This is a genomic window from Desulfuromonas acetexigens, from assembly GCF_900111775.1.
In the GTDB taxonomy this organism is placed as follows: Bacteria; Desulfobacterota; Desulfuromonadia; order Desulfuromonadales; family Trichloromonadaceae; genus Trichloromonas; species Trichloromonas acetexigens.
This window is the reverse complement of record NZ_FOJJ01000012.1, coordinates 346,029-403,699: the sequence shown is the minus strand read 5'-3', so window position 1 is coordinate 403,699 and position 57,671 is coordinate 346,029. Positions and strand designations below refer to the sequence as shown.

The 57,671-nt window shown below is 55.2% G+C and carries 48 protein-coding genes; 6 read left to right on the top strand and 42 right to left on the bottom strand.

All coding sequences use genetic code 11. The annotated features are described in order from the left end of the window. Positions 1 to 25 precede the first annotated feature (25 nt). Positions 26 to 247, top strand: coding sequence for a ribbon-helix-helix protein, CopG family (locus tag BQ4888_RS08365; RefSeq protein ID WP_092056340.1), 222 nt, complete (start codon positions 26 to 28; stop codon positions 245 to 247). Further along, entirely contained in the window at positions 225 to 494 is a 270-nt protein-coding gene (locus BQ4888_RS08360) for a type II toxin-antitoxin system RelE family toxin (RefSeq protein ID WP_092056338.1), read from the top strand. Before BQ4888_RS08365 ends, BQ4888_RS08360 begins: the two co-directional genes overlap by 23 nt. A 3-nt stretch (positions 495 to 497) precedes the next feature. On the opposite strand, the gene BQ4888_RS08355 is transcribed toward BQ4888_RS08360, so the two are convergent. Further along, complete coding sequence (locus tag BQ4888_RS08355; RefSeq protein WP_092056336.1) at positions 498 to 1,757, bottom strand: TIGR03790 family protein; 1,260 nt, start codon at positions 1,755 to 1,757, stop codon at positions 498 to 500. 98 nt (positions 1,758 to 1,855) lie between these two features. Between BQ4888_RS08355 and BQ4888_RS08350 the strand changes: the two genes are divergently transcribed. Together BQ4888_RS08350 and BQ4888_RS08345 are read left to right on the top strand one after the other, a co-directional pair. Beyond that, positions 1,856 to 2,245: a HEPN domain-containing protein gene (locus BQ4888_RS08350; protein WP_092056334.1), complete on the top strand. Its 390-nt coding sequence runs from the start codon at positions 1,856 to 1,858 to the stop codon at positions 2,243 to 2,245. Continuing rightward, on the top strand, positions 2,232 to 2,579 hold the full coding sequence (locus tag BQ4888_RS08345) for a nucleotidyltransferase domain-containing protein (protein ID WP_170232798.1): 348 nt from the start codon (positions 2,232 to 2,234) through the stop codon (positions 2,577 to 2,579). The genes BQ4888_RS08350 and BQ4888_RS08345 overlap by 14 nt, the downstream gene beginning before the upstream one ends. Positions 2,580 to 2,601: 22 nt before the next feature. On the opposite strand, the gene BQ4888_RS08340 is transcribed toward BQ4888_RS08345, so the two are convergent. Together BQ4888_RS08340 and asnB are read right to left on the bottom strand one after the other, a co-directional pair. Beyond that, complete coding sequence (locus BQ4888_RS08340; RefSeq protein ID WP_092056332.1) at positions 2,602 to 3,960, bottom strand: phenylacetate--CoA ligase family protein; 1,359 nt, start codon at positions 3,958 to 3,960, stop codon at positions 2,602 to 2,604. A gap of 246 nt (positions 3,961 to 4,206) precedes the next feature. Then, positions 4,207 to 6,090, bottom strand: a complete 1,884-nt coding sequence (gene asnB / locus BQ4888_RS08335) for an asparagine synthase (glutamine-hydrolyzing) (protein ID WP_092056330.1) — start codon at positions 6,088 to 6,090, stop codon at positions 4,207 to 4,209. A gap of 375 nt (positions 6,091 to 6,465) precedes the next feature. On the opposite strand from asnB, the gene BQ4888_RS08330 reads away from it, so the two are divergent. Both BQ4888_RS08330 and BQ4888_RS08325 read left to right on the top strand, forming a co-directional pair. Further along, the gene (locus tag BQ4888_RS08330; protein WP_170232797.1) at positions 6,466 to 6,696 is read left to right on the top strand and encodes an AbrB/MazE/SpoVT family DNA-binding domain-containing protein; all 231 of its coding nucleotides are present in this window, start codon (positions 6,466 to 6,468) and stop codon (positions 6,694 to 6,696) included. Next, on the top strand, positions 6,684 to 7,136 hold the full coding sequence (locus tag BQ4888_RS08325; protein WP_092056326.1) for a type II toxin-antitoxin system VapC family toxin: 453 nt from the start codon (positions 6,684 to 6,686) through the stop codon (positions 7,134 to 7,136). The genes BQ4888_RS08330 and BQ4888_RS08325 overlap by 13 nt, the downstream gene beginning before the upstream one ends. 269 nt (positions 7,137 to 7,405) lie before the next feature. On the opposite strand, the gene BQ4888_RS08320 is transcribed toward BQ4888_RS08325, so the two are convergent. The 39 genes from BQ4888_RS08320 to pepA all read right to left on the bottom strand — a co-directional run bounded on the left by BQ4888_RS08320 (position 7,406) and on the right by pepA (position 57,378). Next, complete coding sequence (locus tag BQ4888_RS08320; protein WP_092056324.1) at positions 7,406 to 7,828, bottom strand: type II toxin-antitoxin system VapC family toxin; 423 nt, start codon at positions 7,826 to 7,828, stop codon at positions 7,406 to 7,408. Next, positions 7,825 to 8,058, bottom strand: coding sequence for a FitA-like ribbon-helix-helix domain-containing protein (locus tag BQ4888_RS08315; RefSeq protein WP_092056322.1), 234 nt, complete (start codon positions 8,056 to 8,058; stop codon positions 7,825 to 7,827). The genes BQ4888_RS08320 and BQ4888_RS08315 overlap by 4 nt, the downstream gene beginning before the upstream one ends. 432 nt (positions 8,059 to 8,490) lie before the next feature. Then, the gene (locus BQ4888_RS08310) at positions 8,491 to 8,817 is read right to left on the bottom strand and encodes a type II toxin-antitoxin system RelE/ParE family toxin (RefSeq protein WP_092056320.1); all 327 of its coding nucleotides are present in this window, start codon (positions 8,815 to 8,817) and stop codon (positions 8,491 to 8,493) included. After that, entirely contained in the window at positions 8,814 to 9,089 is a 276-nt protein-coding gene (locus BQ4888_RS08305) for a type II toxin-antitoxin system Phd/YefM family antitoxin (protein WP_092056318.1), read from the bottom strand. The genes BQ4888_RS08310 and BQ4888_RS08305 overlap by 4 nt, the downstream gene beginning before the upstream one ends. A 580-nt stretch (positions 9,090 to 9,669) precedes the next feature. Continuing rightward, positions 9,670 to 11,229, bottom strand: a complete 1,560-nt coding sequence (locus BQ4888_RS08300; protein WP_092056316.1) for a right-handed parallel beta-helix repeat-containing protein — start codon at positions 11,227 to 11,229, stop codon at positions 9,670 to 9,672. 49 nt (positions 11,230 to 11,278) lie between these two features. Further along, positions 11,279 to 12,496: a hypothetical protein gene (locus tag BQ4888_RS08295; RefSeq protein WP_092056314.1), complete on the bottom strand. Its 1,218-nt coding sequence runs from the start codon at positions 12,494 to 12,496 to the stop codon at positions 11,279 to 11,281. Between the two features lie 7 nt (positions 12,497 to 12,503). Beyond that, entirely contained in the window at positions 12,504 to 13,709 is a 1,206-nt protein-coding gene (locus BQ4888_RS08290; RefSeq protein WP_092056312.1) for a glycosyltransferase, read from the bottom strand. Between the two features lie 207 nt (positions 13,710 to 13,916). Continuing rightward, positions 13,917 to 14,915: a polysaccharide deacetylase family protein gene (locus tag BQ4888_RS08285; protein ID WP_092056310.1), complete on the bottom strand. Its 999-nt coding sequence runs from the start codon at positions 14,913 to 14,915 to the stop codon at positions 13,917 to 13,919. Between the two features lie 188 nt (positions 14,916 to 15,103). Further along, positions 15,104 to 16,189: a glycosyltransferase family 4 protein gene (locus tag BQ4888_RS08280; RefSeq protein ID WP_092056309.1), complete on the bottom strand. Its 1,086-nt coding sequence runs from the start codon at positions 16,187 to 16,189 to the stop codon at positions 15,104 to 15,106. Further along, complete coding sequence (locus BQ4888_RS08275; RefSeq protein ID WP_092056306.1) at positions 16,189 to 17,244, bottom strand: polysaccharide deacetylase family protein; 1,056 nt, start codon at positions 17,242 to 17,244, stop codon at positions 16,189 to 16,191. The genes BQ4888_RS08280 and BQ4888_RS08275 overlap by 1 nt, the downstream gene beginning before the upstream one ends. Next, entirely contained in the window at positions 17,234 to 18,142 is a 909-nt protein-coding gene (locus tag BQ4888_RS17340; protein ID WP_140396621.1) for a hypothetical protein, read from the bottom strand. The genes BQ4888_RS08275 and BQ4888_RS17340 overlap by 11 nt, the downstream gene beginning before the upstream one ends. Before the next feature lie 31 nt (positions 18,143 to 18,173). Then, the gene (locus BQ4888_RS08265; protein WP_092056303.1) at positions 18,174 to 19,379 is read right to left on the bottom strand and encodes a glycosyltransferase; all 1,206 of its coding nucleotides are present in this window, start codon (positions 19,377 to 19,379) and stop codon (positions 18,174 to 18,176) included. Positions 19,380 to 19,570: 191 nt separating this feature from the next. Next, positions 19,571 to 19,891 (bottom strand): hypothetical protein, encoded by a 321-nt coding sequence (locus BQ4888_RS17335; protein WP_140396620.1) that lies wholly within the window; start codon positions 19,889 to 19,891, stop codon positions 19,571 to 19,573. A gap of 7 nt (positions 19,892 to 19,898) precedes the next feature. Beyond that, positions 19,899 to 20,867: a glycosyltransferase family 2 protein gene (locus BQ4888_RS08260; protein ID WP_092056301.1), complete on the bottom strand. Its 969-nt coding sequence runs from the start codon at positions 20,865 to 20,867 to the stop codon at positions 19,899 to 19,901. A 5-nt stretch (positions 20,868 to 20,872) separates the two neighbouring features. After that, positions 20,873 to 22,054: a glycosyltransferase gene (locus BQ4888_RS08255; protein WP_140396619.1), complete on the bottom strand. Its 1,182-nt coding sequence runs from the start codon at positions 22,052 to 22,054 to the stop codon at positions 20,873 to 20,875. A 108-nt stretch (positions 22,055 to 22,162) separates the two neighbouring features. Further along, positions 22,163 to 23,068 (bottom strand): glycosyltransferase family 2 protein, encoded by a 906-nt coding sequence (locus tag BQ4888_RS08250; RefSeq protein WP_092056296.1) that lies wholly within the window; start codon positions 23,066 to 23,068, stop codon positions 22,163 to 22,165. A 9-nt stretch (positions 23,069 to 23,077) separates the two neighbouring features. Beyond that, a complete protein-coding gene (locus tag BQ4888_RS08245; RefSeq protein ID WP_092056294.1) occupies positions 23,078 to 23,920 on the bottom strand; it encodes a polysaccharide pyruvyl transferase family protein in 843 nt (280 codons plus the stop codon). Between the two features lie 87 nt (positions 23,921 to 24,007). Then, the gene (locus BQ4888_RS08240; protein ID WP_092056292.1) at positions 24,008 to 25,507 is read right to left on the bottom strand and encodes a lipopolysaccharide biosynthesis protein; all 1,500 of its coding nucleotides are present in this window, start codon (positions 25,505 to 25,507) and stop codon (positions 24,008 to 24,010) included. Further along, positions 25,507 to 26,853 carry an O-antigen ligase family protein gene (locus BQ4888_RS08235; RefSeq protein ID WP_092056290.1) on the bottom strand — a complete coding sequence of 449 codons (1,347 nt, stop codon included), beginning with the start codon at positions 26,851 to 26,853 and terminating at the stop codon, positions 25,507 to 25,509. The genes BQ4888_RS08240 and BQ4888_RS08235 overlap by 1 nt, the downstream gene beginning before the upstream one ends. Before the next feature lie 549 nt (positions 26,854 to 27,402). After that, positions 27,403 to 27,780 (bottom strand): GxxExxY protein, encoded by a 378-nt coding sequence (locus tag BQ4888_RS08230; RefSeq protein ID WP_092056288.1) that lies wholly within the window; start codon positions 27,778 to 27,780, stop codon positions 27,403 to 27,405. Between the two features lie 119 nt (positions 27,781 to 27,899). Beyond that, positions 27,900 to 28,739: a HesA/MoeB/ThiF family protein gene (locus BQ4888_RS08225; protein ID WP_170232796.1), complete on the bottom strand. Its 840-nt coding sequence runs from the start codon at positions 28,737 to 28,739 to the stop codon at positions 27,900 to 27,902. A gap of 181 nt (positions 28,740 to 28,920) precedes the next feature. Further along, on the bottom strand, positions 28,921 to 30,138 hold the full coding sequence (locus BQ4888_RS08220) for a TIGR04063 family PEP-CTERM/XrtA system glycosyltransferase (protein ID WP_092056285.1): 1,218 nt from the start codon (positions 30,136 to 30,138) through the stop codon (positions 28,921 to 28,923). Positions 30,139 to 30,216: 78 nt separating this feature from the next. Further along, the gene (locus BQ4888_RS08215) at positions 30,217 to 31,422 is read right to left on the bottom strand and encodes a TIGR03087 family PEP-CTERM/XrtA system glycosyltransferase (RefSeq protein WP_092056283.1); all 1,206 of its coding nucleotides are present in this window, start codon (positions 31,420 to 31,422) and stop codon (positions 30,217 to 30,219) included. A 468-nt stretch (positions 31,423 to 31,890) separates the two neighbouring features. Beyond that, positions 31,891 to 32,295, bottom strand: a complete 405-nt coding sequence (locus BQ4888_RS08210; RefSeq protein ID WP_092056281.1) for a VanZ family protein — start codon at positions 32,293 to 32,295, stop codon at positions 31,891 to 31,893. After that, positions 32,292 to 33,317 (bottom strand): FemAB family XrtA/PEP-CTERM system-associated protein, encoded by a 1,026-nt coding sequence (locus BQ4888_RS08205; protein WP_092056280.1) that lies wholly within the window; start codon positions 33,315 to 33,317, stop codon positions 32,292 to 32,294. Before BQ4888_RS08205 ends, BQ4888_RS08210 begins: the two co-directional genes overlap by 4 nt. A gap of 148 nt (positions 33,318 to 33,465) precedes the next feature. Then, positions 33,466 to 34,338 carry an XrtA system polysaccharide deacetylase gene (locus BQ4888_RS08200; protein WP_176374246.1) on the bottom strand — a complete coding sequence of 291 codons (873 nt, stop codon included), beginning with the start codon at positions 34,336 to 34,338 and terminating at the stop codon, positions 33,466 to 33,468. A gap of 175 nt (positions 34,339 to 34,513) precedes the next feature. Next, positions 34,514 to 35,746, bottom strand: a complete 1,233-nt coding sequence (locus tag BQ4888_RS08195) for an XrtA/PEP-CTERM system-associated ATPase (RefSeq protein ID WP_092056277.1) — start codon at positions 35,744 to 35,746, stop codon at positions 34,514 to 34,516. 87 nt (positions 35,747 to 35,833) lie between these two features. Further along, positions 35,834 to 37,075, bottom strand: coding sequence for a TIGR03016 family PEP-CTERM system-associated outer membrane protein (locus tag BQ4888_RS08190; protein WP_170232795.1), 1,242 nt, complete (start codon positions 37,073 to 37,075; stop codon positions 35,834 to 35,836). 47 nt (positions 37,076 to 37,122) lie between these two features. Continuing rightward, the gene (locus tag BQ4888_RS08185; protein ID WP_092056271.1) at positions 37,123 to 38,010 is read right to left on the bottom strand and encodes an XrtA-associated tyrosine autokinase; all 888 of its coding nucleotides are present in this window, start codon (positions 38,008 to 38,010) and stop codon (positions 37,123 to 37,125) included. A gap of 42 nt (positions 38,011 to 38,052) precedes the next feature. Next, positions 38,053 to 39,651 carry an XrtA system polysaccharide chain length determinant gene (locus BQ4888_RS08180; RefSeq protein WP_092056267.1) on the bottom strand — a complete coding sequence of 533 codons (1,599 nt, stop codon included), beginning with the start codon at positions 39,649 to 39,651 and terminating at the stop codon, positions 38,053 to 38,055. Between the two features lie 61 nt (positions 39,652 to 39,712). Then, positions 39,713 to 40,516 (bottom strand): polysaccharide biosynthesis/export family protein, encoded by an 804-nt coding sequence (locus BQ4888_RS08175; protein WP_092056261.1) that lies wholly within the window; start codon positions 40,514 to 40,516, stop codon positions 39,713 to 39,715. Next, a complete protein-coding gene (locus BQ4888_RS08170; protein ID WP_092056258.1) occupies positions 40,517 to 41,878 on the bottom strand; it encodes a TIGR03013 family XrtA/PEP-CTERM system glycosyltransferase in 1,362 nt (453 codons plus the stop codon). 57 nt (positions 41,879 to 41,935) lie between these two features. Then, positions 41,936 to 44,572 (bottom strand): XrtA/PEP-CTERM system TPR-repeat protein PrsT, encoded by a 2,637-nt coding sequence (gene prsT / locus BQ4888_RS08165; protein WP_092056256.1) that lies wholly within the window; start codon positions 44,570 to 44,572, stop codon positions 41,936 to 41,938. A gap of 4 nt (positions 44,573 to 44,576) precedes the next feature. Continuing rightward, the gene (locus BQ4888_RS08160; RefSeq protein ID WP_092056253.1) at positions 44,577 to 44,948 is read right to left on the bottom strand and encodes an ANTAR domain-containing protein; all 372 of its coding nucleotides are present in this window, start codon (positions 44,946 to 44,948) and stop codon (positions 44,577 to 44,579) included. Between the two features lie 408 nt (positions 44,949 to 45,356). Then, complete coding sequence (locus BQ4888_RS08155) at positions 45,357 to 46,715, bottom strand: sigma-54-dependent transcriptional regulator (RefSeq protein WP_092056252.1); 1,359 nt, start codon at positions 46,713 to 46,715, stop codon at positions 45,357 to 45,359. Continuing rightward, entirely contained in the window at positions 46,716 to 47,732 is a 1,017-nt protein-coding gene (locus tag BQ4888_RS08150; protein ID WP_092056249.1) for a two-component system sensor histidine kinase NtrB, read from the bottom strand. A gap of 36 nt (positions 47,733 to 47,768) precedes the next feature. Further along, the gene (locus BQ4888_RS08145) at positions 47,769 to 48,509 is read right to left on the bottom strand and encodes a PEP-CTERM/exosortase system-associated acyltransferase (RefSeq protein WP_092056248.1); all 741 of its coding nucleotides are present in this window, start codon (positions 48,507 to 48,509) and stop codon (positions 47,769 to 47,771) included. Positions 48,510 to 48,765: 256 nt separating this feature from the next. Further along, entirely contained in the window at positions 48,766 to 56,283 is a 7,518-nt protein-coding gene (locus BQ4888_RS08140; protein ID WP_092056244.1) for an SdrD B-like domain-containing protein, read from the bottom strand. A 150-nt stretch (positions 56,284 to 56,433) separates the two neighbouring features. Next, entirely contained in the window at positions 56,434 to 57,378 is a 945-nt protein-coding gene (pepA, locus tag BQ4888_RS08135; RefSeq protein ID WP_092056242.1) for a flocculation-associated PEP-CTERM protein PepA, read from the bottom strand. Between the last annotated feature and the right edge of the window lie 293 nt (positions 57,379 to 57,671).

The window sequence follows — 57,671 nt, the reverse complement described above, 5'->3', positions numbered from 1 at the left end:
CAACGACATCCGGAAAGGAAATCCCATGACGCAAATCACGGCGCGCATTCCCGAAGATACCGTCAATGCCCTCGACCGCGCGGCGAACACCTTGAACCGAACGCGAGCCGACATCATCCGCCAGGCCATCGAAACCTATCTTGAAGATTTCAACGACATTGCCCTGGCGGTCGAACGCTTGCGCGACCCGGCCGATGAAACCATCGACTGGCAGGAGGCACGACGTGCCCTACTCGCTGAAGATTAAAAAAACCGCGACCAAGGAGCTTCAACGCCTGGCCAAGCCGGTCCGTGAACGGCTGATTTCAGCCATCGACCAGTTGGCGGAAAACCCCCACGTGGGCAAATTGCTCAAGGGCGACTTCTCCGGATTGCGTCGTATACGGGTGGGGGACTACCGGATCATTTACGAAATCAATGAAACCGAGATCGTCGTTCTGGTTCTGCGGGTCGCGCAACGCAAAGAAGCCTACCGGGGGACCCCACCCCAGTAATCTTCATGGATTTCTCAAAAACCGCGATCCCGGCTTCAAAAAGGGCCGATACAGGGGATCGCCGACCAGCACCATCTGCCAACTAAGCGAAGGCAAGCTCAGGAAATAGGTTTCAACCAGGGTATACGAGCCGTCGAGGAGCAGGGCAAAGAAGATTTCCGGCGGCGGGAAGGCCTGCACGTAGGGTTCCCCCACCGGGCCCAGGGTCGCCGCGACTCCGTCTTCGAGCATGCGTTTGCACCAGGCCTGACTCGAACCGGAGCGCAGGGTGCCGCATTCGCCGCTGGCGATGTGGTAGCCGACCGCCCCCCGTTGCCAGTCGAAGGCATCGACGTAACGGGAGAGGCTGTACCAGCCGCAGTAAAGGGCCGCGCCGGGAGCCTGGCCCGGTTGGAAGAGGGTCTGCTTGTCGTCCACGACCACCGGCAGACGCTGAGCCGCAGTCACCCGCGCCGCCGCCCGGTGGATGGAGTTGTCGTAGAAGGCGTAGCCGCTGTCCGGGTTCTTCTCCGGCCGTTTCCAGCGGGCATCGAAGTAGGCCGTCCCTTTCAGCCCCTCCGCTTCCGTCGCCAGGCTGTCGTCGATGATGCGCTTGACGATCGCCTCCGTCGGGCCATCCAACCGCGAAACGAACAGCACCTCATCCTTGGACACCGGCCCTTTTTGGTTCTTGACGCCGAGAAAAAAGGGATTGAGCACCCAGCCGTCCAGGGGATAATCTTCCGCCATTACCAGCGCCAGTTCCGAGTCAACCGCCGCCCGCGCCGCTTTCTGTTCCAGCACCCCCATCTGTTTCTCCAACGCGGCAAAGGCGACATTGAGCGCGGCGAGTTCGGTGCTCTTCTCTTTTTCGGCCTGCTTCAGCCGCTTCCACCGATCGGCCTTTTCCCCCTTCAGCTCCTTGAGCCGGGCCTGCCCTTCCCGGCTCGGCGTCGGCGGGTTGACCCGCAGCGGCACTCCCTGCATCGTCACCAGGGCGCGAATCGTTGCGCCGTCACGGCGTTTGCTCAGGAATTCCCGTACCGGCGCGGCGATTTCCTCTTCGTATATCTCCCGCGAGCAGAATTCCTTATCCGTCGTGCGGATGCGGATCAGGTTCTCCTCGGGGATGCCCCGCTTCTCCATGTAGTAGCGGGCCAGATCGACGCTCCCCTCGACAAAGCGGTTAGCCACCACCGCTATCTCCTCCGGCTCCAGGGCCAGGGAAAACGCCGGCGAAAAGAGAAAGAAGAATATAAGGAGAAAAGGTCTGAGGATAATCATCAAAACTCCCGGGAAAGGATTAAGACGCCCCGCGCCCCTTGACAGGGGCAAACACGCCAACTAGAGTGAGACAACCCTTAACCGAGGAATCAAGGACCATGAATCGGCATCTCGACTGGCTACGACAGGCGGAAAACGATCTGGAATGGGCGGAACACTCTTTTCAGGGTGGATTCTTTGCCCAAACCTGTTTCATCGCCCAACAGGCCAGTGAAAAAGCGCTCAAGGCCTACTGCTTCTTCAAGGGCTTCGACATCGTTCGTACCCACTCCTTGTATCAGATCATCAAATCGCTGGGCGAAAACGGTATTCTCGAAAAACACGCCCGGGAACTCGACCTTTTCTACATCTCCGCCCGCTATCCCGATGCCTTCCCCGCCGGCGCGCCCTTCGAAATCATCACTACCGAGCAAGCGCAACGGGCTATTGAGGCGGCCACGGAAATTTTCAAGATTCTCCGCGAACGGCTCCCCGATGAAAATCCTTGACCGTAGCCGACCGCCAGTCAGCATCCTCGATTTCCCACCCGATGAAATCCGCAACTTTCTGCGACAAAAACTTGCCGCAAAGGGCGTTCATGAAGCCTACATCTTCGGCTCCTTCGCCGACGGCACCTGCACGCCCTGGTCGGATCTCGACCTGCTCGCGGTCATGCCAAGCGAAGAACCCTTCATCGAACGCCCCCGCGCCTTCGCCGACCTTCAGGATCTGGGGGTTCCCATCGACCTGCTGATCTACACTCCCGAGGAATTCGCAGGGATGCAGGCCGACCCCACAGCCTTCTGGAAGGCATTCCAGCGCCGGAATGTGCGGATTCTCTGAAACCTTAGCCCCTCTCCCCTTTTCACAACCCCTTTTGCGCCACCTTTGAAACCACATAGCGGTGTTTGCCCGAGCCTTCCCGGGGAATGCTGTCGACCTTCTCGACCCGCACTCGCACGCTGTCGCCCATACGTTTCTTAATGCCCGCCACGATCCGCGCGTCGCCGTCGGTCGGATAGAGATTCGGAATGGTTTTCACCAGCACCTGCACGTCTTCCAGCTCGTGCTGCACGATCTTGAATTCGTCGACCCCCGCCACGTCGCGGACGATATAAATCACCGACAGGGCGTGCTGCCAGCGACCGTCGGGCGTGACCACGAAATCGGTGGTGCGGCCGCGAATGCCCTGCATGGTCGCAAAACTCCGGCCGCAGGCGCAGGCCCCTTCGCCGGGTTGGGCCACGTCGCCGGTCTTGTAACGGATCAGCGGCATGCCCCAGGCATCGAGATGGGTCAGGACGATTTCGCCGTCCTCGCCCGGTGCGACGGCTTGGTCGTCACGGATGAATTCGACGACATAGTTGGGATCGATGATGTGATGTCGGCCCATGCGGCACTCGTGGGAAACGAACCCCCCTTCGCGGCTACCGTAACCGTCGGCCACCGGGATGCCGCCGAATTGGCGGCTGATCGCCTGGCGCTGATGGTCGTAGAGCAGTTCGGCGGTGGCGAAGACCACCTGCACCCCCAGCCGGGTCAGATTCTCGCCGCGTTTTTCCGCCATCCGGCCGAAGAGTTCGATGGTGCTCGGATAACCGAAGAGGCTTTTCGGCTTGAATTCGGCAAAAGCGGCGACGATCTCGGGGAACTTCGCCTCGGACAGTTCGAAGGCGCTGAGCAGCCGTTCGTTGGTCAGCACATCGCGCAGCTCCTTCATCCGGTCCTGGCGGGTCGCCTCCACCGGCGAACCCCACAGGTAAAGTTCCTTGTCGCCGACCTCCGCTCCCCACCAGTCGTGGGTCAGCATTCGCGCCGCCTTGTCGTAAGCCTGGCGGCGCTTGTCGAAATAGAAAATCAGCGGTTCTCCCGACGAGCCACCGGTGTTGTAGCGGTGCAGGCCGCCGGGGCATTCCTTCCAAGTCATGCGTTCAAGATTCTGCTTGATCTCGGCTTTGGTCAGAAATGGCAACTTCTCGAGATCGTCGAGCGCCTGCATCTTCGTCGGGTCGAAACCCGCCTGGGCGAAACGCTCGGCGTAGAAGGGAATGTTTTGCCGGACGTGCAGCAGCAGTTCGCGCAGCTTGCGGAAACGCAACTCCTCCAGTTCGGCGGGCGACGCCCACTGCAAGCGCTCCAGTTCAGCGAGATACTCGAAGGTCCGGCGGCCCATGAGCTTCTCATGCAGGGGATAAACGATCTTGCGCACCAGATACGGATTCATGAGCACCTCCAAGAAATAAACAAAAAAACTTTCTGGTCCACGGAAAACACGGAAGGCACGGAATAAACCGAAAGGTCAAAGGCTTGGGTTTTGACAGGATAAAGGCGGATAACTGCGGATAAGGGCAGGATAAATCTTTGGGGCTTGGGTTTTAAACATCAGATTTTATCCGCCTTTATCCCGTCAAAAATGCTCTTCAAGATTTTGTCCGTGTCTTCCGTGCCTTCCGTGGACAGATCATCGCCTTTACCCGCCGAACCGCCGCCGCCAGCGGGAGAACATCAGCAGCCCCCACAGGGGCGTGCCGTTGTGCTCACGGCCGGACTGGTGGGCGTCCCAGAGTCGGCGGACATGGGTGCCATTGAAGAGCCCGTCCAACCCGCCATTAAACAGGCTGTCGTGGGCCAGCTCCCTGAGTTCGCCGCGCAGCCACTCGTCCAGCGGCACGCTGAAGCCCTGCTTCTTGCGATAGAGAATATCCGCCGGCAAGCGATCCTCGTTCATCTTCTTGAAAATGTATTTGGATTGTTCCCCCCGCAGCTTTTGCGTGGACGGCAGGCGGGCGGCGAATTCCAGCACCTTATGGTCGAGGATCGGCGCCCGCACTTCCAACGAATGGGCCATGCTCATGCGGTCGACCTTGACCAAGATATCCTCGGGCAGATAGCTATGGATATCCACGTATTGCGCCCGGCTCACCGGATCGGGATTGCGGTTGCGGGCGAAATGGGCGCCAAGCACGGCCTCGGCCCGGCTTGCGCCGACCTGGGCGGTAAACTCGGGGGTGTAGAGCAGGGCCTTAGCCTCCGGCTTGCAGTAGAAGGACATGTCCCGAAAATAGGCCTGCTCCAGCGGCAACGACAGGTTGGTGAGAAAGCCCTTCAGGCGCAACGGCCGGGGGAGAAAGTCGGCGCGGGGATAGATCCGGGCCAGCGGCCCGAGCAGCCCGGTACGCAACGATGCCGGAATTTTCCGGCGCAGACCGTCCTCGAAGCGGGTCATGGCGTAACGCCGGGTGTAGCCGGCGAAGGTCTCGTCGCCGCCATCGCCGGAGAGGGCCACCGTCACCCGTTGTCGGGCCATCTGCGACACATACCAGGTCGGCACCGCCGAGCTATCGGCGAAGGGTTCGTCGAAATGCCAGACCAATCGGTCGATGATCTCCAGCGCCTCGGGACGCACCACGAATTCATGATGTTCGGCGCCGTAACGCCTGGCCACCACCTCGGCGTATTCCAACTCGTTGAAGCGCTTCTCGGCGAAACCGATGGCCGCCGTGCGCACCGGCGCCCCCCCCTGCAAAGACATGGACGCCACCACCGCGCTCGAATCGACCCCGCCGCTGAGAAAGGCTCCCAGCGGCACATCGCTGATCATCCGCAGCCGCACCGCCTCGTCGAATACCTCGCGCAGCTCCGCCAACGCTCGCGCTTCCGGCACTTCCTCCGGCTCACGGTTCATGTCCAGATCCCAGTAACGACGCAAGCTCAGGCCTCCGGAGGAGACCACCGCCAGGTGGGCCGGCGGCAGCTTGCGGATCTCCTTGAAAATACTCATAGGGGAAGGGACGTAGCCAAAACTGCAATAGGCGTCGACCGCCGCCGGGTCAAGGGTGCGGGGGAGGGTCTCGTCAGTGAGCAGCGCCTTCATTTCCGAGCCGAAGACCATGCGGGAACCGTCGAAATGGTAGTAAAGAGGCTTTTTACCGAGCCGGTCGCGCACCAGCAGCAGAGTGCGGTTCGGCGCATCCCAGAGAGCGATGGCGAACATCCCCCGCAGCCGATCGACGACCGCCTCCCCCCACTGGCGATAGCCGTGGAGGATAACCTCGGTGTCACTGTGGGTACGAAAGCGGTGGCCGTGGGCTTCCAGTTCCTGTTTCAATTCGCGGAAATTGTAGATTTCGCCGTTGAAAACCACCTGCAAGCGGCCATCGTCGGTGGCCATCGGCTGTTCGCCGGTGTGCAGGTCGATGATCGCCAGCCGCCGGTGCCCGAGCCCCACGGCGCCGTCGACGAAGAGTCCCGCGCCGTCCGGGCCGCGATGGATCAGGGTATCGTTCATGCGCCCGAGCCGTTCACGCTCGACCGGGGCGCCCGTGAGGTTATAGATCCCGCAGATACCACACATTCAGTCAGAATCCTTCCATCCCTGCATAAAATATGTCATCCACGAAAAACGCGGACCTAACCGACAAAACCTGAATCTATCCACGGAAATCACGGACAAAATCTTTAAAATCTTTTTTGACGGGATTAGGGCGGATAAAATCGGATGTTAAAATCCAAAACCCAAAGACTTCTCCGGTTCTATCCGCAGTTATCCGCCTCTATCCTGTCCAAAACCAAGCCTTTGACTTTCGGTTTTCTTCCGTGTTTTCCGTGCCTTCCGTGGACAAAAAGCCTTTGGGGGAATTCCACCTTGACAGTCGGCCTCCCGCGCTTTACCTTCAGGTAAGGCATTATGCTTTTGTCACAACCCTGTTGCTCGGTGAGGAGGCCCATCATGCCCATGGCGAAACTCAGCAGCAAAGCCCAGATCGTTCTGCCCGCCGCCATTCGCAAGCGGTTGCACATCGAGCCCGGCGATACTCTTGAAATCACCGAGGAAAACAATGTCATTCTGATCCGCAAAGCGCCCGAATCGACGGCGGATGCCCTCGGCGCCTGTGGTTCAAGCCTCTGGCGGGACTACGAAAAAGAACTGGAGGAGGCGCGGGATCAATGGAGCGCCTGATTTCCGGCCAAGAACGCCATGGCGGGCTCTACGCCCTCGACACCGTCACCCTTATCTACTACCTCGAACGCCATCCCACCTATTATGCCGCCGCCAGAACCCTCTTCGAAAAGATCGAAGGCGGCGATATTTCAGCGGTCATTTCCTCGCTGGTCTTCGCCGAACTCCTGGTTCCGGCCTATCGCGCCGGGCAGCCGCAACTGGCCGAAAACGTCACGCACATTCTCAGCCATTATCCCAACCTGAGGGTGATCCCGCTATCGTCGGAGATCGCCGCCGCCGCCGCGCAACTGCGCGCCACGCACCAACTGCGCACCCCCGATGCCATTCATCTCGCCACGGCCCGACATGCCGGCGCACGGGGTTTCATCACCAACGACAAAGAGCTGAAAAAAGCCGCCGGCAACGATTGCGAAATTCTGCTCTTCGCTGACCGATAACCACCCCACGAGCAAATTCGACAAACCTGATCTGTCCACGGAAAGCACGGAAATCACGGACAAAATCTTGAAAGCTTTTTTGACGGGATAAGAGCGGATAAAATCGGATTTTAAAATCCAAAACCCAAAGATTTATCCGGTTCTATCCGCAGTTATCCGCCTTTATCCTGTCCAAAACCAAGCCGTTGACCTTTCGGTTTTCTTCCGTGTTTTCCGTGTTTTCCGTGGACCAAAAGATGCAATCGACTTTGGCCGGGCTCAGGTCTACGTCACGCCAGCAGTTCCGCCTGCCCCGCCAGGGGGGTGTTTTCCAGCAGGGCGACCAGTTTGCCGTCCGCCGTCAACATACGGGTATCGTAAACACCGGCCAACGCCACGTACAGGGCATCATAAACCGTGACTCCACACGCCAGGGCAATATCCAGGGCCAACGGCAGGAGAGTCCGCCCTGCTTCGATGCGCAGCGGCAAAGACCCAATGGCCGCGCCAATCTCCCGAGCTTCGGCTTCGGTCAACTCGCCCCGGCGCACCTTCTTCCACAGGATGTTGCCCGTCTCCGGATAGATCAGATCCGGCGCCAGCAACTCCACGGCCCCCTCCTCCACCCGGGCGACCCACGTCCCCGCCTGCTCTGAACCGGCTTCGGGGATATAGGCCTTGATCAGCACACTGGCATCGACTACCCGGATCATCGACCACGGTCTTCCCGCAACAAGTCGACGCTATCGGAAAAATTCCCGCCCCTGGCCAGCAAACGCTCCCGAATGGCTGCGGCACGGTGGGCGACATCTCGCCCCAGACGGGCGCTGCTGATGAGAATATCGCTGACTTCCTGCTGCAAGGGGCGATTGTGTCGCCGGGCCCGTTGTTTGAGTTCCTCCACGACTTCGTCGGGAAGATTGCGAACCAGAATGTTAGGCATGACGACCTCCAACATGATAGCAATATGATAGCACGCAGCCGTTAAAGATAATTACGTGAGGGTTTTTCAGCTGCGAACAAAACCGGGGAAAATCTTAATCTGTCCACGGAAGGCACGGAAATCACGGACAAAATCTTGAAAAGCTTTTTGACGGGATAAGGGCGGATAAAATCTGATGTTAAAAGTCCAAACCCTGGATTAATCCTGCCTTTATCCGCAGTTATCCGCCTTGATCCTGTCCAGAACCCAGCCGTTGACCTTTCGGTTTTCTTCCGTGTCTTCCGTGTTTTCCGTGGACAAAGGCCTTTAAAATCTTTTTTTGACGGGATAAGAGCGGATAAGGTCTGATGTTAAAACCCAAACCCTAAAAGACTTATCCGGTTCTATCCGCAGTTATCCGCCTTTATCCTGTCAAAAAAGCCTTAAAATCGACTACCGAACCAACCGTTGCAGCAGAAAATCTTCAACATTCCGGCGGGCATCGAGCAGCGCCAGGATATAGACGCTCCCCTCCGTGATGCGAAAAACGATCCGCCAGGGGTCGACAATCAGTTCGCGATACTGACCGATGCCCTGCGCTTGCAGCTCCGGAACGATTCGGCCGCGCTCGGGATGATCCTTGAGGGCATCGACTTGCCGGCGGATCTTTTTGAGGATGTGCAATGCATTGCCCGGACTGTCCAGGGCGATATAGTCGATGACGCCGACCAGATCCCGTTCCGCCGTATGGGTCCAGACCACCCGAAAACTCGGGATCATCGGCGTTGCAGTTCCTTTTCCAGTCGCTCGAAGAGGTCGTCATGGGCGGTATGTTTCCCCTCCCGCACGTCCGCTTCCCCCTGGGAAACAAGTTTCAGCAGACCGATGACGTTGCGCATCTCCTCGTAACTGCGAGCATCCTGCAAGACCGCCCGGGCTTCCCCGTTTTGAGTGATGATCACCGGCCGCTGGGTTTCATTGACCTGTTTGAGCAGCTCGGCGGTCTTTGCTTTCAGATAGGTTACGGGCTTGATGTCGTTGGTAATATGCATGGGCACCTCCAGTCTTTTTAGCGTACCTAATTCAGCGCCAAAACAGAAGCGGAGAAATGATTGCGGAACGGACATCGCCCCTCACCCCTTCAAATCCCGGTGAAGAGAAAATCCGGTGAAGAGAAAATCGAGGGCGGCGACAACGGTACGGACGTAAAGGCATTAGAATCTTTTTTCTGTCCACGGAAGGCATTGAAATCACGGACAAAATCTTGAAAATCTTTTTTTGACGGGATCAGGGCGGATAAGATCTGATGTTAAAAGTCCAACCCCAAAGACTTATCCGGTTCTATCCGCAGTTATCCGCCTTGATCCTGTCCAAAACCAAGCCGTTGACTTTCGGTTTTCTTCTGTGCTTTCCGTGTTTTCCGTGGACCAAAAGTCTTTAAAATCTTTTCCTGTCCACGGAAGGCACGGAAATCACGGACAAAATCTTTAAAATCTTTTTTTGACGGGATAAGGGCGGATAAAATCTGATGTTAAAACCCAACCCCCCAATGCTTCATCCTGCCCTTATCCGCAGTTATCCTGTCAAAAAAGCCTTAAAATCGTTCCGGTTTTCAGAAATTCGCACGGCGACTCACTTGAGGGCTTGCGGTAGCGCAAAAAGATCGCAGCCCCCGCCGCCGTCCACCAATTCAAAGGGGCCGAGATCGGGTGCCTCCTTGCGGGGGGCGTTTAAAAAATCGAAGCGGACATGTTCGTTGGGCAGCCCCTTGCCGGCGAGGGGGCGGGAATTGACCACCTTCAAACGACCTTCCCCGGGATTTTCAAAGAGGTCGGTAAAGGACTTCCCCAACCAGCCCCCGGCAAGGGTCAGGTTGTTCTCCATCAGCGCGAAGCCGCCGTCACGCTCGCGGATCTTGCCGTCGAGCAGGTTGTTCTTGACCACCGCCGTCGACTCGTCGAAACGCACGTCGATTCCCGAGGTTTTAAAGAGCAGATTATTCAGCACCTGGGTATTGCGCGACTTGTTGAGATAGATGCCGACGTCGCTGGTATAGAGGATGACGTTGTTGCGCATGATGCCGTCGGTATGCTCAACGGTGTTGTCCTTTTGCCGCGACGCCCCCTTGCTCGTCCCCCCGCCGCCGAAGGAAAGTCCCAGGCGCACCCCCCCGGCATGGGCATATTCCCCCACTACCAGGTTGTTCTCGAAGACCCCGCGCGAGGCGTTCCCCTTGATGAAGGCCGCCGTGCTGATGCGGTCGCCGCCCCCCTTGGCGTAGTCGGCGAAAAAGTTTTCGCGGATGGTCCAGTCGTCGACTCCCACCGCGTCGATCGGCACCACCGGCGAGCTGGTATCGCGAACGGTTGAATTATAAAAGCTGTTCCCTTCGATCAGCGCCCCGTCGGGGAAGTTCCGGCCCCCCTCGCGGCTGTCGAGCCCGTTGCCCTTGATCATGGCGTTGAACTCGTGCACCCGGCTGTTTCTCAGCACGAAACCCCGGCCGCGCCCGACCACATGAAAGGCATGTTCGCAGGCGCCGTGATTTTTACAAACGCCCTCGATCTCCAGATTCTCAAAGACCCAGAACGGGGCATCGACCACAAACCCCTCCAGGCTGTTCAATGCGAGGCGCACCTGGCCCAACTCCTCGGCCCGCACCTGAATGGGCCATTCCGCCGTTCCGGCGCGCTGGATACCGATGCCGCGCGTATCGAAGCGGTAGGTTCCCGGCGCCAGGGTGATCACATCCCCCGGCTCGGCGCCATTGATCGCCTGCGACAGCTCCCGCGCAGTCGACACCGGAACCGCGCGCAGGCCTTGCGGGCGCACATGGGCCGCGACAGCCTTCGGCTCAAGCCAGAGACCGGGTACCGCCTGACCGGTCGGAGAATAATAAAAAGGTGTCAAGGCCCGACTCTTGCGCGCCCCCTGCCCCGCCCAAGCGGGATCGTCGTAAGGGGGTAACCGCAGCTCCGACGGCTTGAGGGGATCGGGAGCGACCATGCCGGCCAGCAGCGGAGAGGCGTCGAGACCGGTCTTTTCCAGCACCTTCATGGCCAGAACCCGCGGGGGCAACTGATAGGACTTGAGCAGCAGACCCGTCGCGACCAGCCCGCCGACCAGACAGAGCAGACCGAAGAGCGCCAACAGATTGCGCAGCAGGTGAAAGCTTTTTCCGATAAAGGTCATTGAGCCGTCCGTTCCTTTCCAGCCGGGGCGAAGGCGCCGGCAGTGCGCCTCAGCTCGACTTGGCGCGGATCGCTTTCAACAGCTTACGGTACGATGTCGTCGCGCCGTTCAGCCGAGCGGGAATATCGCCGAAGTAAAAGGCGGCTGTTCCCGGCAGATCGTCCCAAGCGAAAACCTCATCCCGGCAACTCGCCAGGCACTTCAGCGTCGACCAGAGGCGGCGGGGCGTCGATTCCTCGGGATAGTCGAGAGCGGTCAGCCGCCCGCGCAGAGCGAAATAAGCGCTTTTCCCCAGGGCCTTGAGACTCGACACGGTCATTGACCGGACCGTCGCCGGCACCGGGATGTCATACCCTTGCGCCCGCAGGGCGTAGAGCGGTTCGGGATAACCGCAGACCAACACCTTGGCGGTGGTGCCGCCGAAGCGGTGGTTGATTTCGAGGAAATGGTTCTCGCCCGTCGCCCCATCCGCCAGAAACTCGAAATGATAGTGCCCGACCAGGTCCATCGCCTCGGTGAACGCCGCGCAGCGTGCCTTGAAGTCATCGCTCAGCGCCGTCGGCCGCAGGGTCAGCGTCACCCCCTGAAACTTGCGCTCCACGAGAAAACCCGCCATCCCCAGGGTCTCTCCGTCGGCGGTGCGGGTGCCGTGGACCACGAGATTGGGCAGACTTTTAAAGGGTTGGCCGATCACCGGACCGCGAAATTCCATGGAAGCAAGAAAACCGCGCAGCTCGATCACCGAAGCAACATTCTGCACCTTAAACGTCGGCTCGACCACGCCGGGGGCGGACGGCCGCAGGCAGAGGGGGAAATGGTCGGACGGAATTTCCTCGGTAAAATCGCAAGTCGAAAAAAGATAGGTCGGCAACACGTTCAGCCCGACTTGCCGCGCCGCTTCGATCTGCGCCGCTTTGTCCAGCACTCGGCGCAGCATATCGGCGGGGGGCAGCCACAGAGGGATGTTCGCGGGCAGATTCGGCCGCTGCTCGTTGAGCCATTGGGCGATATTCTCGTCGATGCAGGTCAGCCCCGAGGCGTCGAAGTCGCCGAGAAAGCGGACGATATTTTCCCGCCCCCGCTCGGTATAGAGATCGTCGCGGGAGAGGCAAACCGATCCGGCCAGATACTTCGAGGCGGGACGCGGCTCGCCCGGCCCCTGCACAGCGATCAGACCGGGCGCCAGCCCCGCCCGCCCCCAGCTACGGATGCAGGCAAGAGTCGGCGGCCCGAAGGCCCCGAGGATAACCGGACGCAATGGCTTCATGGAGGAATCATCCTGCGAGTTCGCGGTAAAGGTTATGGTAGCGGGCCAGCATCGCCGTCATGCCATATTCGGTGTCCACCATTATCCGGGCCTCGCGGCCCATCGCCGCCAACGAATCCGGTTCGGCCAAGACCCGGGCCAGCGCCGCCGCCAGGGCATCTCCGTCACCGACGGGGACCAGCAGGCCCTGACGCCCGTCCCGAACCAGCCGCACATTCCCCCCCACCGCCGTGGCGATGAGCGGCAGGCCGCAGGCCATGGCTTCGAGAACGGCATAGCTCAGTCCCTCGGTGTCGCTGTTCAGGACAAAGGCGTCGAAACAGGGCAAAAGCTCGGCGACATCCGCCCGCCGCCCAAGAAAAAGAACCCGCTCGGCGATCCCCAGGGTTTCGGCCAGCTCGCGCAACTCCCCGGCCAGTTCCCCGTCGCCGACCAGCACCAGATGCGCGGCAGCGGCAGTGCCCGTGACGGCTTGGGCGAAGGCTCGCAGCAGGCCGCGATGGTTCTTCACCGGCCGCAGCGCCGCGACGCAGCCCAAAAGCAGTCCCTCTTCCGGCAGGCCCTTGTCCCGACGCAAAGCCCGCCGAGCCTCGGGGGAAGCAACCGGAGCGAAGCGTTCGGTGTCGATGCCGTTGGCGATCACGTCCACCGCCGCGCGCGGGATGCCGGTCAGGGTGGTCAGCAGCTCGGCGGCCTCGTCGGCCACCGCCGTTACCCGCGCCGAAAGACGAAAGACCCCGCGCAAGAACAGCTTGCGCGGCAGCGAGAATTGTATCAGCCCCTGCTCGACGCCATGAAAGGTCTCGACGCAACGACATCCGGCCAGCTTGGCCGCCAGGGCCGCGTCCGGCCAGGGAGCGAGATTGTTCACATGGACGATATCGACCCGCTCCCGACGGAAAAGCTCGGCCAGGGGGCGAAAGGCCATGTAGCTGCGCCCACGGATGCCCAGGGCATGGCAAGGGAGTTCCAGCCGCAATTCGTCAAGCAGCGAACGATCCGCGCCGAGAATCGCCAGGGAATGGCGCATCTCCTCCCCGGACAACCCCTGAACCAGGCGCGCCACCCCCATCTCGGCGCCGCCCATGCCGAAATTTCCGAGAACGTGCATGATGTGAATGGGTCGTGATGACAAGGCAAAATCCTCATGGTTGGGGATGACGGGCGCGCATCGGTGCCGTTTCACCGTTTCCGCCATGTAGGGGCGCAGCATGCTGCGCCCTGGTGCAATGACGTACCCCGCGACAACCGGGCCCAAATCGCCGCCGTTTCACCGTTGCCGCCACGTCGGGGCGACCCGGTGGGTCGCCCTACCCGGTGGGTCGCCCTACCCGGTGGGTCGCCCTGGGTTTTCCCCGACCAACCGGGTTGGGCGCAGCATGCTGCGCCCCTACGTCAAAATCGGATTTCCCCGACGACCTTACAACCGGTCCAACAACTGCCCACCGAAACGGGCCAGGCTCAAATGGGGCGGCATGGGCGGGAAGGTGTCGCAGCGGTCGCGAGCCATTTCCGCCAGGTCGTTCCGGGTCAACCCGTCCAGGGTCCGCACCGAGAAATCCCCGGCGTTTTCCCCCAGAAACCGGCACAGCTTCTCGAAGCGGCGGATCACCTCCCGGCGCGGGCGCGCCCGGCGATATTGCACGTCATAGGCCTTGAGGAAACTGAAGGAGTGCAGAATCACCGTGACATTGCGCGGCCCCGCGCCGTCGCGGGCGGCGGCGAGGACCCGGCGCATCTCCTCGAAGCTGACGCCGTTGATATCCAGGGGCATGGGACGGCGGGGACGCAATCCGGTCTGTTCGATGAAATTGGTCACCGGCAACTCAAAGAACCCGTCCCGCTCGGCCAGATCGTTCAGTCCCCAGTCCGGCAACCGGCAGGGGCCGCCGAGAAAGGCCTGATTATAGGAACTGTCGAGCAGAAAACCGTTGACGGCCAAGGCCTTGAGGGTCGCCTCGTCGGCGCCGAAACAGCCGGCGCGGAAAGCGGTCGGCGACGGCGCGCCGCAGTCGATGAGCATTTCCCTGGCCTCGGCGAGCAGTTCCGTCTGCCGCGCCAGGGGATAGTCGGCGCAGAGGTCGGAACAGGTCAGATCCTGCGGGCGGGCCAGGGTGAAATTGAGGTAGTTGGGATGCAGATGGAGCTGCACGTCATGCCCGCGCCGGAGGATGCTTTCGACCACCCGGCGGGTTTCGTCGGCGCCGAAGAAATGGCGATTGAAGACCTCGACGAAAAAGACCAGTTTCAGGCCAAAGCGCTCGGCGATCTCCATTTGCAAGGGGATGCCGTAGTCCCTGCCGCCGATCCGCCCATAAATGCGCTTGTCGTTACCGACGGGCTTCAGGGCCGGATCGGCAAAGGCGCCGCCGATGCTGTGCTCGGTGTCGATGGTGAGGAAGACGTTGATTGGCAACATAGATTAATTGTTTACCCGTAGGGGCGCAGCATGCTGCGCCCTTCTTCGAAATACATCTGCCTTGCACAACCATGGGCACAACCATGGGCATGGGCATGGGGATGGGGATGGGGATGGGCGCAGCATGCTGCGCCCCTACGGCCAATCCAATCCACATATACCAATTCGGGCGACCCGCCGGGTCGCCCCTACGATGAAACAACCTCCGTCACCAACGGCAACAACGCCTCCCGCACCCGGTCGGCGGAATATTTTTCGCATTCCTTGCGGCCGTTGGCGATCAGGCGTTGGGCGAGATCAGGGTTTTCGAGCAGATCGATCACCCGCGCCGCCAGGGCCTCGTCATCGTCGAGATCGACCAGCAGCCCGGTCACGCCGTCCGCGACCATGTAGGGAATGCCCCCGGCGCGGGTAGAGACGACCGGCAAGCCGCAGGCGTAGGCTTCGAGGATGGTGCCCGGCAGGTTGTCGACGTTGGAGGCGTTGACCGAAATGTCGTTGGCGTCGTACAGGGCCTGGATGCCGGCGTGGTCGATGCGGCCGTGAAAGGTGGTCGCCGATGCCACTCCCAGTTCGCGGGCCAGATTTTCCAGCATCCGCCGCTCGCCGCCGTCCCCCACCACCGCCAGCGTCGCCTCTGGGTAGCGCGCCCGTACCCGGGCAAAGGCACGGATGACACAGGCGACGTTGTAGATCTCTTCCAGGCTGCGGGTGACGATGAGCCGGGGCGCGAGAGGTTCCCGTCGACGGAAACGGAATTGGTCGAGGTCGGCGATATTGGGGACGATGGTCGGGGTGATGGCGAAGGCGTCGACAAAAGCCTGTTGCAGAAAACCCGAGGGCGTGGTGATGCGCTCGACGCGGCGCAGAACCGGCGCGACCAGCGGCTTGTAGCGGGCGAAAAAATCCGCCGCCGCCCCCCCCCGCGCGCTGAGGATGACAGGGATGCCGGCGAGCTTGCAGAGAAGCAGAGCCGGATAGGTGATCCAGAAGAAGAAGTTGAAGAAACCGGTGAGAAAGTAGACAACCTGCGCCTGACGCGCCGCCCCGTGCAGATGGAGCAGAAAAAGCAGCGAGTTGACCAGGGTGCGCAGTCCGGGGATGTTCCGGACAAAGGCCAATGCCGCCGGAAACTCGGTGTTGGTGCGCACGCATAGCACCCGAAAACCCGCCCCTTCGAGCAGGGCTGCCAGCTTGACGGCCTGAATCGCCATGCCACCCATGGGTGGGGGGAAGGGGGAAACGAGGCAGATGGTTTTCGGTGAAGGGGGCATCAAGATCCAAATCCAAATGAACGGGATATATATTTGATTGTACTTCTGATGTTTCTGAGGATTTCTAAAAGGCCTGATAGTTCCGCCTCAAATTCGATTTGCGAAATATTTTCGCCGTCCAAGAATCTTGGTATGGCTAATAGATTTGTTTTTGATGATGCGAGACCTGGTTCACAAGTAACAGCCGATTTGATATCAAGGCGAGTCAATTCTTCTAAAGTATTCAGAGAATATTCACCACTGGGGTAGCAGAGGTGGACTAATCTCTTATTTACCAATGGTTCAAGATGTTTGCGATTGTTAGTAACTTCTTCAAAAAGTTCAGACAAATCGTCAGCAGGGAATCTGTGCCGATATGTATGAAGCTGAATATCTACGCAGGCCATAGACGCTTGGCGTATGTCTTCATCATCCATTAATTTAAAAACTTTTTTTTCTAAAATTCCCTTCCCATCGAAACCTAAATACTCTGCATAATTCATTACCGCTGCTGTCCGTTCAGGCAAGGTCTGCAGAGATTCAATATAATTCAGAACATTATCTTGGCAAAGGCGACCGTTTTCGTCTTTTACAGAAACATTGTCGCCGTTGTTACAGAAACAGACTTTCGGATTAAAATTGTTTTTATTGGCCTTCCAGGTGAGATACCGAACCACAACATTGAGGACGCTAACCTTTTTCAGTGAATAATAACTGGTTATATAAATAGTTGCCGGGAATGAATACTTCTGGACAACCGGAATCGACTTAGAAAAAGTATGATACCAACCATCATCAAACGTGATAACAACGGAATTAGAGGTAATTTCCTTATTTTCAATATGGTTACATGCATCGCTTAATGATATTACATTGCATTTTTCTTTTTTTAGGTACTCAATTCGTGAATTAAAGGTTTGCTCTCGCATGAACAAGAGAGGATTAAAAAGATGCTCATCGTCAATTGACACCCCATGATAGCACAAAATACGCAATCTATCTTTTGTTAACAATTTTGATAACTTAAAAAAGCCAACATATTTTAGACAGTAAAGAACATTAGTTTTAAATGACATTGTCCAAATCAACCTCCGGGAAATGTTTAAACACGTCTGTTCGTGACCATAACCGGAGGAACCGCTTTGGTTGATATAAACCTTCTTCGTATAATTTTCGTCTTTTTGTGCTCTTCATTGTTGCATCCAACACGGCAGCGTCATCGGCACCAACACACAGAACCAACGAACCGAATTTACGGGCCAACTCCCCTATCTCACCTAAGTGGGGACTTATCTCTTTTAGGACCGGGTCGATATACCAGCCCATTTGCATTGTTCCTTTGATATGTTTATTTCTATGCAAAACATATGAAGTAAGCAAGCAATCATCATAGTAGAGATCTGCCGAAAATCTTGCATTTTCCAACTTCGGCAGATGCAATTCAAGCAAGGGAGAAAATCCTTTAACCCTAAAAAGAATATACTTGAAAGCAGAGACCTTATCCCACCCTTTCAAATCGAAAAATATCGACCTTGGGATGCCGGCGATATTAGCATGATAGGTTTTAAGGGGTATGAATTTACCGGAAAAGATTAAGACAGGAATCACACCAGAATCTTTGTTAAGTGGCGGGAATTCTGATTCCTTATATTCAGAAAAAAACGATTTTACTTTATTAGCAAGAAGAATATCGCATCCATGCAAATTCGAATGAATAGTTTTTGATATGAACATTTGATTAACGATACTTAGATAAAAAAAAGATCTAAGATCGATGTCATCTGCTCTACTGCTGATATTTTCCTCTAGGCATTTTAAATATTTTTTGCAATCGAAAACAGTCGATGTTTTTAACTTACTGTAGAGTTCTCCGAAGCATGGAAAACCTATCCTTGTCCATATTTTCGATTGATATTCGATATTTTTATAATTTTCATCGAGGAAACGTCTGATATGAACCCACCCGACTTCCATGCATTTATTCCAATGGTTAGCGATGATAGAATTACAAAGACGATTCACTGAGAGTGTTAAACAAATTGGCAAATTGTTTTGCCTTAGTTCGCCTGGAAAATTCACTAATATCGTAGTCGTAGTTAAAAGTCCCAGAAATAACCTTGTCTATAGAAGACGCGACCGTCTGTGGAGTATCACATACGAAACAGAAGTCAAACCTACTTACGAACTGACCGACAGCGCTATTTACTGGTGAATTCGATATGATCGGCTTTTTAGCGCGTAGGTATTCATAAACCTTACCAGGTATTTGGTTATTATAGGTCTCACCCTGTATGACAAGCAGCGCATCGACAGTCAACATCTCTATTAGGCTATTTCGGTAGTCGATACTCGGCAAAAACTCTACCAAATCAAGAACATTAGCATTAGCGGCATATTCAATATATTTTTCAGGGGCTCTGGCCCCCCGGAACAACAACCTGAAAGATTCATTTGAAATTTTTTGTTGATTTTTTAGGATCTTGAGTCCCTCAAAAACTATTTTTGGATTTCTCCCATTTTCATAAATTGCACCACTATGGAGAATTTTAAAAATACCTCTATTGTCATTTTTATCAGGTTCTAAACCATTGAAAAATTCGTCATTGAATCCATTTTCAATGACGTTGAATTTATTTTGGTAAATTTCATACTTATCGGAATAGAGTTTTTTCATGTGGCCTGTAACAAAGGTTACAGAATCAGAGTATTTTATGGTTTCACGATCAATGTACTTACTTATTGTACTATCATTAGTTTTTTTATAATGGAAAGACATTGGGTCACGATAATCTGCTACCCATCGAATTCCATGAGTTTTTTTTAGGGCCAACGCAATAGCATGTGATGTCGCAATAGGATACGTTGACCAAACAATGTCTGGCCTATGTTTTTTAATGATATCTCTTCCTTTAAAATAACCATCAAAAAACCAAGTCGACCAACGATCCGGGGCACTCAATATTTTTAGATATTTCCCTTTAAAAGAGAAGTCACGAGCTGCATTAAAAGAAAAAGCACGATACAGATTTTCTGAAGCACAGGAAGGAATTGTTCTCGATTCATCGATAAAATCATAAGCTGTTGGCTTGACAGTCAAAACTATAGGTTGCCATCCAAATTCAGGCAAATACTTGCTGAGGGACAACGGTCTCTCGACACCTGCACCCTTACCTGGTGGATATTCGAACGCTATGAGCAGTACATTTTTCATAAAAACAAACAAGCCCCAATGTCGAATCTAAATTATCTGGAAAACTGCCGATTGAAAATGAAACCCGCTTCACGCATTGCCGTATCACCCCTAATGATTACGAATACAGGATTCTTTTTCCCAGCCTTCTTGAATTGACCTATAATTTGCGACGCCGCACGGGCGCTCGTTCCCTCATGGGGGCCTCATGGTCAGTAAACAAAAACAATTTTATTGTCCGGGATTTTTATTTTACTAAAATCCGTATCCCATACCTCTCGTTCAGTCATTTGGATACCACCGACGATTTGAATGTCATGTGTACTAACAGCGATAAAAAAGCCTTGCCCTTGATCATACAAGTATTTAGCATAAACAGCTGTTACACGTGGTACCTCTGGATAGTATTTTGGACGTGGCATTAATCCGATTGCGACATTTCTCTCATTTAGAGGATGCATAAGATTTTTTGCATTTACATTAGTGCCAGAAAAAAGAAGGACTAGAATCGCTATCAATAGTGTTTTTTTCATAAGCACCTCAATTTCTGTGATCTCTTTTAAAAATAAGACAGATAAAAGATTTTGAAAATTCTATAAAGTCATTGAAACAGATGCCATAATTCAAACTATCTAAACAATACATAAGGGCATCAGAATACATCCCGTACTTTCTTTTACAGATAGCCACAGTATGATGGATTTTCTTTAATTCTTTAGCTATTTTTCGGTTCTCACTACTGTTAAATTGATTACTTTTTCGATATCCATCAAACAAGAGAATTAAATCATTCCACTTCTTTATATCATTTTCATAATTATCCGTAGTTAAACTATCCCCATGCTTATAGAGGCAATATGTCACGACAGTAATATAGGCGAATTTAATCCCATGGCTTAGTGACAACCTAATGCCAAAATCCCGGTCTTCTGCGTAAACAATATCTTCACGAAATAAATTTTCTGCCGCGAGAGATCTCGGCAACATGATTGTTCCGAGGTGAAAAAAATTTTCCTGGATAAGAGGGATTGCGATACTACTCTCAATATAAACTACATCATTTTCCCGAATTGAAGGTAATTCCCTAAGAGTTCTCTTGTTTTCGAAAAAAACACCGATGTTTTTTTTTGATGCATCATCAACAATATAAAAGTCACCAAAAACAACATTGACATCTTTTTTAGACAATATTGCATGCCGCAAACTTAGATGACTCGGCAACCACTCATCGTCAGAATCGAGGAATGCAACATATTTACCGTTTGAATTTAGAATACCTGTATTCCTTGCCCCACATGCCCCTTTCGACCGTTGATTTACTAGATATTTAAGATTTTGAAATTTTTTTTGCAGATCAGTAACGATAGTAAATGTGTTATCCTTTGAAAAATCATCAACTATTATAAGCTCAATATTCTTATATTCTTGAGAATATACACTTTCGATTGCTCTGCTTATAGTTTTCTCTCTATTAAATGTGGGTATTATCACTGATATAAGATCGGGCATCAACCTCACCTCATCATTTTAAGACTTGATTCAATTTCATATAAAAGAAGCTTAGACCTATTTTCCCATGAATTTTCCTTGGCAAAGCTTTTAAGCACATCCACATTTTTATAAAGTTTTTCTTGCAAAATAGACTCGAGGTAGGCAAGAAATGTTTCATGGCTATCAGCAACATAAATCAGATTTTTGATTTCCTCGGCTGTCTTGATGTTTGTACTTACTATTGTTTTTCCCATGCTCATATAGTCATGATATTTCAACAAATCGTTACCATTTGTATGTTCATTGACGAGAAAAGGTACTATTGAAACGTCGAAATAATTGATATAATTTGGCAATACGTCATAACTTACGGGCTCAAAAATAAATATATTTTCTACTTTTTTGAATTTATCAACAAAAGTTTTATCGTATGGCCCAACAAACAAAAAAGCACAATCACGTCTATTTTCTGATAGGTAGTCAATTAAGTCATAATCGACACGACTCTCGTTAACCCATCCACTGTAGCCAATAATATACTTATATTTTTCTTTTATTTTCTCTATTTCATCGATTGTGCTGTAAGCATTACGATTAAAATTATCATAATTTGTAGAATTTCTAAGTACTAAATTTTTCTTGTCAGGAAATTGATATTTATTCGCTACATGGTCATTAACATACGTGATGATATCAGCTTTTTCCGTAAATTTCTCTATATTACGTCTATAAATAGCTAAACCACTTTTATTTAGCTTATATTCAAGAAAGTCATCAGAATAATCAAAAATAGTCAAAGTTGAATTTTGTATCAGTTGTTCAATCAGACTTGTAAGGTGAGTATTAGGGCAATTCAAATAAAGAACATATGGCAGATCTCCGTTGAAATCTCGAAACAACCTTCCATAGAAGTAGCTTTCAATTGATTTAAAGATTTCGGACCTTGATGATAATGGCACGAAATGGACGGGAGTATATTCAAATATCTTTTCTGAATTCACGATATTTACATAGCCATATTCTTTCGGCTGTAGTTTTTTAAGATAAAAACTACTATAGTTCGGGTATTTTTCTGGGTTAACATATAAAGAACGTTCAAATATTTCAAAACTACTCATATGATAAAATACACTTTGAGTTCTCTTCCACATATTACTCCATGGCATCAATCCAAAGCATATCAGATTATATTTTTCTTTATTCATATCAGGGCTTTCTTAAAAATATTTTTGCTAAAAAGCACACTGTTAATAATGCACATGCGACGAGAATTTTAAATCATCTGATAGACATTATTAATCACCTCAAAAAGTCTACTTGCCAGAACGCCTTATATACCTTCCCCATGTTGTAGCAATATTAATGATCTCAACCATAGCACCATATTTTTTAAAAAGTATAATATTCCCAATCACTATCAAGCATCTCTTCGCGATATGAAGGAATGGCCATGCAGGGTAGCCAAAAATCTTTTTTGGCTTAATTAGGGGCTCAGATTGAACCGCTGCAATAGAACGGCCAATCCTATAATACCGCTTCCATACTGCCCTGACAGTCATTTCTCGAGGTTGTACAATGTGAGCGATTTTTGCATTGGGAGTAAACCAAAGCCCAAAACCAAGTTCATATGCCTTTTTCGCAAAATCAGTGTCTTCTCCCCCGGCGGCATCTTGACCAGCAATCCATAAATCTTCCCTTAAGGTAACTTTTTGGAATACTTCCTTCCGAACCAACATATTTGCGCCCTTCGCTAAATGGTAAGGCACATTACCCTCAGGCATCGTGATCGGCGTACAACCGCATGAACGACCAATATCTGTCAACTGTTTTAACCATGTTGGTGGGTGGCCTAACCAATAAGGTCTGATCTGACCAAGAAAAAGAGCTGCCTCAGGATGTTGATTGGCCGCAATAAGAAATGCTGATAACCATGATTTCACGGGTACAACGTCATCATCGGTCAATACAATTAAATCACCGCGCGCCTCTTCCAAGCCTTTATTAATGGCAAATACTTTTCCTTTTCTTCTTTCATAAAAATATTTCAACGGTATTTTTTCTAAATATTCTTTTATTATCGATGAAGTACTGTCATTACTTGCATTGTCCACGACAATAAACTCCACACCAATTTCGGGCAATTCCAATTGGCAAAATGCGTCCAATGTGATTGGTAGAGTTTTTTCACCATTATGCGTTGCCAATACAACAGAAATCATTTTATTGAATCAGTTTCTTTTGTTATTTCCAATTGACAATAATGTCTTTCGAAACAGAGAATCTAACTGATTTATTTTTTCTGAAATACGATCACTATTCTTATTTGATTTGCTTAATTCCAATTCAATTATTTTAGTTGTCGGTTTTACCCTGAATGGTATTTGTTCATAGTCAATAGACGAATTATAATCGTCAAATTTAAAACCAGTACCTATTACCTTGTCCGATAGTTCAATCCATACGTTTGGTATTCCGAGCGCATCAGCAACTATGATACCATGTAATGATGACGACACAATTAGATCACATTTTGATATGCAACTAATTACATTCTTAGCTGAATTTTGTACATCAATAATACAACCACTTGCCCCTAGCTCAATCTTTTTCTCTGTCAACCAAGGATTATTCTTGTCGACAAAATGGGGTACAATACCAACAGAATATTCTTTTTTTACGAGTCTTGATCGCAACAGCCTTCCAGCTAATAAGCCCATATCACCCGTCGGTGTACTCAAGGGAAGTTCGAGATTTTTTTTTGACAACTCACCTCTCACTGATACAAATTTAGCATATTTAAGGCTTGCTTTTGTATCGTCTATCAGTCCAGTTCCTAAAATAATACCTGAATAATCGCTCGGAAGCATATGAATCAAACTTCCAACTACGACAATATCGGCCTCTTTAACATCTGAATATAGTGGGGTATAACCATAGCTACAAAACAGTTCGGGAGTTAACAAGTCACCAAAATTTTTATTCTTTCTCCACCAGAATACTTTGATCCCATTATTTAGAATTTTTGCCTTATATAATAGACGTGCCTTCTGGAGTTTATGAAATAAGCGCATATAGAAATCCCTTTAATAGTCATTGACTTAATAAAAAATCAACATCAATCAAATAATAGTTATCATTAATCTAGCAATAGGCCTGCATCAAAATTTTTTTTCTTTTATTTTTTTAAAATAGTCTAAGCAATATAACAATTGTTTTTTACCACCAAAAAAAATTATAAATATCGTGAAATATGAAATCAACGCGATAATAAAACCAATTAAAATCACACAATAATCATTATAGTTATTTGCATTAATATAAAATAAGTGACATAAACTTCCCATAAAAAGACTTGCTAGAATTGGCGCATAAACAGAATCAATGAAATCAAACAGATTAACAGGTGTTTTATGAAAAGAATACATCAATAATGGGACCATAAAAATATAAGTTTCAACTGCGTAAGCAATAGCTACACCTCTTGCACCCCAGTTAACTCCAATCACGAAACTTGCACAAACAATTATTGAGCTCACAAAACCAACAAATAAATATTTTCTACTTTGACTTGTTGTCAGCAAAACAAGTCCTCTTGTGGATGTTGCTGGCTGCATAAATGAAACTATTGCTAGTATTCTAAATAAGTCACTTGCCAGCAACCATTTATCACCAAGAAATATTTTTATAATTGTACTAGAAAAAATGAATAAAAAAACAACCAGCGGCATAGTGACAAAGCTTAATATTGAAACGTATTTTTTGTAATAATCTCGATATTCCTCTGGGTCATCTTGTAATCTGCTTAATGCCGGCATTGCGACTTTATTCATCGGATCGCGTAAATTAGTTATGGGCATCATCAACAGCTGATAAGCTTTACTATAAAAACCAAGCTCCGCACTTCCGTGATAACGTCCAATTAGAATATTATCGAGGTTGCGGGAAAAATAGTTGACAACATTAAACCCCACAAGATCCGACCCAAACTTGACCATGGCCTTAACCTCGGCACTCTTCCGAGGTATCCCCGGCATCCACCCCGAAGAAAGCCAGGCCCCTATAGCACTGGCCACCGACGTCACGACACTGTTAATCACCAGCGCCCAATATCCCAGCCCGTATTTCGCGGCGACAATCGCCGAAGCGATGCCGATCAGGGTCGAAAGCACCTGAATCTTGGCCAGGGCATAAAACTTCATCTGGCGATTGAGCAACGCCGAATGCTGCACGGTCATGCCGTTGATAAAAAAATTGCTCGACAGCGCCAGCATCATCCAGACCAGTTCCGGCGTCTGGTAAAACCACGCCACCACTGGCGAAAGGGAGGCGATGACCACCGTCACCAGGGCGCCAATGGCGGTATTGATCCAGAACAGGGTGCTGACCTGCTCATGAGTGATTTCCGCCCGCTGAATCGTCGCCGTCGACAAACCGAGATTGCTCAGAATCGAGGCGAGGCCGGTAATCGACACCACCATCGCCAACTTCCCGTAATCCTGCGGCGTCAGAATCCGCGCCAAAATCATGGTCGAGGCAAGTTGAATGACGAACATCATCCCCTGCGAAGTCAGGGTCACAGCGCCACTTTTCAACGACCGTTTTTTCAGGTCGGCATTCAGATGCTTGGTATCAAAGAGCTTGGAATAATCCTTGGCCATTACCTTGCGTTTACCCCCTCGAACAATCCCGCGATCTCCCGCTGCCCGGCAACCACTCCGTCATCCACCAACCCCCGGTCCCGCATCTGCCCATCCACCACCCGCTCAAGCAATACCGGGAACATCAGCAACCAGTAAAATTCCTCGATATAGGTTTCGGTAATGAACATCCCCGCCGCCAGGAAAATCACCAGGGCCACCGTCTGGGCATAGGCGTACATGGGAAGGTCATGCGACAAATCAGACGCCACAACGCGTCTTTTTTGCTCTCGCACCTTTTTGAAGGCATTCCAGATCATTGCGCCAATCAAAAACAACCCTGGGAACCCTAGTTCGGCCAAAGCCCTAAGATAGGTATTGTGTGCATCCTTCCCTGGAATACTGGGCTGATATGAACCAACATAGCGTGTAAAGTTACCTTGACCAATCCCCAAAGGGTGTTCTTTTGCCATGGAAATAGCTGCTTTCCACGCGAGTATTCGACCCGCCGCTGAGTCATCTTGCGCTTCGATGTTCGTGATGTCCGGATTGATACGATCCATCCGGTCGACAAAACCTTCATCAACAAGAAAAGATCCACCTATCAAACCTACAAGAACTAAAATAACAATTCTTGAACGCCACACCTTGGGTGCCAGATAAACGGCGGCAACAATACCCAGAACAATGGCAATAAATACTCCACGAGATCGACAAAGAACTATACCGTTGACTATCAACACCGCTGCAAAAAGCAGAACGATCTTTTGATATCTTGACCCTTTCATAAAAAAAACACCAATAAACGGCAGCACCATGGCGAAATGAGCAGCTAGAAAATTCCCTTCGGCAAAATCAGAGCCTCCGACTCCCGCCGAAATACGTCCATATTGTGCCGTCGAGGCACCAAGTGCATCGAAACCAACATACGCGGTCGTCAGCACGAGCGACCAAAGAAACATCTCAAAGGTTTTCTGACTATCCACAATCCGAATCAGCATCCACAGAAAAATCCAGACCTTAAACAACTTGATAGCGAAATTATCCCCCTCGTAACCGGGGAGGCCTATATATGTTGAGAGAAATATCCAGCCGATCAGCAGTAAAAAAAGTTTTTCTTGACCATGAAGCTTGGTGGTGAAGTTCAGTTTTTTACTTTGAAAAATCATCCCCAAGGCAATAGCAAGCGCCATGAACAGACTGTAGCGTAATCCCATCTGTGCCAGACTACTCCCCCACCATTGGCTGGCGGGGGCAATGATATAGGTCATCACATAACCCACCACCCCCAGCATGGGGTGATAGAAAATGCTCCCCAACAGGCAGAGCATGAAAATTGCGAGAAATAACAGGGTGGTCAAAGCCATATAAAAAATTCCAATATCATGTTTTATATCCCATATTCTTGGGCACTCACCGCTGAGATCCTATGACTGAAACCCAGACAAAGCCACCCCACCCACGCCCTTCCCTTCATGCCCCCTCGAACAAATCCTTGTTACCAATGGACTTAAAACCTTCTTTCAGTCCACGGAAGGCACGGAAAACACGGACAAAATCTTGAAAATCTTGTTTTTGACGGGATAAAGGCGGATAAAATCTGATGTTTAAAACCCAAACCCCAAAGATTTATCCTGCTTTTATCTGCAGTTATCCGCCTTTATCCTGTCCAAAACCAATCTTTTAAAATCTTCTTTGACGGGATAAGGGCGGATAAAATCGGATGTTAAAATCACAAGCCCAAAGATTTATCCGGTTCTATCCGCAGTTATCCGCCTTTATCCTGTCCAAAACCAATCTTTTAAAATCTTTTTGACGGGATAAGAGCGGATAAAATCGGATGTTAAAACCGAAAACCAAAAGAATTATCAGGTTCTATCCGCAGTTATCCGCCTTTATCCTGTCTAAAAACATGTTTATAAATGGTTCAGATCCAACACCCGTCGTTTTATTTCAACCTTGGCCTCGCCGAAATTGATCAATAACCCAACAGGAATCTTAGTTGCCGCAAGATAATTGACCAATTGAACTTCATGTGCAGGGTTCAAGGTACGCACGGCTTTCAATTCAACGATGACACATCCAGCGACGACGATATCGGCAATAAAGCTGCCTACTTGCCGGTCGGCATAATAGACCGCTATCGGAGTTTGAAACTCGGCCTGCAAACCGACGTTTTCCAATTCAATGGCTAGACATTTTTCGTAGACACTCTCAAGAAAACCGGCCCCCATGTTGTTGTACACACGATAGGCACAGCCAATGATCTTTTCCGTTAACTCGGAATAATTCATAACAAACCATTTTTTTGACGGGATAAGGGCGGATAAAGGCTGATGTTAAAATCTTAAATCCGTAGACTTATCCGGTTCTATCCGCAGTTATCCGCCTTTATCCTGTCCAAAATCGCCCTTCAGCTTTTCTTCAGCACTTTCTCGACCAAGCCTTTGATCCGTTTGACGTTCCCCGGTTCGAAGGGGGAAAGGCTGTGGCGGCGGCGCATGCGGCAGGTGAAGGTGTCGAACTCCACAAACCAGGGATACTGGGCCGAACGCCCCTGCCCGGTGAGCAGTTTGATCGCCTCGGCGACGATGAGGCAGCCGACCTGATTGGTGACGAAGTTGAGGGACGGTGCGGTGGCGTGGACGAATTTTTGGTCGAACTCCTTGACCTCTTCCACCGACATTTCGGTGAGGGGTTTCATGGCCTGCATCTTGTGCTTGTGCCAGTACTTTTCGATAACACTCTCGCAGGGGGAATTACGGTAGTCGAAGGCCTGCACCCGCCCGCCGGTGACGGTGGCGTAGCCGTTGACCAGCGGCACCTTGAGGTCGCGGGCCGCAAGATAAAGGAGCTTGGCCGAGGGGCGATCGGCATTCTGGATGACCATGCCGGCGCCGTCGACAAAGGGCCGGGCGTTGTCGTTGGTGACCATGTCGATGACGGTCATTTCGATTTCGGCGTAGGGGTTGATCTCGCGGATGCGCTCGGCCGAGACTTCAACCTTGGTCCGCCCCAGGGTTTTCGAGGTGGCGAAGAGCTGGCGATTGAGGTTGGAATCCTCGTAGCGGTCCATATCGAGCAGGCGGAATTTTTTCACCCCCCAACGGGCAAGCAGTTCGGCGGTAATCGCTCCGACCCCGCCGAGTCCGGCGATGGCAAAGGTGGTGTTACGTACCGTATCGAGCGCGGCCCGGTCCATGAACAGACCGGTACGGGTGAGCATGCCGTCGATGTATTCCTGTTCAGTCACGAATCCTCCACAATCTTGAAAATCTTTTTTTGACGGGATAAAGGCGGATAAAGTCGGATGTTTAAAACCAAATCCCAAAAGATTCATCCTGCCTTTATCCGCAGTTATCCGCCTTTATCCTGTCTAAAAACCCAGCCTTTGACCTTGCGGTTTTCTTTCCGTGTTTTCCGTGGACAAAAGCCTACAAGCCCCGCGCGACGCGGGCGCGGGCGTAGATGTCGCGGTAGACGGCGGTGGTCTTTTCCCAGGTGTGATGGCGGCTGACCCACTCCCTTCCCTGCCGCTGCAAGGTCTCGCGCAGTTCGCCGTCTTTGAGCAGGCGCTTCAGTTCCCCGGCCAGGGCACCTTCGTCGCCGGCTTTGAAGAGCAGGCCGGTTTCGTTGTGGCGGATCAGTTCCTTGTGGCCGCCAACGTCGGAAGCGACCAGGGCCTTGCCCATGGCCATCGCTTCCAGCGGTTTCAGAGGCGTGACCAGTTCGGTGAGGCGCATGGAGTAACGGGGATAGGCGAGGACATCGATCATGGCGTAAACCCCGGGCACCCGTTCGTGGGGGATACGGCCGGGCATGATCACGCGCTTGCCGAGTTCGAGCCCGGCGATGAGTTGCGCCAGCTCCCCTTCCATCTCGCCGCCGCCGACGAGCAGCAGCACGGCATCCTTATCTTCCTTGGCGATGCGGGCAAAGGCCTTGACCAACAGGTCGAGCCCTTCGTAGCGGTAGAAGGAGCCGATGAAACCGATCACCTTCTTCCCGGCCAGTTGCCACTCCCTCTGATAATCGCCATCCACCGGGCAAGATTGGAAATTTTCGACATCGACACCGTTGAAAACCGGGGTGATCTTTTGCGCGGGGATGTTCCGGCGCACCAGATCCTGCTTAAGTCCGTCGCAGAGAATCGCCACCTGATCGGCGCGGGTGCAGACCATGGTTTCGATGGTCTGGGTCAGCTTGTACTTCCACGAGCCTTCGACGTAGGTGCCGTGATCGACGGCGGCATCCTCCCAGAAGGCGCGGATTTCGTAGACCACGGGCAGCCCGAGTTTGCGCCCGGCCCAGAGGGCGGGGATGGCGTTCAAGACCGGCGAATGGGCGTGGATGAGGTTGGGCTGCTCGGCCTGGGCGACTTCGAGAATCCGCCGGGAGAGGACGTGCATCAGCCACAACTCGCCGACGAAGGGAACGGAAAAGCTGGGCACGGCGCCGCTGCGGTAGTAGGTGAAACCGTTGATCTCCTCCCGCCGGGGCGCATCCCCTTTGAGATCGGCCTCGTGCTTGGGCGAGGTGACGATCACCGGCTCAAACCCCATCCCCCGTTGGGCGCGAAAGAGGCTCTGGCTGCGGAAAGTGTAACCGCTGTGCAGCGGCAGGCTGTGGTCGAGAACATGGAGAATTTTCATGGATGAATTTACCCCGTAGGGGCGACCCATGGGTCGCCCTGTTTGGCCGTCGTTTATCGTAAGGGCGCAGCTGCGCCCCTACACCGTCATCAACAATTTTTCCAATTTTTCCATGTTCGTCGCCCAGTCGTAACGTTCCGTCACAAAGCGCCGGGCGTTCCCGCCAAGGGTTTGCCGCTGACTGGGATCGCGCAACAGGGTAGCGACGGCGGCGGCAAAATCCCGGGGGGAGTCGGCGAGGCGCAGGTGGGTGCCGTCCTCAGCCTGAATCCCGGCGTTGGCTTTGGCCGTGGCAACCGCCGCCTTGCCCATGGCCAGGGCTTCGAGCACCTTGTTCTGCACTCCCCTGCCCAGACGCAAAGGGATAACACAGACGTCCGCGTCCCGATAGTAGGGTCGGACATCGTCAACAAAGCCGGTGACGGCGACTCCATCCAGTTTCGCCAGGGCGAGGACCGCCGGGGTCGGCTTACTGCCGACGATGGTGAAACGCAGGGGGGGGAAATCCTTTTTCAGCAGCGGCCAGATTTCGCGACAGAACCAGCACACACCGTCGACGTTGACGTGATAGTCCATGGCGCCGGTAAAGACGAGGTTCGGCGTATCGACCGACAGTACCCGCGTGCTCTCCCGCTCGGGGGAAAAATAGTCGTAATCGACCCCGTTGGGGATGACGGCGATATCCCGGGCCTCAGGACAGATCCCGCGGAAGAGAAGAGCTTCGGCTTCGGAGATCAACACCGAATGGTCGAATGCCCGGTAAATCCCCCGTTCGTAGTCGGCCAGTCGCCGGTTTTCCAGGCGGTAGAGCCAAGTCAGGGGGATGCGGGATTCGGCGGCGTACTGCAGCCACTTGTCCGAATCGACGTCGCAGAAATCCATGACCCGCCTGGGACTTTTTTTCTGAGGGGCGGCGCGGAAGAGGTATTCGGCCATAGTCGAGGAGAAACAGAGGACGGCGTCGTAATCCCCTTCTTGCAGCAGGCGGTCGCAGCACTGTTGCATGTCGCGCTGATGAAAGTAGCCCGCCGAAAGGCTGTTGCCTTTGGCCAGGGAGAGCAGCCCGCGCACCTTGGCCCGGGTCGGATCGAGGGGGAAGACCTCGACCCGACGGCAGATCTTCTCCAACTCGGCGCGATACTTCAGATCCCCGGGGTCGTCGGCCAGGCAGAGCAGATCGAGCTCATGCCGCGCCGCGAGATAACGCACCTCGTTGAAGGAGCGAATCTTGTCCCCCTTGTTGGGGGGATAGGGAATACGGTGGCAGAGATAGAGAATCTTCACGGGCAAATCCTTTTTATGTCCACGGAAGACACGGAAATCACGGACAAAAGCTTGAAAATCTTTTTTTTGACAGGATAAGAGCGGATAAAATCGGATAATAAAATCTAAAATCCAAAGATTTATTCTGCCCTTATCCGCAGTTATCCGCCTTTATCCTGTCTAAAAACAAAGTCTTTTAAAGTCTTTTTTTGACGGGATAAGGGCGGATAAAGGCTGATGTTAAAACCACAAGCCCAAAGATTTATCCGGTTCTATCCGCAGTTATCCGCCTTTATCCTGTCCAAAAACCAAGTCTTTAAAATCTTCTTTGACAGGATAAGAGCGGATAAAATCGGATGTTAAAATCTAAAATCCAAAGATTCATCCTGCCTTTATCCGCAGTTATCCGCCTTTATCCTGTCTAAAACCCAGGTTTTGACCTTTCGGTTTTCCTTCCGTGCCTTCCGTGTTTTCCGTGGATAAAAGGCCTTAAACGTTTTTGGAGCTGTCGTCACGTATCTTCCGAAGCACCCAAAACCCCAACACTCCCAGCACCGCGCCACCCCCGTCGAGCAGTACATCAAGGAGCGATGCGTAACGACCGGGAACGAAATACTGGTGCAGTTCGTCGAGCGCCCCGTAGCCGATGGTTAAGAAGAAACTCAGGACGACAGCGGCCTTGCCGGTCTTCCCGTTCAGCGCGAAACCCCGCAGCCAGAGGTACTGCACCAGACCGAAAACGGGAATGTGCAGCAGGTTCTGCCAGGGCGGGTCGAGTTCGGTGAGCACCCGAAACATGCCCTCTTCCACCCGGCCAGGGATGGAGGAGAGGACGAAGATCAACCCCATCAGTAGCAGGGGCGGCCCGAAGGCCCGCGCCGCGCTCGATTTCATGCCAGATATTTGGCCAACGGCGGCCCAACGAGTTTGCTCAGAGCCAGCGGCATTTTGCGCCACAGCTCGATCTTCCGTTGATATTTAGGGTTGGTCGGGCTGAGGTTCGGCATCTCGTCGGCGTTGATCAGCTGGTACTGATAAGCCAGGGGGGTCGGCTCGAAGCCCCAGTGCTTCTTGAAACTAAAGGAGCCGGTGTCGATTTTGCTGCGCCCGTAGTCGAACACCTTGCAGCCCCGCTCGCAGGCACGCTTCATCAGCTCCCAGTATTTGAAGTCGTTGGGGCAAAGTCGGCGGTATTCCCAGAGGGAGCCGGCGTAGTAAGGCATGACCCGGTCCTTGAAATAGAAGGTCAGCACGCAAGCCACCGGGACGCCCGTTCGTTCGCGCACCACCATGACTTCAACGTCGTCGCCGAAGACCTCGAGAAACGCTCGGAAAAACCCTTTGGCGAAGATCGGGGTGCCCAGCTGATGGTAGCTTTGGGCCATGACCTCGTAGAAGGCGTCGAATTGATCGTGGCCGAAGGCGGCGGTCAGCCCCTCGTCGATCCCTTTGCGCACGGCGGCGCGGGATTTGCGGGGGATGGCGGCGAGATTGGCTTCGACCTCGGGCAGGATCGCCTTGCTGAAGTTGACGTAGAGATCCTTGGTCGGCAGGCCGTCCAGGGGCTGCCTGTTCTTCAGCTCGACATAGGCGCAATTCCGCTCCCGGCCGATTTCCGCCGCCTTCTCCAGAAGTTTTACGGCCGTTTCGGGGGTGTCGGCCAGCGGTCCGCCGAGCTCGGCGAAGGGGGCGGAAACCAGATAGTGCCCGAAGAAGCGACTATTAATCTCCCCCAGGGGCAACAGGCCGACCACGCCCCCCCTCTCTTCGGCAATCAGCGCATGACTTGGATGGCCGAATGCCCGATCAATCGCCTGCCGCCACCGGTCAAGATGAAAGAGGCTGCCGTCGGGGTGATTCAGAACGTAAGCGTCCCAGATATGGCGGTCGGCGTCCGTGGCGAGCCGAATGTTCATCAATACAAACCTCGTAAATCCTTTAAATTTTTTTTCCACGGAAGACACGGAAAGCACGGACAAATTCAAAACCGAAAAAAACCATCTTTTTGTTTTTGGTTCTACTTCCGTGTCTTCCGTGCCTTCCGTGGACCAGACGACCTTGAAGTTACAGATTCAATCCTGCACGGATCGTCCCGAAGCGGAAATCCCCGAGCAATCGCCTGAACCGTCCTTCAGTCCGGTCGAGGTTGAGATAATGGCGGAAGTTGCTCTTCCAGCCGGCCCCTTGAAAACGCGGCTGGGCGGGGTCGAACTCCCAGGGATGCAGGTAGAAGACGAAGGGTCTTCCCTCGACCTCGTTGATGCGTTTGAGTCCCCAGCGCGTGGCGGCGTAGGGGAGGAGGCGGAAGTAGCCGCCACCGGCGATGGGGAGATTTTTCCCGGCCAGGTGCAAGGTGCTGATCGGCAACTCCAGGATCGCGGCTTCCCCCGCCACCGGTTCGCCGGGCCGCCACTGGCCGTCGGCATCCTTTACCGCGTAACCGGCGAAGCGCGGCCAGTCGGCCATGCCGTAAAAATCGTGGCGCATGGGGAAGATGCTGGAATCGTAGCGGTAGCCCGCTTCCAGCAGTTCGTCGAAGGCCCAGGGGGTTTGACGCGAGATGGAATAGCTCGGCGCCCGATAGCCGAGGACCGCAGATCCGCCGATCTCTTCGAGCCGCCCCTTGGCGCGGCAAATGTCGTCACGAAACTCGGCGCGGGAGAGGGTGCCGACCCGACGATGGCCGTGACCGTGGCTGGCGATCTCGTGACCAGCGGCGGCGATGCGCCGGACCAGTTCCGGGCAACGCTCGGCCACCCAGCCGAGGACGAAAAAGGTGGCCTTGACCCCGGCCCCGTCGAGCAACGCAAGAATCCGCTCGGCATTGGCGACAACGCGCAGGTCACATCCGTCCCAGGAATCCGGCGGCGACACCTTCTCGAAAGCGGAGACCTGAAAATAATCCTCGACGTCGATACTGAGGAAGTTGGTAATCATGATAGCGGCAATCACCCTGATAGGGGCGCACCGAGTGCGCCCAATATGCATCAACATCCAACGATCAAGTCGGGCGGACTTGGTCCGTCCCTACGGAAAAACCATGAAAGCCCGGGCTGTGCGTGTGGCGTCATTTTGCCATTGATGCCACGTAGGGGCGCAGCATGCTGCGCCCCTACCTTCTCCCAAACCAGCGACGTTTCGGCAACGGGCCGGGGACCGAGGGCGCCTTGGGAGCCGGGGGCGGCTCGACGGGGAGAGGTTTTGCGGCCAGGGGTGCAGGCTGAGCCGCGGAGGGTGCCAGTTGCGCCTGGAGCGCGAGCCGACCAATCGCGCCCTGCAGTTCGTCGAGTTGGCGTAGAATCCGTTCCAGCCCGGCGTCATGCCGTTCGGCATCTTCATGCTGGCGGTCGGCAAGGCGCTCGAGAAGCTCTTCGTGAACGGCGAGGCGCCGGGCGATCCAGCCTTCTTCCTCGTGCATGGCATCGAGTGAGGCCAGACGCTGCTCAAAGCGATAGAGACGGTCGGAGATGCCTTCATCGGCCGCGCCGCCCCCCCCTGCCAACGCCTGATGCAGGCGTGCCGCTTCCACCTGACGATCCCAGGAGACGTCGCCGATCACCTCTTCGAGCATCTCCAGGGAGATGTCGTGGGTTTCCTCGACAAAGGCGGCGAGCAGCACGAAATCGCAGAAGACGTTGATCAGCCGGGGGATGCCGGCGCTGTAGCCGTAGAGGGTGTCGAAGGTGCCTTCCTGCCAGCGCAGGGCGTTGCGATTGCCGGCCATGGCCAGGCGATGGTAGACGTAGGCCTCGGTCTCCTCGCGGGTCAGAGGTTCGAGATGGCAGTGGACGCTGATGCGTTGGCGCAACTGGCGCAGTTCCGGGCGGGTGATGAGCTTCTGCAGTTCGGGCTGCCCAACCAGGACGATCTGCACCAGTTTGAAGTTGTCCGCTTCGAGATTGGAAAGGAGGCGGATCTCTTCGAGGACGGCGGGAGAAAGATTTTGCGCCTCGTCGATGATGATAACCGGCCGTTTTTGCTCGGCATGCAGGGCCACGAGATGATCGTTGAGATCGCGCAGCAGGGTGACCTTGTCCTTGTCCTTGCCGCCGACCTCCAGACCGAAATCCTCGTTGATCATGGCCAGCATCTGCCGGGCGGTGGCGCGGGTGTTGTAGACCATGGCAAGGACCATGTCCGCATCAAGATTGTTGATCAGGTCGCGAACGATGGTGGTCTTGCCGGAACCGACCTCGCCGGTGAGCAGAATAAAGCCGGCCCGCTCTTGCAAACCGTACCTGAGATAGCTGATGGCCTTTTTGTGCGAGCGGCTGTTGAACAGGAAGCGTGGGTTGGGGACCAGCTCAAAAGGTTTGACGGTCAGGCCGAAATAAGATTCGTACATGAAGAATCCAGGCTGAAGAAGGCTGAAGACTGAAGGGGTAAGGCTGAAGACTGAAGAGGCTGACACTTCAGCCTTCGGTCTTCGGCCTTACCACCTTAAAGCCACCTGCGCGAAGACGATGTTGTTGTCGTAATCTTCCGAGGGGATATCCGAATCGTTGCGGTTGTAGGTGTAGCCGAGGGAAACCCGGCCCAGACGCAGCTGATGGTAGAATTCAAGGCGGCCGCCGTAGCGCTGGTACTCCTCCAAATCCCCCTCTTCGTAGTCGGTGTAGCTGAGCAGCCAGGCGATCCCTTTCTTGTTGGTGATGGGCACATCGCCGTCCAGGGTCGCGCCCATGCCGTCATCCCGCCGGTCGATTTCGATATAGTCGTCGCGGGTCTGAAAAACGGTGAGACGCACATTGGAACGGTCGGCATAAGCGAGATAGGCGGAGGCCTTTTGCCGCTCACGGGCGCCGTCCTCGACGCTGGCGGAGATGTCTTCCTCGTAGGCGGCGCCAACGGAAAAAGCGACGGAGATCTGGTAGTCGGCCTGCCCGCCGAAGAGGGTGGAATCGTAATCGTCGCTGAACTCGTAGTCGAGCCAGGCGCGGCCGACGTCGCCGCGCAGGGCGAGCTGGTCGTTCACCTGCCAGAGCAGGCCGACGCCGGCATCGGTGCGGTCGTATTCTTCCTCGCCGGTGTCGTCGAGGAGGGAACGGCTGGCATCCTTGGGACGGAACTGGGTAAAGGATCCGGTGAGATCGGCGCTGATCCGCGGAGTGAGCTGCTGGGTCAGGACGGCCGAATAGCGGTGGGTTTCCGCGTCGTCCCCTTCCTCTTCCCGATACCAGACATTTTCATAGAGATAGTCGAAACGCGCCTGGAGGGTGCGCAGGGGTTGGAGCAGCAGGTAGGGATTGATCTCCAGGCGGTTGCTGTCGGTGAGGTTGACCAGATTGTTGTCGACGGCGCCCTTGTCCCCTTCGTCGATGGGTACGCGTTCGTAGGTATCGGTGACCCGGAGAAAGAGGGCGTCGCGATAGAGGTTGAAGGTGGAGTCGAGACGCGCCCCCTGGCTCGGCCGCAGTTCGTCCTCGTCGCTGTTGTCCCAGTATTTCTCGTATTCGAGACCGAGATCGAGGGTCAAATCGACAACCCGGGTGCTCCAGAGGATATCCAGGGAGGGACGGACGAAGGTGACGAAATCCCCCTCCTTGTCCCGTTCCAGGTAGATGTTGTCGTTATATTCCTGCCGCAGGGAGAAGGACGGAGTCGCCCGGAATTCGGCCCAGCTCGTGCCAGGGATAAAAAGTCCAGCCAGCAGCAGGGGCACGGCTAATTTCAAAGAATTCAACATCATCACACCTCTTCGACATTTAATCGGGTTACCGCCTATTTGTACCCGTAATACCCGTAGTAGCCGTATTTTCCGCCGCTGTGCACCTGGCTGACACCGTTGCAGACCACCCCGAGCAGGTTGTGGTTCTTGAGCAGACCGAGGGCCTTGACCGCCTTGTCGGTGGAGGTATAGCCCTCGCGTACCACGAAGAGAACGCCGCCGACGGCGCCGGCGATGAACTGGGGCTCGGCGAAGGGCAAGAGCGGCGTGGTGTCGACGATGACGTAACGGTCGGGATAGCGGTTCTTGATTTCGAGCAGCAGGTTCTGCATGCGGTTAGAGGAGAAGAGTTCCACCGGATTGGGAACCGTGCGCCCGGCGGGGAGAATGGAAAGCTTACCGATGCCGGTCTTGACCAGCACGTCGCCGACATCGATGCCGTCGAGGACGCAATCGGTGAGGCCGACGGGGGACTCCATCTCCATGTATTTCATGATGGTCGGGCGACGGATGTCCGCCTCCACCAGCAGCACCGTGTGATCGAATTCCTGGGCCAGGGTGATGGCCAGGTTGATGGAGGTGAGGGTCTTGCCCTCGCCGCCGATGGCGCTGGTGACCATCAGCGACTTGTCGAAGCGACCGAGCTGGGCGAGCTTGACGATGGCCGATTTGAGTTTACGGTACTGCTCGGAAGCGGGTCCGGTCTCACCGGTGGCGGTCACCAAGAAGGGGTTGCGAATCACCGGCGGCGGCACGCTGGCGAAGACTTCGTGCCGGGCTTCGTAATGGCCCGGCTCCCGAGTGGCGACGGCACTGGGAGTGACGATCTCCTCAGCCTTCGGCGGGGTCTGCGTCGGTTCGACGGAAGGTTCGGGCGAAACGGGAGCGATGGCCTGACGTTTTTTAGCGGCCATTTCGATGGCCTTTTCAATACGACTCATGAAAACCTCGACTATGCAAACAAAATTCTCTTCGACCAGGAACTAACGGATCACCCCAACCACATCGGCCATAAGCTTATCCAGATGGAAGTAACCGATGGCCTGATCCACCAAAGTCAGGCCCAACAGATCATGCCCGACCATGGCCCCGACAAACACCAGGCAGAGCCCGCCATAGGCGTAGACGGTCAGATCCTTGCGCCGTGTCGCCCGGGCTTCAACCTCGCTGTACATGAGAGGGATTTCCGCGAGAACGGTCATGCCCATGGCCCGCAGGGCATCGACATCCTTGACGCTGTCGTCGAGTTTTTCGAAGACCACCACGGCGGCCAGCCCGGCACCGAACCCGGCAAAGAGCCCCATCAGCATCATCACCACCCGTTTCATCCCCACGGGGATAATGGGCAGAATCGCCGGATCGACAATGCGGAAGGTCGTCGCCTTGTCGGCAACCTCCAACTGCTTCGAAACTTCCGAGACGCCGGCCCGCTCCAGCAGCGTTTCGTAGACGTTGCGGTTCATCGCCCGCTCCCGCTCCATGTCGGCGAGAACCTTCTTGTCCTCGGGGAAATTGGCGAGAATACGCTTGTTGTTTTCGATTTGGCTGAGCAGTTCGTTTTCCCGGGCGAGCAGGGCGTTGAGCTCGGATTGAGTCGTGTTCATGCGCATCCGCAGGTCGACGAAGATCGGATCCTCCAGCGGGTTGAAAGCCTCCTGCATGGGAGGCGCCTCGACCGTTTCCGTCTGCTGCCGCTTTTCCAGTTCGGCGATCTGTTCCCGCAGCTTGACCACGGCGGGGTATTGCTCGTTGTAAACCAGCAGCAACTCGTCGATCTTGGCCTGCAACGCGGCGATGCGACCGTCGCCGACGGAGGCGGACATGTCGAAAAGAGCGCCCCCCCCGGAAGAGGCCATGGACTGCATCATCTTCAGCTGTTCACTGATGGTCTTGATGGTGGCGAGCAGTTCGTTTTTCTTGACGCGCAAGCCCTTCAGTTCCTCTTCCACCAATTTGATTTCGTCGATGATCGAAGCTTCGGAGACGGAAGAGAAAATGCCGGTTTTCTTCCGAAACTGGTTGATTTCGTCCTCGATGGCGTCGAGCTTGTTTTTGTAGAAGGTAACCTGTTCGGAAATGAAGCGGCTGGCGCCAAAGGATTCTTCCCGCTTGGCGGCCAGGTTCTCCTCGACATAGGCGCCGACCAGGGCGTTGATGTAGTTCTTGGCGAATTCGGGGTCGGGGTCGACGATCGACACGAAGAAAAGGTCATCCCCGCGCAGGCTGATCTTGGTCTCGGCCTGGCAGTACTTGATCAGCGCTTCGAACTCCTGGGGATTGGGGACCTTCACATCCATATCCAGCTCTTTCAAAACGCGCAATACCATGTCGCGGCTGAGCATGTGATAGCGCAGAACCCGAATCCTGTCTCCCATGGACGGAGAAACGGTCAGACCCTTCATCAGGCTGTTGATGACGTTTTTCTCGATGAAGACGGTGCTCTTCGCTTCGTACTTCTTGGGCACGAAAAAGCTTCCCGCCACGATCAGCGCCGCGACGGTGCCGGCTACCAGCACAAAGAGATAACGCCGGTTGTAGAGTGCATGAAGGTACTTCTTGAGCTGAAGAATCGGAGAATCCATGGGTTAACCTTAGGCTGAAGGCTGAAGGCTGAAAAAACTGAAGGATCAGCGTTCAGCTCTATTAGAACATTCCTTCGCGGACAATCACGTAGTCGCCCCGCTGCAATTCGAGATTCTCGTTCAACTCACCGTCCTTCATCAGGCCGTCGAGATCGAGCTTGATGCGCCGGCGGTCGTCCCCTTCTTTGCGCAGGATCAATACCGCGCTGGCCTTGGCGAACTTGGTGAAGCCTCCCGATTCGAGAATGACATCGAGAACCCGCAGACCGTCCCGGTACATAATGCCCTGGGGCGTATTGACGGCGCCGACGACGTAGACCTTGTTCAACTCGTTGGTCGGCAGAAAGAGGATGTCCTCGGCGCGGAGATCGATATCGGCCTTGATATTGCCGTTGTTGAAGAGATCGTGCATGTCGACGGCGAGTTTTTCGCCGTCGCGCATGACGTAGCCCCGCTGCAGGTCGGCGTTACCGATCCCCTCGATACCGCAGAGGAGTTTGAAGAGCGAGCTGCGACCAGGCAGGCTCAACACCCGGGGGGGGACGCCGCCACCGGAGATATAGATGCGATTGTTGGTGATCCCCGCCACGGTCACGGTGACGATCGGCGTCTTGACGTAGTCGGTAAGGACCGTGGTCAACTCCTTGCTCAGCTCGACCGGGGTCAGTCCGGCGGCCTTGACGTCGCCGGCGGCCGGCAGGGTGATCTTACCGTCGGGGCGCACCAGTACGGAAACACTCAGTTCGGGAACTCCCCAGACGGCGACATTCAAGCCATCCCCTTCACCAATCACGTAATCCCCAGCCCAGGCGATGGATGCAAACAGCAAAAATACGACCACCAACAACAAAGACAGTTTTTTCATTTACCTTCCTCCCCGGCCGAAGGCGACAACCTTGACCGTTTCCAGAATGATGAGAAAATCGAGCAATAACGAGTAGTTTTTGATGTAGTAGAGGTCATAGCGCAGCTTCTCCAGAGCATCTTCGTCGGAGGCACCGTAGGGGTAGCAAACCTGGGCCCAGCCGGTGACACCGGGCTTCATGAAGTGGCGCTTGCTGTAGTAAGGGATCTTCTGGTTGAGCCGATCGACGAATTCCGGCCGCTCGGGACGGGGGCCGACGAAACTCATATCCCCCTTGAGGACGTTGTAGAGCTGGGGCAATTCGTCGATCCGGCTTTTGCGCAGCAGTTTGCCGATCTTGGTGACGCGCGGGTCATCCTGGGTCGCCCAAACGGCACCGGTCTCCTTTTCCGCGTCCTGACGCATGGTCCGGAATTTATAGACGGTGAAGTTTTTTTCCCGCTCACCCACCCGGGTCTGACGAAAGAAGATCGGCCCCGGCGAATCGAATTTCACCAGCAGCGCGACCACCGGCCAAAGGGGAAGCACCAGCAGGATGCCGAAGAGAGAGAGGAGGAGGTCGAATCCTCGCTTATAGAAACGCAGAAAGGGGGTGATCCGGAAGCCGTCCGAGTAGAGAAACCAGCTTGGCTGAATGTTCTCGATCAGCAGTTTGCCGGTCATTTCCTCGTAAAAGCTCAAGGCGTCGATGATCTCCACCCCGTTGAGCTTGCAGCGCAGCAGTTCTCGCACCGGCAGTCCGCCACGCCGCTCGGTCAGCGCCACCACCAGCAGGTCGGCCCGCTCCCGCTCCACCAATTCGACGACTTCTTCGACATCGCCGACAATCCGCTTCTCGTCGACCGTGCATTTCTCGGTTGTCGGCTGAACAAAGCCGATAAAGGCTTGACGCCCCGGATTTTCAGTCAGGACCCGTTCCACCGTAGCGGCCAGAGGGCCGACGCCGATGACCAACACGCGCCGGGCCAGAGCGGGCAGTTGCATGAGGGCCAGAAAACCGAGATGAGCAAAAAACTGCATGGCTCCGAAGACCAGCAGCGAGAAGGAGAGCACTCCGCGACCGACCATGGCCGCCGGAATGATGTAATAGACCGCGGAAAGGACAAAGAAAGCCATCAGGATCGAGACGGCGGTGCGGGCGGCGAGATCGAGCCGCCCCAGAGACTTTTCCCAGCGATACATTTCGCAGAAATAGGCGGAAAAAACCGCGAATAACGCGAAGATCAACAGCCGCGTCCCACTCGGGCCGGTAATGACGGCCAGATTACAAGCCCCCTCGAAACGCAGCAGGTGGCCGATAACCAGGGCCAGCGCCGCGAGAAGCAAGTCGACGAGCAGGATGAGGGAAGTCAGTTTACGCATGAAAGACCCATGAATGCCGTCGCGCCCGAGGTTCTCAAAGCGCGACGGACGGTTTCGCTAATCCTTGATCTGTTCGAGCAGCTTGCGCGCCTGCTCAGCTTCGGGACCGGGACCGAGATCGATCGCGGCCTGCAAGGCGTCTCGCGCTTCGGCGTTCTTGCCGGCGCCATGCAGCGCCTGCCCCTGGTGCAACCGCACCGCCGCGACCTTGGGCAGCAATTCGGCAGCCTTGGTCAGGATGTTAACTGCTTCGTCATGCCGTCCGTTCTTGAACAGGGCCAGCCCCAGGGTGTCAAGAATCCCCGGATTGCCCGGCTCTTTGCGGAAGGCCTTGACCGCCAGCACCAGAGCTTCCTCCGGCGTGCCGTAGTTGTCGGCGTAGAGATAAGCCAGATTGTTGAGGGCGGCAGTGTGGTCCTCGGCCTTGGCCAGGACCTCTTTGTAAAGCTCCACGGCCTTGCCCTTGTCTCCCTGCTGGTCGAGCAGCGCCCCGAGGGCGAAGATCGCCGGGACGAAATCGGGCTGAGCCTTGCGCAGAGCCGCAAAGGTTTCCAGGGCTTTCGGTACCCGCCCAGTCCCGGCGTAGAGGCTGCCGAGTTGCAGGGAAAGTAGCTGCGCGTCCTTGGCCCGCACAAGCCCCTGGGTCAGGGCGGCCTCGGCCTTGTCCACCGCGCCTAGACGCTGGTGGATGGCGGCTTCCAGCATATAACCGGAAGCTGAGGCGGGCTGTTCGTCAATCCGCGCCTTGGCCAAGGCCAAGGCCTTATCCTGTTCCCCTCCCGCGAGCCAGGCGACAGCGAGCAGCGGCAGTCCGGCGCCGGGTTTGACCTTGTCCAGGGCCTGGAACATCTTTACCGCCTCGCCGGTATTTTTCTGCCCCAGCAACAACTTGCCCCGGGTTTCGAGAATGGCGGGATGTTCCGGATGGGTCTGATAGGCCGCCTCGATCACCTTGGCCGCCTCCTCCCCCTGCTTCGAGCGCCCCAGGTATCCGGCGAGCGCCAGGAAGCCTTCCGGGGCGTTGGTAGCGCGGGCCTTCTGGTAGCTGGCCTTAGCAGCCGTCGCGTCCCCCTCGATCTCTTGCAGGGTACCGAGGGAAATGAGCGCCTTGACGTTCTCCGGAGCAATCTGGAGAATGGCCCGGTACTCTTCCAGCGCCTTGTCCCGCTGCTGGTTGGCCAGATAATAGTTGGCCAGATTGAAATAAGGGGTCAGATAGTCGGGCTTGGCTTGCTTGGCCTTGTTCAGGGCGTCAACCCCTTGCTCGTTCTGCTTCTGCGCCAAGTAGGCGGCGGCCATGTAATTGTAGAGCAGGGCATCCTCTTCCGTCCCGTCGAGCCCCGCCTGCAGGGTTTCGATCACCCCCCGGTAATTCTGTTGCCGCAGATAAAGAGAGGCGAGGAGGAAGCGGGTATTCAGCGCTTCGGGAGCCGCCTCGACGGCCTTTTCCAGTTCGACTCCGGCCCCTTGCGGATTGCCCTGGGCCAGATTGAACAACCCCTTCTTCATGTGCGCGTCGGCCAGGGAAGGATCAAGGGCGATAGCCCGGTCGAGATGGGGCATGGCCTTGTCGAATTCCTTTTTGGCCAGATAGGCGCTGCCGAGGACGTTGTGCGCCATGGCGATCTGGTCGTTTACGGCCAGCACCTGCTTGACTTGCTGGATGCAGTCGTCGATCCGCCCTTGGCGCAACAGGGTCATACCGACCATCAGCCGCGTCTGCAGATGCTCAGGCTGAATGTCGAGGGCGCGTTGGAACTGGCTCAAAGCCAGTTCGAAATTGTCGCGCCGGTATTCGGCCAGGCCGAGGAAATAATAACCGGCCAGGTCGGGCATCCCCTGCAAAGAGGCCCGAAGTTCCAGCGCCGCATTCTCGAAATCCTCGGCCGCGTAGCGGATCATGCCGAGCAGGCGGGAACCCGAGGGGTGCTTGGGATGGCGTTTGCGCAGGTGCTCAGCGATGCGCTGGGCCTCGGCGGCATCCCCCATATCCAGGGAGAGCATACCGGTCAGATAGAGGGCGGCGATATCCTCGCCATCAATGCGCGTCACCTGCCGGTAGGCCTCCAGGGCTTGGGCCTTGCGCCCTTGACGCCCCTCCAGAGCCGCGATCATGAAGTACGCCGCCTTCTTGTCGGGAAAGGCTTTGACCACGGAGGCCAGTTCCGCCTGCGCCTGATCGGTCCAACCGAGCTGGAGATAGAGTTGGGCAAGAGCCAGACGGACCTCGGCGTTGCCGGCGTCCAGCTCCGCGGCCTCTTTGAAGAGCTGCTCGGCCGCCTGTAGGTCACCGCGTACCGCCTTCACCCGCCCGAGGTATTCCTGAGACCGGGAACTCTTCGGATGTTTTTCCAGATACTGACGCAGTTCCCCCTCGGCCTCGTCGATCTTCTGGGTGGCGAGATAGAGGGAGGCCATGTCGAGGAGAACCTCAGCGTTGCCAGGATCCTGGAGGCGGACCTTCTGCAGTTCCTTCTCCGCCTTGTCGAGCTTGCCCCCCTTGAGATAGGCCAGCCCCAACTGGTAGCGGGCCTCGACAAAGTTGGGATCTTTTTCCAGGGCGCTGTTGAAGAGGACCACCGCGCCCAGCGGATTGCCCTCCTTCATTAGCGTCATCCCTTCCTGCACCATCGTTTCCTTGGTCTGCCCCTGACACGCGGTCAGTAGCACCAGAACCATCAGCATTGTGATCATTTGCCTAAACAAGATCGTAACCTCCCCATTCGCTAGCCCCGCCGACAAGCACCTGGCGGACGTAGGATGTCAGTCGTTCATAATCGACGGGTTTGACCATGCAGCAGGCATGGCGCACCTGTTTCAGCGTATTCAACAGGGGATCGCTCAGGCTGTCGGCCAGAACCAACACCGGCAACTCTCGCCCCCCCAGGCTCTCCAGCAATTTCTCCCCATAGGGATAACTGGTCACCACCAACCCCACATCCGGGTGATGCAAATCGACCGCGCAAACGGAAAGCGGCCGGCACTCAGCCCGGCAACCCTGCAATTCCAGCAAGGCCGAACAGATTCGAGAAAAACCCTGTTCGTCGACAATGATTACTTTTTTCGACATGTTCCCACTACTCCACAGTGACAGAGCCGCGCCGGATAGTACCGCGCTTCCAGATCACCGAAAAATCGCTCTCCGCGATCCATCCCGGAGACTCCATCGCAATAAGCAGGGTCCATGCCAAGCCTTAAAAATCAATGATTACAGAGGATTTGGTTTTAGAAGCCGAAAACAATATTGAAGAATGTCTCCAATGGGCACAGTTTCCAAGAAAACTGTATCCACAAGAGCCACCCCCCCCACCCAGCTGCCCGGCGAAAAGTGTTTCCGTTGGACACACTATGCGAATCAGTAACAGAAAGAGAAGGGCACGCAAGAAGTAAAGAGAGACGAGAGTACCAGAAAAACCCAAAGACTCAACAAGAGAGGGGTGGATTCATTGGAGCGCATCGGCCCCCCTGAACCCGGGGATTAGGAGAGATCGTATTCCTTCAAGCGCCGATACAGCGCCTTGCGGGAACACCCGAGCTTTTTTGCCACCAGGGATTTGTTACCGGAACATTCTGCAAGGGCCCGGCGAATCGCTTCAGCCTCCAGCTCCCGCAAAGGGATAACCGCTGGAGAATCCGCGCTCCCGGGACTCAGACTCTGCCCCCTCACCTCATCGGGCAGATCCGAAGGCAAAATCTCTCGGCCACGAGAGAGGACCACGGCCCGCTCCACCACGTTGCGCAATTGCCGGACGTTACCAGGCCAGTGGTAGGCGCACAGGGTCTGCATCGCTTTTTCGGAAACCACCAGCACCTTCCCCTCCTGAACACAGAATTCCTTGACAAACTCACTGACCAGCAGAGGGATGTCTTCCCGGCGCTCGCGCAGGCTGGGGAGATCGATACGGACGACATTGATGCGGTAGAAGAGATCCTCGCGAAAGGTGCCCTTGGCCACTTCCTGAGGCAGCTCTCGATTGGTCGAGGAGACCAGCCGGAAATCGACGGGAATCCTCCGATTGTCGCCAAGACGCTCGACTTCCTTTTCCTGCAGAACGCGCAGCAGCTTGGCTTGCAGGCTGATATCCAACTCGCCGATTTCATCGAGAAAGAGCGTGCCCCCGGCCGCCTGTTCGATCCGCCCAATACGTCGGCTGACAGCGCCGGTAAAAGCCCCTTTTTCGTAGACGAAGAGTTCCGATTCGAGCAGTTCCCCAGGGATCGCCGCGCAGTTGACCGTCACAAAGGGAGCGTCCCGCCGGACGCTGCCGTAATGCAGAGCACGCGCGGCCAGCTCTTTGCCGACCCCGGTCTCACCGCAGATCAGCACACTGCTGGGCGAATCCTTGATCGCCTCCACCAAGTCGCAGACCTGGTGCATCTGCCGAGACTGGCCGATAAACTGGGCCGGGCCGGGCAACCCGGTCAGCCGTTGGCGCAACTGCGCCAGTTCCCGCTTCAGCCGACGCTGCTCCACGGCCCGGGCAAGAATGCCTTTAAGATTGAGGTAATCGGGGGGTTTGACGAAATAGTAGAAGGCGCCCAGATTCATGGCGTTGACGGCGGACTCGACGGTACCGTAGGCGGTCAGGAAAATCACCGGGATTTCCGGATAGTTCTGCTTGATCTGGTCATGCAGCTGCAGGCCGTCGGCCCCCGGCATTTTCATGTCGGTGATGACCGTATCGAAATCGTGGCGCGATAAAGCCTGTATGGCCTCATCCACATCCCCGGCGGAGACGACCCGATAATCTTCCTGCTCAAGAATGGCCGACAACACCCGGCGCGCGCTCGCCTCGTCGTCGACCACCAGGATCAGGCCCTTGTCCACTGCCGACATTTAGGCGTCGCTCCCGCCGACGGGAAAAAGCAGTCGCGCCGTTGTCCCCTGCCCCCGTCCGGTACGGATTTCCATGAAACCGCCGTGCTGCTGCATGATTTCACGGACCAGGAACAAGCCGAAGCCCCGCCCCTCGGTCACCGCCGAAGCCAGGCGCGGCAGGGCGAAGTCCTCTGCCACATCGCTGATACCGGGGCCGTCGTCCTGCACTGATACGACCACGCAGCGTCCGGCGGGGCAGCTTTCATAGCGGCTGGCCACGCGGATGTGCCCCCCCTTGGGGAGAGCGTGAATGGCATTGTTCAAGACATTGAGGATGGCATGCTCTACCTGGAAGATATTGATCTCGATAGTCGGTAAGGACTCGGCCAGATCGAGACTGAGAGCGACATCCGCCGCCTGGGCCTGCAAGGTGACGAATTGCTTCAGTTTGCGCAACAAGGCGTTGAGATCGTTGCGTTCACGCCCGAAAGAGACGGCCGAGGCACTGAGAAAGCTGCTGATAAAACGGTCAAGGCGATCGATCTCTTCTTCCATGATGCCGGTGAATTCGAGCAGGTTGGCATCATTCCCGTAGCGGTTTTTCAGATAGATGACCGCCCCTTTGATGGCGTTGAGGGGATTGCGCACCCCGTGAGAAAGCATCGACGCGGTCTTGCCGAGGTCGGCCAGATGCCGAGACTGTCGCAAACTGCCGAGAGCCTCGCAACAACCCTGAAGAGCGATAGTCACGCGCGCTCCGGCACCGCCGGGCAGGGATACCGGCGCGATCCCCACATCCCCCTTGACCCCACCGGAAAAACAGGGAAAGCGGTACCCCGGTAAATTAAGTGGGCTGCCCGTCTCCAGCACCAGCGCCACAGCGTCATGCCGTCCCCGGCAGATGCGCGGCAACAGCTCGTAATAGGCCAGTCCCGACAATTCCAACGCCTCACGCCGGGCCAACTCCGCGAGGGGAGCGTTCCAGCCGTTCAATTTCAAGTCGGCATCGACGGTAAATTCAAAAAATGTCGGCATCCGTTTCTCTACCAGGAAAAAAGCCAAACCGTTTTTTTACGAAACGATGTCTTTCCACCCCACCGGTTTTTCCAGCAGGAGTGGATTGCGCGTGACCCATCCCTGGGCGTTCTTTTCAATATCGGCGATATAGGGGATACGAAGCCCGTGATATTCCACCGGCTCACCGATGGCATCCCAGAAGACCCCCCAGCGCCGCAGCAGGCCAGAAAGTCCCTTGACCATGACGCCGTACCAGTGCTTGAGTTCCAGACGCAAACTCTCCTGATAGATACATTGATACAGCCCCAAGACGATCAACCCTTCGAATTGGCGACGCTGCTCGTGGACGCGCCTGACCTGCTGGAAATCGAAGTCGCTCTGAGAGTAAATGGCCTTATCGATTTCACGCTTCCGAAAATCTTTGCTGATTGCCAAGCGTGAAATTTCAGCAAACTTGACCCCCTCTTTTCTGAGAGAGTCCAGGCGCCGGACCTCATCCTCCCAGAAGGGGCAATGGGACTCGATGGGCATCTTGTGGTCGGGTAGTCCTTCAGAGAATCCGAGGATCATGCGCACCGTGCCGATGATTCGTGGCGGATCTGGGCTCTCGGGATCGAAGACGATCGCGCAGAAATGGCTGGAATGCTCGTCATAGTCGTCGGTTTCCCGACCATCGGAGTGATCTTCTTGGGCTTCAAATTCACATTCGGTCACATAAACCTGATAACGCAAACGGAAGAGCTCTTCCATCCGCGGATCACCCATCTCCACCCGTTCAAACCGGAACTCGACCATGACATCCCCCGAAATTACTCATTTGTTGGTAAACAATAGCATCGTTTACGGATGATTTCATAAATATTTCTCGGGAAGAGTGGAGGGGAGGAGAGAAGCCGTCTACTTGCATTCAGCTTAACATTTCCATTACTCCCCCCTGAAAAACGTTGCCCCACGAACATTCCCGAATAAATAAATTCATCCCGCCAGCAGAGACAAAAAAGGGGGATCCGTTTGCGGATCCCCCAGTTGAGATGATTAGACCTATGACTCCCTACCGACTCCAACTAGTCCAAGTCGAGGTCGTTGTCGTATTGGTGGCACTATCGCAATACGAGGAACAGAGCTTGCCGTTGTTGTACTCGTCCAGCCTTTGGAAGTAGGGTTCGGCCGAACGCCAGGTCCACGATCCGGTGGTAATCCCCTTGCCCGGCGGGTTTCTCTCCAGCCAATCATCGGCGTACCTGATGGTGTCGGAGATACAGGACGAATCGTTACCCTTGCGGACATTGAGCTTGGCCGCGGCCAGAGCCCGGTACATGGTGTAGGTGACATCCTTGTTGGACGCCCGGCTCATCCGCCAGGTCGCTTCATCCTTGGAGTAGGATTTGCCGCCGATGTAGAGACTGCTGGTCGGCCAGGATTTGTCTTTGTTTTTCCAGTGACTCTGGGTGCTGGTGCCTCTCTTATCCTTTTCGTCGTCCCGGTCCATGGTGTCGCGGGACGGCGCGCAGAGCAGGCCGTTGTTGTACTCGTCGAGGAGCAGATAGAGCGGCTCACCCAGGGCCCAGCCGCTGCTGCTGCCCGAAACCCCCTTCCCTACCGGCCCGTAGATCTTCATCCAGTTGTCGGCGGCCAGGATGGTCGCTTCAATGCAGGACGATTCGTTGCAGGTCAAGACATTGAGCTTGGCTGCAACCAAGGCCTGGAACATGGTGTAGAGCTTGTCGGTTTTAGTGGGCGCCTTCATCAGTTCGATGGCCTTGGCCTTGCTGTAGGTGACCCCACCGATGACGATGGAATCCACCGGCCAGGCTTCCGGATGGTTCATCCAGTAGCCCGGGGTGCCGGTCCCTTTGGCCGTACAGGGCGCCTTGCCGAAATAGTTGGCATCGTCGGTATCGGACACGTGCGCGCCCATGTAAGTGCCGGTCGCGGTGGCGGTATTGGTGTGCTGACCGGCAACGGCCTCTTTGGGTCCGATAACGCAGTCATAGCTCGCCCCAGGAGCAAGGGTCGCCGGAATGACACAGGAGTCGGTGGCGTAATCGGAATCTTCCAGGGTCAGATCCTCCAGCAGCATCGTGCCGGTGTTGGTGACGACGAATTTGAAGTACACCGAACTCTGGCAATCGCTGGTGCCGCAATTGGGATCGGACGGCTGGCTGCAATCCCGGTCCTTATGCTTTTCCCAATCCGACTTGGCCTTGGAGTGATCGGATTTGGCCTTTTCGTAATCGGACTTGGAAAGATCGCAATCGGCGATCTTGCTGTCGTAGTCGGTTTTCTTGCCGGTGTAGTCCGACTCCTTCCGATCACACTCGGCCTTGGCGTAATCGTATTCAGCCTTGGCCTTGTTCATCTTTTTCCGATCCGAATACGATTTACTCGATTCGTACTTGGCCTTGGCCGATTCGTATTCCTTCTGTTTTCCGTCGCAATCCTTTTTCGAAGAATCCCGAGTGTATTTGGACTTGTCATGATCCGATTTGGATCGATCGCGATCCGACTTCTTATTCTCGTAATCGCTCTTCTTGCTGTCGTGCTCGTACTTGGTCCGCTCGTATTCCTTCCAGTAGTAATCTTTCTGCATCTGGCAATCGTATTCCGAACCGGCATCGCAGGAAAGATCCGGGCAAACCGCCACTTCGATCCCCGGAGGCGTATCGGCGTCAAACCAGTTTACTCCGTCGGTGGAGACGAATTTCTCCACATCAATCGCCGGAGGCGTGGCATAGTAGTGGCTGGGGTCACTATCGGTGACCGGCATACCATTATAATAACCCTTCGTGGTGCCGAGATTGGCGTACTGGCCAGCCACGGCCGTACCGTAACCGGTGCAGGTCATCACTTCGCCGGCCAGCAGGGTGGTGGACGGACAACTGACTGCGACCCCTTGGTTGTCGACCACCGTCACGTCGTTCAAAGTGACATTGCCGGTGTTGGTCACCACATAGGTCCAGGTGATCGGACTGCCGATGGCCACCATCGGTCCGGTCGGGGTATCGGCATCCTCACCGTTGGTGTACTTCTCGATGTCGATGGCCGGAACCGGTTCAAAGGGGCCGCAATAACTGGCGTCATTGCTGTCGGTAACCGTGATGCCCGCATAATCACCCGTTGCGGTGGCCGTGTTGGAAACCAAACCCATTTGGGTCGGCAACGAGTTGCTGGAGCAGGTGTAGCTTTGTCCCGGAGCCAACGTCTCCGGCAACACGCATTCCGGCGCAATCGCACTGATGTCATAGAGTGAATCGGTCAAGGTCAAATTACTCAAGGTGACACTACCGGTATTGGTAATCGTGAAGCGATACATCACTTCATCGGGAGTGCAAGTACCCGGATCGGGCGTCGTCCCATTGATCGGACAGAGGTTGCCGCCGTAGAGACTGGTGCCGGCGATCACCTCAAAGCTGCCCTTGACCAGTCCGGGACCGATAGGCTGGGAACAACTGGTGTGAATCGTCGTGTTCAGCGACCAGTTGACGTAGATCTTGATGTCGGTCGTCAGCTTGCCGTAATGATCCTTCAGGGCAAATGTGAATTGCTGGTTCGGACTGACATTATCAAGACGGAAAAGCTCACGGCCATCCTTGTTGGTAATTTTGATGTTCGCCTTAGTCGCCCCACGGTAAGCCAAGGTCAGGTTGTTGACCTTGCCCTCACACTCGTTACACTCCGCCGTAATTCCATCATGATTGATGGGGCAGAGATTGCCGCCGTAGAGGCTCTTCCCGGCAACAACTTCGAAACTTCCGCTGATCAGACCAGGACCGACCGGCTGCGAACAGCTGGTGTGGATAGACGTGTTGAACGACCCATTGACATAGATCTTGATTTCGGTAGTCAGCTTGCCGTAACCATCCGCCAACGTGAAGGTCATCTGCTGGCCGGGATTGACCACATCCTGCTTGAAGAGTTCGTAACCATCGCGGTTGGTGATCTTGATCTTCGCGGAACTGGTCCCGCGGTAAGCCAGGGTCAGGCTGGTCACTTTCCCCTCGCAGGGGCCGCAATCCGAATAATCGGTGCAGACTTCGACATTCGGCACATTGGGATCGCTGCATTGGGTGATGTTGTCGGCCTCGAACCAGGTCATGCCGCCATCGACCGAGACATCCTTGGTCAGATGGATATCGGGGCTCACGCCATAGTAGTGGCTCGGATCGCTGTCGGTGACGCTCATACCGCCGTAATTACCCGTCGTGGTACCGACATTGGCGTACTGGCCCGCCAGGGCAGTGCCGTTGGCGGTACAGGTCATGGATTCACCCACGACCAGGGTGGTTGCCGGACAAGTAACCGCTACTCCCTTGTCATCGACAACCAGAACATTGGTCAACGTAACGTCGCCAGTGTTGGTTACCACATAGGTCCAGTTAATGGGGCTGCCAATGACCACCATCGGGCCGGTAGGTTCATCGGCATCTTCACCGTTGGTGTACTTTTCAATGTCGATGGCCGGAGCAAGAGCATACAGACCGGCGTCAACGGTGGTGTTGCTTTCACCGGCGACCAAGGTGACGCAGTCGGTCTCGCCGGAGGCGTTGGCATCGCTGTCGGTGGCGTCGTTGCCCACGTTCGGAGTCGTGAAGGCGTAGCCCATCGGGGCGACGAACTCGACCCGGTAGCTGCCCGGCATCAGACCGGTGAAGCTGTACAGGCCGGAGGCGTCGGTCGTGGTCGTGGCGACCAGTTCATCGGTGGTGCAGTCGTAGAGGTTGACGGTGACGTTGGCGATGCCCATCTCACCGGCATCCTGTACGCCGTTGTTATTCGTGTCGTTCCACACGTAGTCGCCAAGGCTGGCGGGTTGCGCCGTCAGGCCCGCATCGACGGTGGTGTTGGTTTCGCCGGCGGCCAGATCAACGCACTCGGTCACGCCGGAAGCGTTGGCGTCGCTATCAAAGGCGTCGTCGCCCACGTTCGGGGTCGTGAAATCGTAGCCCATAGGAGCGACGAACTCGACCCGGTAGCTGCCCGGCATCAGGTTGGTGAAGCTGTACAGACCATCAGTGCCGGTCGTGGTCGTGGCAACCAGTTCATCGGTGGTGCAGTCGTACAGATTGACGGTGACGTTGGCGATGCCCATCTCACCGGCATCCTGCACGCCGTTGTTATACGTGTCGTTCCACACGTAGTCGCCGATAGTGGCGGGCTGCGCCGTCAGACCGGCGTCGATGGTGGTGTTGGTTTCGCCGGCGGCCAGATCAACGCACTCGGTCACGCCGGAAGCGTTGGCGTCGCTGTCAAAGGCGTCGTCGCCCACGTTCGGGGTCGTGAAATCGTAGCCCATAGGAGCGACGAACTCGACCCGGTAGCTGCCCGGCATCAGGTTGGTGAAGCTGTACAGGCCGGAGGCGTCGGTCGTGGTCGTGGCGACCAGTTCATCGGTGGTGCAGTCGTACAGATTGACGGTGACGTTGGCGATGCCCATCTCACCGGCATCCTGCACGCCGTTGTTATTCGTGTCGTTCCACACGTAGTCGCCGATAGTGGCGGGCTGCGCCGTCAGGCCCGCATCGATGGTGGTGTTGGTTTCGCCGGCGGCCAGTTCAACGCACTCGGTCACGCCGGAAGCGTTGGCGTCGCTGTCAAAGGCATCGTCGCCCACGTTCGGCGTGGTGAAGGCGTAGCCCATGGGGGCGACGAACTCGACCCGGTAGCTGCCCGGCATCAGACCGGTGAAGCTGTACAGGCCGGAAGCGTCGGTCGTGGTCGTGTCGACCACGAGATCGGTGGTGCAGTCGTACAGATTGACGGTGACGTTGGCGATGCCCATTTCACCGGCATCCTGCACGCCGTTGTTGTTCGTGTCGTTCCAGACGTAGTCGCCGAGGCTGGCGGGCATCGGATACATTCCCGCATCCCAGGTCAGATCGGTCTCACCGGGGGCCAGCGTGGTGCAAATGGTCATGCCGCCGGTGTCGGCGTCGCTGTCCAGGGCGTCGTCGCCACCCTGATCCTGCGGACTGAACGCATAACCGCCGGTCAGCACGAACTGAACTTTGTAATCGCCGGGCTCCACGGTGAAGCTGTAATACCCGGTACTGTCGGTGCTGGTGGTCTCAATCAGATTACCGTCGCAGTCGAAGAGATTCACCGTCACACCGGACAGCCCTTCTTCGCCGACATCTTGGATTCCATTTTGGTTTTCGTCCAGCCAGACGTAGTCACCGATCTTGGCATCCATGAGATAGAAACCGAAGTCGATGGTCAGGTCGCTGCTGTTATCCGTGGCCAGAGTAACGTCCGCCGGGCTGCCGTTGCTGTCGTCGTCCGTCGTGCTGCCGGGAGCGTTGGAGATGGTCGCCGTGTAGCCGTCGGGAGTAGCAACGGTCACGGTGTAGTCCCCGGCACAGAGGCCGGTGAAAAGATAGGCCCCGCTCACATCCGTCGTGGTGGTGGCGACCGCTTTGCCGTCCATGAACAGGGTCACGGTCACGCCGCCGATCCCCGACTCGTTCGCATCCTGGATGCCGTCACGGTCGAGATCGTCCCAGACGAAGTCGCCGATGCTGCCGGTACAGGGGGTGTAAAAACCGAAGTCGATGGACAGGTCGCTGCTGTTGTCCGTGGACAGGGTAACGTCCGCCGGGCTGCCGTTGCTGTCGTTGTCCGCCGTGCTGCCGGGAGCGTTGTTCATGGTCGCCGTGTAGCCGTCGGGAGTCGTGACGGTGACGGTGTAGTCTCCGGCGCAGAGGCCGGTGAAGAGATAGGCGCCCTCTGCATCCGTTGTCGTAGTGGCTACCGTTTCACTACCCATGAGCAGCGTCACGGTCACGCCGGCAATCCCGGGCTCACCGGCATCTTGGATGCCGTCGCGGTCGAGATCGTTCCAGACGTAATCGCCGATGCTGCCGGAGCAGAGGCAGCTGACGCAAGCCGAGTCTTCATCGCTCAGATCGAATTGCTGATTGAAGGCTGTGGCCGTGACGGTCGCGGTGTTGTCGATATCCTGGGAACCCGCCGTATCAGAGCCGAACAACGCGCAGAAATCCGGTTGCAAGAGTGCGGAGATATCTTCTTTGTCATAGGTGATAACTTGCTCAGGCAACAACGTACCGACTGCCTCATCAATCCCCAGCAAGGAATCGACCACGCGGACATCGTCGAGAATCGCCGCGCCGCAGTTGCTGACTACCAGCTGGTATTCCACCGAGCCGGTCGCTATGGGCGCCGCCGGATCGACACACTGGTCGGCATCAACGAAGGTCACGCCACCGTCGACGCTGACCAGTTTTTCGATATCGACACAGAGGCAACGCACATAGGCCGGATCCGAGTCCTCGACGGTCGTGCTCGTGCCGATCACCGTCCCCACCACCGAAGCGAGGTTGAACTTGATCGGGTCTTCATTCCCCGGCGGGGGAACGTCGGCGCACAGCAGGGGTTTTTCCAGAAGAGGGCTGCCCAAGCTGGTGTTCGGCTCGACAGTGACGGATGCCTCCGGGGCCAGATCGCCGAGGTCGATGGTCAGGGGCAGGCCGTCCCCGCCCAGGTTGGGATCGGTAACCGTGACGTCGGTCAGGGTCACCGAACTACAGTTGGTGACGATAAAGCGATAGATGGCGCCGTCGGTGGTGCCGGGGGAATCGTCCAGGGTGTTGGCGTCGAACCAGGTCTGGCCGCCGTCAACGCTGACTTCCTTGACGATGTCGATACAGGGGCCGACGGAGATGCTGCTGTTGGCGTCAGCCTGAAAGAGCATGTCGATTTGTTCGGCGGGGTCGAGAGAGGCCAGGCCGTTGACCCGGGAATAGCCGCCCGAGGCGGAACCGAGTTCAGGGACGACCCCGACCACGGACGCCGAAGGGTTCTGCTGGTAGTAGGGCAGAACAAGCGAGGTATTGAAAAAGAGGGTCAGGGGGGATGAGCCGACCCCGGGGAAATAGGTCGGGTTAACGCTGGCGGAGTCGATTGCGACCGTCAGTTGAGCCGACCCATTCCCACTGATCGTTCCCGTTCCCAGGTAATTATTGGTCAGGAACTGGTCAAGAACCTTGAGGTCGAGAATGTTGTTTCCGTCCATGTCGAGATAGGCGGAAAACTGCCCAGTCGCGGCGGAAACGATCCCTTTCATCAGGAGAATACCGTCGCGATAGCCCGCACCAGTCAGAGCATTGGAATTTCGGTTGGAGTCGAGGTAGATTTCGACGAAGTTGACATTGGCCTCAGCATCGAGATCGAAATTGGAATTTTCGATCTCGACAAAACCGTCGTTATCGATATCCAGGGGCGAGCGCGCACCGATCTGACCATAAACCGACACAATGGTGATTTCGTAGGAAACATTCAGCCCCGTTCCGGTAATGGCGTTGCCGTTTCCATCGAGGAAATTTCCCAAAGCGGCTTGGTAAACCTGGGTAAAGCGAGTAGGGTTGTTCGGGTCGGTGCCGAGGGGCAGAGCCTCATCGGCCAGGCTGTTGCCCGGAATCCAGTCCAGGCTGTAAACTTCAACGGTACCGGCGGAAGGATCGCTGAAGACCAGCGACCCCGCACCGGCGGCGGACGGTATCACCCAGCACAAAAGAATGAAAAACCAACCCAGAAAAAACCGTTTTTGTGGCATGGAACCCCCTTTGAGTCATTTCGCGCACCGACCGGTACACAGCTCTTGATAATTTTCCACGTAAACACGAATTTCCTACAAAAAGAGGGATCGGTTTTAACCGATCCCTCTTTTTGCAGAACTAAACCTTAACTTAAAATGAAAAGGTTTTTAGCGCTTGCGGCGCAGGTACCCCAGGCCGCCGGCACCCAACAGGCCAAGGCCGAGCAGAATGACGGTGGAGGGCTCGGGCACGACCGTGAAGGACGAATTCCCGTCGGCCTGGAAAAGGAAGTCCGGACCGGTAAAGCCGTTGATGTCGCCAATGTTCACAGGGATTCCAACCACCTCAGCCGAAGGGTTCTGTTGCAGGAAGGGGGCGATGGTCGACGAGTTGAAGAACATATCCAGGTAGAAATCAAGAGGATAGGTCGAAATGTCGATATAGGCGCCGTTGACCGTACTTCCATCGATCATGGCTTCGATTGTGGCGCTACCATTACCGGCGAGGCTCTCGAGGCCGGAGTAATTATCGGGCCCGAACCTATCAAGGAGACTCGTGTCCATAATGCCATCCTGATTCGCGTCGATATAGACCGTAAAGGATCCGGTGCTGACATCGATCACGCCGCTCATCAACAGGGTTCCGTCACCGAACCCGGTACCGGAGAGGTTGTCGGAGTTTTGCGCTTCGTCGTAGTAGATGTTCAGGAAGTTAACCGGAGCACCGGGGTCCAAAGAGAAGTTGGCATTGGATAAGATTGGCAACACTCCAAGACCAAAGGTGTCAGTGCGATAGCCCAACTCGCTGAAACCGGCCTGCACGGTGATCTCATAATCGACACTGAGACCGGTTCCGCCGATGGTGTTGCCGTCGGCATCCTGGAAATTCGACAGAGCGGCTTGATAGTAGAGGGTAAAGGGCGTGGGGTTGTTGATGTCATCGGAGAGCGGCACTGCCCCTACCGCCAAAGCGTTGCCGACATTCCAGTCCCAGCTGCCGACGTCGATCCAGCCCAGGCTAGTGTCATTGAACGACAGCAGACTGGTCGCCATGGCACCAACGGGCGCCAGCAACAGAGCCATTACTACAAGAGCCAACAGTTTTTTCTTCATTTTCTTCTACCTCCTCTTTTCAGTTTGCGTTCTTCCCGGATAAAATCGCGAGAGTGATAAATCACGGACAACCAAATACCTGGTCTAGCCAATCTCATTGCAATGGCCGAGCCAAAACACATAATCCAGCGATTTAGGCCACTTACCGACCACAGAGAGTTCTGAGGCCATTCGAAATGTAAACTATTCCGACAACGATTCCATGATATTTAACACCCTCGCCCTTTGGCATTTATCTCCCGCCCCCCCATCCTGAATCTGTTATGCTGATAAGCGTCCCGGCCCGATTATCA

What these genes read in the sequence shown, in the direction of transcription:
- BQ4888_RS08365 (WP_092056340.1), top strand. Translation starts at nt 26, where the DNA reads ATGACGCAAATCACGGCGCGCATTCCCGAAGATACCGTCAATGCCCTC.
- BQ4888_RS08355 (WP_092056336.1), bottom strand. Translation starts at nt 1,757, where the DNA reads ATGATTATCCTCAGACCTTTTCTCCTTATATTCTTCTTTCTCTTTTCG.
- BQ4888_RS08350 (WP_092056334.1), top strand. Translation starts at nt 1,856, where the DNA reads ATGAATCGGCATCTCGACTGGCTACGACAGGCGGAAAACGATCTGGAA.
- BQ4888_RS08345 (WP_170232798.1), top strand. Translation starts at nt 2,232, where the DNA reads ATGAAAATCCTTGACCGTAGCCGACCGCCAGTCAGCATCCTCGATTTC.
- BQ4888_RS08340 (WP_092056332.1), bottom strand. Translation starts at nt 3,960, where the DNA reads ATGAATCCGTATCTGGTGCGCAAGATCGTTTATCCCCTGCATGAGAAG.
- asnB (WP_092056330.1), bottom strand. Translation starts at nt 6,090, where the DNA reads ATGTGTGGTATCTGCGGGATCTATAACCTCACGGGCGCCCCGGTCGAG.
- BQ4888_RS08330 (WP_170232797.1), top strand. Translation starts at nt 6,466, where the DNA reads ATGCCCATGGCGAAACTCAGCAGCAAAGCCCAGATCGTTCTGCCCGCC.
- BQ4888_RS08325 (WP_092056326.1), top strand. Translation starts at nt 6,684, where the DNA reads ATGGAGCGCCTGATTTCCGGCCAAGAACGCCATGGCGGGCTCTACGCC.
- BQ4888_RS08320 (WP_092056324.1), bottom strand. Translation starts at nt 7,828, where the DNA reads ATGATCCGGGTAGTCGATGCCAGTGTGCTGATCAAGGCCTATATCCCC.
- BQ4888_RS08315 (WP_092056322.1), bottom strand. Translation starts at nt 8,058, where the DNA reads ATGCCTAACATTCTGGTTCGCAATCTTCCCGACGAAGTCGTGGAGGAA.
- BQ4888_RS08310 (WP_092056320.1), bottom strand. Translation starts at nt 8,817, where the DNA reads ATGATCCCGAGTTTTCGGGTGGTCTGGACCCATACGGCGGAACGGGAT.
- BQ4888_RS08305 (WP_092056318.1), bottom strand. Translation starts at nt 9,089, where the DNA reads ATGCATATTACCAACGACATCAAGCCCGTAACCTATCTGAAAGCAAAG.
- BQ4888_RS08300 (WP_092056316.1), bottom strand. Translation starts at nt 11,229, where the DNA reads ATGACCTTTATCGGAAAAAGCTTTCACCTGCTGCGCAATCTGTTGGCG.
- BQ4888_RS08295 (WP_092056314.1), bottom strand. Translation starts at nt 12,496, where the DNA reads ATGAAGCCATTGCGTCCGGTTATCCTCGGGGCCTTCGGGCCGCCGACT.
- BQ4888_RS08290 (WP_092056312.1), bottom strand. Translation starts at nt 13,709, where the DNA reads ATGCTGCGCCCCTACATGGCGGAAACGGTGAAACGGCACCGATGCGCG.
- BQ4888_RS08285 (WP_092056310.1), bottom strand. Translation starts at nt 14,915, where the DNA reads ATGTTGCCAATCAACGTCTTCCTCACCATCGACACCGAGCACAGCATC.
- BQ4888_RS08280 (WP_092056309.1), bottom strand. Translation starts at nt 16,189, where the DNA reads ATGCCCCCTTCACCGAAAACCATCTGCCTCGTTTCCCCCTTCCCCCCA.
- BQ4888_RS08275 (WP_092056306.1), bottom strand. Translation starts at nt 17,244, where the DNA reads ATGTCATTTAAAACTAATGTTCTTTACTGTCTAAAATATGTTGGCTTT.
- BQ4888_RS17340 (WP_140396621.1), bottom strand. Translation starts at nt 18,142, where the DNA reads ATGGAAGTCGGGTGGGTTCATATCAGACGTTTCCTCGATGAAAATTAT.
- BQ4888_RS08265 (WP_092056303.1), bottom strand. Translation starts at nt 19,379, where the DNA reads ATGAAAAATGTACTGCTCATAGCGTTCGAATATCCACCAGGTAAGGGT.
- BQ4888_RS17335 (WP_140396620.1), bottom strand. Translation starts at nt 19,891, where the DNA reads ATGAAAAAAACACTATTGATAGCGATTCTAGTCCTTCTTTTTTCTGGC.
- BQ4888_RS08260 (WP_092056301.1), bottom strand. Translation starts at nt 20,867, where the DNA reads ATGCCCGATCTTATATCAGTGATAATACCCACATTTAATAGAGAGAAA.
- BQ4888_RS08255 (WP_140396619.1), bottom strand. Translation starts at nt 22,054, where the DNA reads ATGAATAAAGAAAAATATAATCTGATATGCTTTGGATTGATGCCATGG.
- BQ4888_RS08250 (WP_092056296.1), bottom strand. Translation starts at nt 23,068, where the DNA reads ATGATTTCTGTTGTATTGGCAACGCATAATGGTGAAAAAACTCTACCA.
- BQ4888_RS08245 (WP_092056294.1), bottom strand. Translation starts at nt 23,920, where the DNA reads ATGCGCTTATTTCATAAACTCCAGAAGGCACGTCTATTATATAAGGCA.
- BQ4888_RS08240 (WP_092056292.1), bottom strand. Translation starts at nt 25,507, where the DNA reads ATGGCCAAGGATTATTCCAAGCTCTTTGATACCAAGCATCTGAATGCC.
- BQ4888_RS08235 (WP_092056290.1), bottom strand. Translation starts at nt 26,853, where the DNA reads ATGGCTTTGACCACCCTGTTATTTCTCGCAATTTTCATGCTCTGCCTG.
- BQ4888_RS08230 (WP_092056288.1), bottom strand. Translation starts at nt 27,780, where the DNA reads ATGAATTATTCCGAGTTAACGGAAAAGATCATTGGCTGTGCCTATCGT.
- BQ4888_RS08220 (WP_092056285.1), bottom strand. Translation starts at nt 30,138, where the DNA reads ATGAAAATTCTCCATGTTCTCGACCACAGCCTGCCGCTGCACAGCGGT.
- BQ4888_RS08210 (WP_092056281.1), bottom strand. Translation starts at nt 32,295, where the DNA reads ATGAAATCGAGCGCGGCGCGGGCCTTCGGGCCGCCCCTGCTACTGATG.
- BQ4888_RS08205 (WP_092056280.1), bottom strand. Translation starts at nt 33,317, where the DNA reads ATGAACATTCGGCTCGCCACGGACGCCGACCGCCATATCTGGGACGCT.
- BQ4888_RS08200 (WP_176374246.1), bottom strand. Translation starts at nt 34,338, where the DNA reads ATGATTACCAACTTCCTCAGTATCGACGTCGAGGATTATTTTCAGGTC.
- BQ4888_RS08195 (WP_092056277.1), bottom strand. Translation starts at nt 35,746, where the DNA reads ATGTACGAATCTTATTTCGGCCTGACCGTCAAACCTTTTGAGCTGGTC.
- BQ4888_RS08185 (WP_092056271.1), bottom strand. Translation starts at nt 38,010, where the DNA reads ATGAGTCGTATTGAAAAGGCCATCGAAATGGCCGCTAAAAAACGTCAG.
- BQ4888_RS08180 (WP_092056267.1), bottom strand. Translation starts at nt 39,651, where the DNA reads ATGGATTCTCCGATTCTTCAGCTCAAGAAGTACCTTCATGCACTCTAC.
- BQ4888_RS08175 (WP_092056261.1), bottom strand. Translation starts at nt 40,516, where the DNA reads ATGAAAAAACTGTCTTTGTTGTTGGTGGTCGTATTTTTGCTGTTTGCA.
- BQ4888_RS08170 (WP_092056258.1), bottom strand. Translation starts at nt 41,878, where the DNA reads ATGCGTAAACTGACTTCCCTCATCCTGCTCGTCGACTTGCTTCTCGCG.
- prsT (WP_092056256.1), bottom strand. Translation starts at nt 44,572, where the DNA reads ATGATCACAATGCTGATGGTTCTGGTGCTACTGACCGCGTGTCAGGGG.
- BQ4888_RS08160 (WP_092056253.1), bottom strand. Translation starts at nt 44,948, where the DNA reads ATGTCGAAAAAAGTAATCATTGTCGACGAACAGGGTTTTTCTCGAATC.
- BQ4888_RS08155 (WP_092056252.1), bottom strand. Translation starts at nt 46,715, where the DNA reads ATGTCGGCAGTGGACAAGGGCCTGATCCTGGTGGTCGACGACGAGGCG.
- BQ4888_RS08150 (WP_092056249.1), bottom strand. Translation starts at nt 47,732, where the DNA reads ATGCCGACATTTTTTGAATTTACCGTCGATGCCGACTTGAAATTGAAC.
- BQ4888_RS08145 (WP_092056248.1), bottom strand. Translation starts at nt 48,509, where the DNA reads ATGGTCGAGTTCCGGTTTGAACGGGTGGAGATGGGTGATCCGCGGATG.
- BQ4888_RS08140 (WP_092056244.1), bottom strand. Translation starts at nt 56,283, where the DNA reads ATGCCACAAAAACGGTTTTTTCTGGGTTGGTTTTTCATTCTTTTGTGC.
- pepA (WP_092056242.1), bottom strand. Translation starts at nt 57,378, where the DNA reads ATGAAGAAAAAACTGTTGGCTCTTGTAGTAATGGCTCTGTTGCTGGCG.